The following is a 55,618-nucleotide window of genomic DNA, read 5'->3' as shown; positions in this document are numbered from 1 at the left end:
TACGGAGCTGCACGAGTCCCAGGACGAGGCCGACGCCGGCGGGGACGACCTGATTGAGGCGGCTCGCGCCGCCGACCAAGCCCACCGCGCCGAGCACGGGAAGCCGATCACTAGGGACAAGCTCCGGCGACAACTTCAAACGAGCACCGAGCGCGCAACATTTCTCCTTCGAGAGTTAAAGAGTCAGAGTTAGATCGGGCCGATCATCTGTTCCATGTTGTAAATATAACTGTTCCCAAAAATCGACACACTTGCTAATAATGTAGTTCAGGACATTTGACACAATTAACGAGAGGAGGTGATTTGTGGAAATCAGAAAACACGATCACGGGAACGGCGTCGACCACATACCCGTAACACTGGGCGACTACATAAGGCACGGCCGAGAAGATATGGGGATGTCAACGCGCAAACTATCGCAGCAACTTGGTATGCACCCGTCATACATATCGCGCGTTGAGGCTGGAGCGTTCCAGCACCCGTCTCCCGAGAAACTACAACGCATCGCAACCTGCCTGAATCTTGAATACGCAAGCCTGTGCGCACTGGCAGGATACGGCGAGCCTGGAGGGCTACCCAACTATCCCGCCTATCTCCGACTCAAGTTCGACATGAGCGACGAAGACGCAAGCCGCCTTGTCGAATACTTCGACCTACTGCGTACGAAGCACAACATTACAGAACGACCAACCAACAGCGAACATCCGTAGTCTAAACGGAATGCCCATTAAGGAGGGTCATGCAATTAAATGAACAGTCACTTATAGATACGGTCAGATCGGTTATGCCGACCTCGATGCTCGGCCTCCTCAAGCGAGGAATCACCGAGTCAGAAGCACGACGCATCGCCGAACAGCAAGCACTCAAACTGCTGGAGCTACTGGATATTAAAGAGCCCAGCGTTGACATCGAGATGATTGCCGAGCTCCCCGACATTGAAGTCAATGTGCTGCCAAAGCTACCCATATCGGGAATCTCAATATGGGAAAACAACAAGTGGCACATCGGCATCAACGCCAATGAAAGCCTGTGGCGCGCTCGTGCAACACTTGCGCACGAGCTGAAACACATCCTAGACGATCCGTTTCACGAAACAATCTATCCCGATTGGCCGCGCAACTCCTTTGAGCTATACGCGCCCGCAGAACGCATATGCGACTACTTCGCTGGCTGCGTCTTGGTTCCCGCCCCCTGGCTGAAAGAAGCATGGTCTAAGGGCATTCACGACATTGCACGTCTTGCTAGCTTGTTCGCAGTCTCCGAAAGCCTCATTGAGGTCCGCATCAAGCAAACACGAGTGGCCCAAACACAGGGAACAATTACGCGCCTTCGCGGCTACCCGGTATCTGCTTATAAACGTAGCGCCGGGCTTGTCATGGCAGCACAACGGAAGATTGTTGGCGAATCAAAAACTCAAAAGAGAGATGAAGAAACGATCAGCGAAAAAGTAGAAAGGAACGAGAAACATGAACTACAGCCTTGCGTTGCTACCGGTTAGGGCGCAGCAGCAAATTGAAAGAAGGGCTTACATGCGAGCCAAGCCTGAGGAACAAGCCCCGGAGCTACTCACCGTGCCTGAAGCTTGCGCCGAGCTGCGCATAAAAAGATCGAAGCTGTACATGTATCTCCACTCCCGACAGCTAACCAGTGTGAAGCTGGGCAGTCGTCGCCTAATCCCCCGCAGCGCCATACGTGCGTTGGTTGAGGATCGGACCATCGAGGCATTGCCTAAGCAATCACACAATCAAATTTGACTAAACAACTAGACAGGAATAAGCATGGAAACGAACCAACATCCGGTATGCACCCAAGACGACTTGCAGCTATTCGCCAACTGCGTAGCAAATTTTACTGTTGACGAAGACGGCGAATCGCAAGCTCACATAGATGATTTTGAGGGCGTATTCGTAACGACCCCCATCGAGTATATTTGCGTAAGCTGCGGCAAACAGTGGCCCATTAATGAGAAGTCAGCTAGCAGCATCCTCGAAGCTTGGAAGGATGCCACGGGACACTTAATCAAACGAGAACTCACCTAGTGGTACGGCGAAATGCGAATGGCGAAGGGAGCATCTACAAGCGCAAGGATGGCAGGTGGGAGGGTGCAGCCTATTTAGGAACAATTAGCGGCAACGTCAAGCGGCTTCGCGTCTACGGGAAGACCCGTAAGGAGGCCCACGAAAAACTAACCACAGCCTTGGCGCAGGCACAGCAAGGAATTTCGCTGCCAGACCGCACTTGGAAACTTTCCGAATATCTGGACTACTGGCTCGATCGCGCCGTAAACGCCAAGCTGCGACCGAACACCCACAGGCGTTATGAAGGAGTTGTTCGACTCCATCTAAAGCCTGCGCTCGGTAAGAAGTCACTGCAACAGTTGTCGGTGCGAATGGTGGAGGACTTCTACAAGAATCTACTTACCGAGGGCGCTTCAAGAAACACCGTTTATCAGGCTCGCAAAGTTCTCGGCGCTGTCCTTACGCACGCTATGAGGGAGGAACTTCTACTGCGCAACGTAGCTCGACTGGCCGAGATGCCAAGGTACAAGCCAAATGAGGGCCAATACTGGACTGCTCAAGAAGTTGTCAGCTTCCTCCGCGTGGCCCAATCAGATCCATTGTACGAAGTTTTCGTTCTGGTTGTCCTCTACGGCTTACGCCGAGGCGAGGTGTTGGGCATCCGATGGCGAGACGTGGACTTCGAGAAGGGCGTATTACGCATCAGGCAACAGATACAGAGGATCGGCGCAAGTTTGCAAGAGGTGGAGCTGAAGACAAATTCAAGCGAACGAGATCAGCCGCTGTTAACAACGGCCCGCGAGGCGCTTATGCGGCAGAGAGACAAGCAAGCAGCCGCTCGCTCAGCAGCTGGCAATGAATGGGTTGGGCCGGGAACTAACGACGAACTCGTCTTCACGACTCGGACCGGAAGTCCGATTGAGCCACGCAATCTATATCGTTCGTTCCACCGCATCCTTGAAAAAGACGGAATCCGCAGGATCAAGCTTCACGAACTACGCCACACCAACGGCACCACTCAAAAGGACCTCGACGTCCCTGAGCGAGATATCCAAGCCGTGCTCGGACACAGCAACGTATCGACCACCCGCATCTACCAACATGTAAGCCTAAGCAATAAGCGAGATGCGCTGGAGAAAGTAGAGAATCACCTGTTCACAAGACAGTCCACCGTCTACCAACGTCGTAGCCGTCAAACCCTGCCGTCAACAAAGAAAAAACTCCACCTAAACGGTGAAGTTCTCTCTGGTGGCGCCTCCCAGACTCGAACTGGGGACACGCGGCTCTTCAGGCCGACCCAGGACACCGTACGAGACCGCGTCACCTCTATAAATCAAGCCATGCGTGTCCACGGCCGAACATGGAAGCTCGGCTGTATAGCCGTCAACATTGCCGTCAAACCGTCTGATCTGGAGCTTGCCGCATGACGCGCCAACACAAACGCCGCGAACGCGGCCCTCCAGCCTGCCGGATGCGCTCCCTCCCTATTCGACAACCAGAAAGGAGCCGGTCTTGAACCCGCTCACCATCCAGTCACCGACCATCGAGAGGCGGCGCTATGCGCATACTCACCGACGTCCTGCAAGGGCTCGACCTCGGGCAGCCCTTGCCAGACGGTATGAAATTCGCCGTCAGCTATCTACGCGTGTCCACCAGAGCCCAGGCCGAGACCGACTACGACGAAGACGGGCTGTCCATTGCGGCCCAACGCGAAGCCAATCAGCGGAAAGCTGACCAGCTCGGCGCAGTCATCGTGGCCGAGTTCATGGACAAGGCCGAATCCGCCAAGGCTGCTGACCGCCCCGAACTGCAAGCCATGCTCAAGTTCATCCGCGAACTGGGCAGCATCTCCTACGTCATCGTCGACAAGGTAGACCGGCTCGCCCGTAACCGAGAAGACGACGTGCTCATCAACATTGCCGTCCGGCAAGCTGGAGCACAACTCGTCTCCTCCAAGGAGAACATTGATGAGACGCCTTCGGGCAAGCTTCTGCACGGGATCATGGCGACCATCGCCGAGTTCTATTCCGCCAACCTCGCAATGGAGGCCATGAAAGGAATGCGCCAAAAAGCCAAGGTCGGCGGTACACCGGGACTCGCCCCGCTCGGCTACCGCAACGTCCGCGAACACATCGACGGACGCGAGATCCGCACGGTCGCCGTCGATCTGGAGCGTGCGCCGCTCATCCAGTGGATGTTCAGCGCCTACGCAACCGGCGACTGGACGATGTCCCAGCTCTGTGACGAGCTGGAGCGTCGAGGGCTCCGTATCCCCGCATCCCGGAAGCGGCCGGCCCGACCGGTCAGCATCCAGCACATCGACAAGATGCTGATGAACCGCTACTACCTCGGCTTCGTCAAGTTCGAGGGCATCTGGCACCAAGGGCGCCACACGCCGATCATCGAACAAGACACCTTCGAGCGCGTGCTAGCCATCCGCAAGTCACGCTCGGCTTCCCGCGAGAAGCCACAGCGCCACCCGCACTACCTCAAGGGCTCGATCTTCTGCGGCCACTGCCAAGGACGGCTCGGCGTCACCAACGCGAAGAACCGTTGGGGCACCGTCTATCCGTACTTCTACTGCATCGGCCGCGCGAAGACTCGAACCTGCCCGCAACCCGCGGTGCTCATTGCAGACGTGGAGGCGTCAGTCGCGGACTACTGGAGCCGCGTCCAGCTCTCCACTCTGCGCATCGCGGATATCCGGGAGCAGGTCATGGCTGAGCTGAAGCGACGCCAGGAAGGCGACCGCTCCGAACTCGACCGACAGGAGGCACGCAAGAAGAACCTGCACGACCAACAGCTCAAGTTGATGGAGGCCCGGTACGCCGACGCCATCCCTCTCGACGTACTGAAGTCCGAACAGGAACGCATCGCCCGCGAGCTGGCCGGAGCACAACAGGCCATCGACCGCTGCTCAATGCAGATCGAAGCCGTCGTGCAGGTGGTCGAAGAAGCATTGCTGCTGTGCGTCAACGCGCACCGGCTCTACCTCAGCGCACCACCGGCCGTCCGTCGCCAGCTCAACCAAGCCGTCTTCACGCGCTTCTGGATCATTGATGACCAGGTGCACGGCGCGGACCTGACTGAAACCTTCGCCCACCTGCTCACCCCCGACCTTGCCGACCGGTTGGCCGAAAAGCAGGGCGGCGAAGACGACACGAACGGTGGCGACCAGCGCGGCCGTACGGCCCGCAAACGTGCCCCTGGGGCACGGAAACCCACCCTGGAATTGGTGCGGCACAAGGACGTTGTACAACGTCCGCGCGGCCCACTTCCCGCCGAAACGACGAACCCCGGACCCAACCGGGACCGGGGTTCGAACGTTCTTACTCTGGTGGAGCTGAGGGGAATCGAACCCCTGACCTTCTCGATGCGAACGAGACGCGCTACCAACTGCGCTACAGCCCCTTGGTTGTGCTCGTAGAGCTTAGCAGTGCCCTACGAGCACCCCACGCAGGGGGGTCACTCACCGACCGCACGTCGATAAGGGCCGGTCCCGGGTTCGTCGAGCTCCTCGAACGCCGGGTCTTCGTCGTCCAGGTCGACGACGACCGCGCTGCGGCGGACGCGGGACGTCGGGGACGGGCGGCGTTCGACCACCTCGCGGCGGACCGGCTCGACGACCTCGACGTTCTCGGCTTCCGCGTGGTCCTCTTCGTCCGACGGAGCCGGATCGGAAGAAGCCGTCCCCGGAGACGAAGGACGCCGGGGTGCGCGAGAGCTGTTGAAGCGGGCGAGCCGGCGCTGCCGGATCTCCTCCTCGATGCGCACCTGGCGGCGCAGGTACACCAGGTACCCGATGAGCGCGACGTCGATCGCGCCGTGTCCCCACCAGGCCAGCGGGAAGACGAAGCCGGCGACGGCTCCGCTGATCACCGCGATCGCGAGCAGGATGACGACGACGCGCTGCCGGAAGCTGTACTTGGCGCGGGCCGCCATCTCGGCGGCTTCGGGGTCGAAGCCGCCGCGGCCGGGCCGGTAGCCGGGCCGGTCGCGTTCGGCCCGGGAATCCCGGGAATCCCGCGAGCCGCGGGCCGGCTGCGGAAGCGGCTCCGGGTCGGGCTCCGGTTCCTCGAGGTCGTCTTCGAGTTCGAGCTCGGCCTCCAGCTCGGCGAGGTCGTCCTCCACCGAGGGCCGGATCCTCCCGGGATCTTCGGACATGGCGAATTCCTCCCGGTCTTCGTTGCGTCCACTGCGCACGACCCTGGCCGCGAGGGCCGAGTCAGCCGTTCTCGCGACCTGCTGCCGCCGTCGCGCGACCATGGGCACGAGTACGACGAGCCATGCCGCGGCGAGCGCGACGATGATCACGGAACTGGGCATCTCCCGTCACCTCCCCCGATCCTTCCACCACGAATCACGTTAGTCACAGGAGTAACAGATCAGGCGGAGACTCGCCGGGTTCGGTCACGGAAAAGCCTCACCGGATTAGGTGAAACTCACAGCATGTGGTAACGCAGCTACTGACCCGGGTGGGTAATCACGTTCAGGCGTAGTCGGCGCGGCCCGCCGCGACCAGCCGCGACACCAGCCCGGTCCCGGTTTCCTCACGCGTGATGGCGTAGCAGCAGTGGTCCCGCCAGCCTCCCGCAACGTCGAGGTACCGCTCGAACAGCCCCTCCTGCCGGTAACCCGCTTTGCGGAGAACCCGCAGGCTGGCGGCGTTTTCCGGCCGCACGGTGGCCTCCAGCCGGTGCAGCCCGGCGGCGCCGAAGGCGTGGTCTGTGACGAGCGCGACGGCGGCGGTCGCCACTCCGCCGCGGACCACCTCGGACGACACCCAGTAGCCGATCCAGGCCGACCGCAGCGACGCCCGGATGACGTTACCCACAGTGATCTGGCCGACGAGCCGTCCGTCCAACGTGATCGTGAACGGGAGGCACTGACCACGCCGAGCGAGCGAACGCAGCGCCGCCCACTGCGACGGCCACGACCAGAAGGCGTTGCGTTCGGGCCACGGGCCGACGCCGGTGGGTTCCCACATTTCGAGGTGCGCGCGGTCCCGGAGCCGGATCCGGCTCCACTCGCCGGCGTCGCGCAGCCGGACCGGCCGGATCGCGACCTCGCCCGCGGGCACCCGCAGCGGGCCGAGCCGCGCCGGCCAGCCCGGGTGCCGGCTCTCCACCGGATAGGACACGCCCGACACGGAGTTCATCAGGCCCGTTGCGCCAGGAAGGTGACTTGGACCTGTTCTCCCGCCTGGACGTCGGTCGCCTCTTCCGGCACGTTGATCAGGCAGTTCGCTTCGGCCAGCGACGCGAGCAGGTGCGCCCCGGACTGGCCGAGCGGCTGGACCAGGTACTCGCCGTTGGCCTCGTCGCGCAGCAGCTGGCCGCGGAGGAAGCCGCGCCTGCCCTCGGTCGAGGTGACCGGCGACAGCAGCCGCGCGCCGACGATCCGCCGGTGCGGGTTGCGGGTCCCACGCGCCGCCCGGATCAGCGGCCGCACCAGCACCTCGAACACCACCAGCGCGCTCATCGGGTTGCCCGGGATGAGGAACGTCGGCACCGAGTCGGGGCCGAGCCTGCCGAACCCCTGTACCGAGCCGGGGTGCATCGCCACCCGCGTCATGTCGATCCGGCCGAGGTCGGACAGCGCGGCGTGGACCTCGTCGCCGGTGGCGCCCCCGGCGCCGCCCGCGACCACGACGAGCTCCGACATCAGCAGCCTGCCCTCGACGACCTCCCGCAGCCGCTTCGGCTCGCTCGGCACGATGCCGACCCGGCTGACCTCGGCACCCGCGTCCCGGGCGGCCGCGGACAGTGCGTACGAGTTGACGTCGTAGACCTGCCCGACCGACGGCGTCCGGTCGATGTCGACCAGTTCGTCGCCGACCGACACGATCGACACCCGCGGCCGCGGGTAGACGAGGACCTTCGCCCGGCCGACCGCGGCCAGCAGGCCCACCTGGGCCGAGCCGATCGTGTCGCCGCGGCGGACCGCGACGTCGCCGATCTGGACGTCCTCGCCGGCGCGCCGCACGTACCCCGCCGACGGCACCGAGCGGTGCACCGTGACCTTGGCCTGGTGCCCGTCGGTGTACGCGAGCGGCACGACGGCGTCGGCCAGCGTCGGCAGCGGCGCGCCGGTGTCCACCCGCACGGCCTGGCCGGGCTGGAGCCGCCGCGGCTGGCGCGAACCCGCCGCGATCTCCCCGACGACCGGCAGCTGCACCGGCTCCTGCCCGGCGTTGCGGACGTCCACGCTGCGCACCGCGTACCCGTCGATCGCGGCCTGGTCGAACCCGGGCAGCGCGTGCTCGGCGACCACCTCCTCGGCGCAGAGCAGGCCCTGGGCCTCGGAGATCGCCACCCGCACCGGCTGCGGCCGGACGGCCGCCTCCAGTGTCATCGCGATCTGCGCGTCGACCGAGCGGAACCCGGGTTCGTCCCCGGCCACCTCGGGCCGCGCCGCGTCGAGGGATTCCGTCATGGGCGTTCTGTTCCGATCCGTTCCGTCAGCCACGCCCGTAAAGATGGACCGTACTCGGGCGTTTCAAGCGCGAAATCGACCGCGGCGCGCAGGAAACCACCCGGATTCCCCAGGTCGTGGCGGCCACCGCGGTGGACGACGACGTGCACCGGGTGTCCCTCGCTGATCAGCAGCGCGACCGCGTCGGTCAGCTGGAGCTCGCCGCCGCTGCCGGGGGTGATCCGCTTGAGCGCGTCGAAGATCGCCCGGTCGAGCAGGTACCGCCCGGCCGCGGCGTAGGTCGACGGCGCGTCCTCCGGCTTCGGCTTCTCGACCATCCCGTGCACCCGCTTGACGTCGTCGTCATCGGTGTCGGTGACGTCGAAGACGCCGTACGGCGAGATTTCGGCCTTCGGGATGTCGAACGCGCAGAGCACGCTGCCGCCGTGCTCGGCGCGGACCGCGCCCATCCGCTCGAGCACGCCGGTGGGCAGCACCAGGTCGTCCGGGAGCAGCACGGCGACGGCCTCGTCGTCCGGGCGCAGGTTCGGCTCGGCCTGCGCGACGGCGTGGCCGAGGCCGAGGGCCTGCTCCTGGATGGCGGTTTCGACGGCGAGGAGAGCGGAGCCCCGCCGCACCTTCTCGAGCAGTTCGGTCTTGCCCTTGGCCTCGAGGTTCCGCTCGAGCTCGGGCTGCTCTTCGAAGTACCGGACGACGGCGTCCTTGCCCGGCGAAGTCACGATGACCAGGCGTTCCGCGCCGGCGGCCGCGGCCTCGGCGGCGACCAGCTCGATGCCCGGGGTGTCCACCACCGGGAGGAGCTCCTTGGGCACGGCTTTCGTCGCCGGGAGGAACCGTGTCCCGAGGCCGGCGGCAGGCACGATGGCGGTTCTGAACGTCTGGGTGGTTGCGGCGCCCGTCATGGGCGCAGAGCCTAACGTGAGGTCATGCACGCGCTGGGCAATGAGCACCCGAGCAAGGCGGAGTGGCGTGACCGGGTGACGCGCGCCCGGGCGGGGCAGGCAGCCGAATCACACGCCCGGGAGGCGTCGGCGCTGGTCAATGCGGTGTCGAAGGTCACAGCGAGCACCGTGTGCGCGTACCTGCCGTTCGGCACCGAACCGGGGACGACCGCGTTCGTCGACGCGCTGGCGGCCGGCGGGGCGCGGGTCCTGCTGCCCGTCATCCGGCCGGCGCCGGGGCCGCTCGACTGGGCCGAGTACACGGGCGAGGCCGATCTGGTGCCCAGCCGGTTCCGCGGCATCCGCGAGCCGGGCGGGGAACGCCTGGGCAGCGAGGCCGTGGGCGCGGCCGAGCTGGTGCTGGTGCCCGCGCTGGCCGTGGACCACCGTGGCGTCCGGCTCGGGCGCGGGGCCGGTCACTACGACCGCTCGCTGGTCTTCGCCGCGGCCGGCGCCGCGCTGCTGGCCGTCGTCCGGGACGAAGAGCTGGTCGAACGGCTGCCCGGGGAGCCGCACGACGTGCGCATGACCGGGGCCTTGACGCCGGGTCGAGGCGTGGTCGAACTGCCGGTGTGAGCAACCCGGAATTGCTTTCGGGGAATGTTTTCCCGCACAATCAGGTTGGCACTCTGGTCGGATGAGTGCCAGCAAAGGAGCCGTCAGTGCCTACGTACCAGTACGCCTGCAAAGAATGCGACCACCGGTTCGAAGCCGTGCAGTCGTTCTCGGACCCCAGCCTGACCGTCTGCCCGCAGTGCTCCGGGGCGCTGCGCAAGGTCTTCAGCTCGGTCGGCGTCGTGTTCAAGGGGAGCGGGTTCTACCGCACGGATTCGCGCGACTCGAGCAAGTCGAGCACCGCGCCCGCCCCGGCGAAGACCGAGACCAAGACGGAGTCGAAGTCGGAGTCGAAGTCGGACACGAGCTCGGCATCCTCCTCTTCGACCACGACGAAGACGGCTGCCGCGGCGTCCTGACCCGCGACTTATCCACAACACCCCGGTTGTCCACAGATGCCGGACGAGGCCCTTCCGGCGGCCCGTCCGGCTTCCCTAACGTCGATCTCGTGCGGCACACCGCCGCACCCGATCCGGCCGAGGGGGCCCCGTGGACGTCCTGCCGAAGCTCCGCGCACTTCACCTGACCCGGCTGCAGAGCCGGCGGACGCGGCTCATCCGCCGCTGGCTCGCCGCCGGCCTGCTCGTGCTGGGCGGGCTGTCGCTCGTCCACCCCGGTTCCGCGCGAGGCGCACCGACCGTCCTCGCGGCACACGACCTCCCTTCCGGCGCGACGCTGCACGCTGCCGACGTCAGGCTGGCCGACCTCCCCGACGAAGCACGTCCGATGGGCGTGCTGAGCTCCTTCGACGCCGTCGACGGACGCCTGCTGGCGGGCGCCGTCCGGGCCGGTGAACCGCTGACCGACGTCCGGCTGGCCACGGTCCCGACCTCGGCCGAGCCCGGCACGGCGACCGTGCCGGTCCGGCTGGCCGACGTGGCCGTCGCCGAATTGCTGCGGCCCGGGCAACGCGTCGACGTCGTCGCGGCGCCGGATCCGGCAGCGCCCGCGTCCGTGCTCGCCGGCGGGGCGACGGTCGTGACCGTCGGGCACCCGGAGCCGTCGACGCGCAAGGGGCCACTGGTGCTGCTCCGGCTGCCGGAAGCGTCCGCGACGAGGGTGGCGGCGATTTCACTGGAGCGTCCGGTAACGGTTACTCTCCGCTAGCCCCGCCCGCCGAGATGGGCGCGGGCGTCCCCATCCCGGTTCGTGAGGAGAGCAGAGTGCTCAAAGGTTTCAAGGACTTCCTGATGCGCGGCAACGTCGTCGACCTCGCGGTGGCGGTGGTCATCGGCTCGGCGTTCACGACGATCGTCACGGCGTTCACCACCGGCCTGATCAAGCCGCTGATCAACACCATCGGCGGCACGGACGCCGCGCAGGGCCTGGGCTTCAAGATCTTCCCCAGCAACCCCTCGACGTTCCTGGACTTCGGCGGCGTGATCAACGCGGCGATCAACTTCGTGCTGGTCGCGGCGGTGGTCTACTTCGTGATCGTGATGCCGGTCAAGAAGCTGCAGGAGCGCCGCAAGCGCGGCCAGGAGCCGGGCCCGTCGGAGCCGACGGACGTGGAGCTGCTGATCGAGATCCGCGACCTGCTGCGTGCCCAGCAGTCCCAGCGCGGCAACGACCGCGACTGACCCCGGTCAGCGGTCGTGGTGCGGTGGCCGGTTCTCCCGGTACCAGTCGTCCGGGAGACCGGTGCGCCGCTCGGGATCACGCTCGTCGGAGGTCGTCTCGGGCAGGACGTCCCCGAAGATCTCGTCGACCCGGCGGCGCTGCTCGCTGCCGGTTTTGGGATCGCGTTTCTCGCCGGACATGCCCTCAGTCTCCCACGACGCGGTGTTTGACAACTCCAGAGAGCTAACCGAGCGCATCGAGGCGGCGCAGGTGCTCAGCGGTCAGCTCGAGCCCCGCGGCGGCGACGTTCTCCTCCAGGTGCGTGATCCGGCCGGTACCCGGAATCGGCAGGACCACCGGTGATCGGGCCAGCAGCCACGCGAGGGCGACCTGGGCGGAGGTGGCACCCACCTCGCCCGCGACAGCGGCGATCTCCGCGCCGCCTGCCGCGGCCGGTGCCACCGGCCGCCAAGGCAGGAAGGCGATTCCCGCCGCGGCACAGGCCCGCAGGACCGGCTCGTGCTCACGGTCGAGGACGCTGTACCGGTTCTGGACGCTGACGACCTCGACGAGTTCACGCGCCCGAGCGAGTTCGCCGACAGTCACTTCGGACAGCCCGAGCAGGCCGATCTTCCCGGCGGACTGCAGCTCGCCGAGCGTGCCGAGCTGCTCGGCCAACGGCGTTTCCGGGTCGATGCGGTGCAGTTGCAGCAGCTCGATCCGCTCCACGCGGAGCCGGCGCAGGGCCTGGTCGACCTGGTCGCGCAGGATTTCGGGCCGGGCGTCGAGCCGCCACTCGCCGCCGAGCCCGGTTCGCGCGACGCCGACCTTGGTGGTGATCAGCAGCTCGTCGGGATAGGGGTGCAGCGCCTCGGCGAGCAGTTCCTCGTTGGCTCCGCCGCCGTAGAGGTGCGCGGTGTCGATGAGCGTGACACCCAGCTCGACGGCCCGCCGGGCGACGGCGATCGCGCCGGCCCGGGCGGTCCCGGCTTCGGTCGGCAGGTGCATCGCCCCGAAACCGAGCCGGCGGACGCTCAGCCTGCCACCGATGCGGAAATCGGGGGTCACATCTCTTCGAGGCCCGTGCGTCACGTCGATGCCCCCAAGCAGCTCAAGTGCCCACAACCCAACTGGTCGACATCGAGGCCGACCCGGCCCGCGACCTCGCCCAGCTCCGGCCCGGCCATTTCGTTCCTGCCACCCGAGCACACCTCAGGCCGATCCTGAGAGCTCGTCGATCACGTGCGGCACCAGCGAGCTCAGCGTCGCCATCCCGTCGCGAACCGCGGTCCGCACCTCGTCCCGCCATCCGCGGATCCGGTCATCGCCGACCGAGAATCCCGCGTCCGGCCCGTGCGTCAGGTCGATACCCCCCGAGCAGCTCAAGCGGTCCACATCGAGCTCGACCGGCCGCGAGGTCGTCACTGAGCCACCCCACGGCCCACCGAGCACCTCAGGCTGGGAGCAGCGCTATCCGTCACCCCCGGCCCTCGCCGGGCATCACACCTCTTCGAGACCCGAGAGCTCGTCGATCACGTGCGGAACGAGCGAGGTCAGCGTCGCCATCCCGTCACGGACCGCGGACCGCGACCCGGCGAGGTTGACCACGAGCGTGCTGCCGGACACCCCGGCGAGCCCGCGCGAGATCCCGGCGTCGACCGCGCCGGCGGCCAGCCCCGACGCGCGGATGGCCTCGCTGATGCCCGGGATGGGCCGGTCGAGCACACCGGCGGTGGCGTCGGGAGTCCGGTCACGCGGCAGCACGCCGGTGCCGCCGACGGTGATCACCAGGTCGGCGCCGCCGATCACGGCCGTGTTGAGCGCGTTGCGGATACCCGCGGTCTCGGCCTCGACGACCACGACACCGTCGACGATGAAGCCCGCTTCTTCGAGCAGCTCCGTGACCAGCGGCCCAGTGGTGTCCTCGTGCTCGCCGTGCGCCACGCGATCGTCCACGATGACCACGAGGGCCCGGCCCAGCCGTTGTGCACTCCGTTCCATGTCGCCCACCGTAGCCGGTTTCGCCGCCCGCCCGCCGCAAGGTGCCGCGTACGGCGGCGACCTGTTCGTCGTCGTCGACCTGATCGGCGCCATCAGCAATCCCGGCGGGCGAGCGCAAGCAACCACACGGTCTCGCGCCAGCCCCAAGTCAACCCGGCCGACAACCGGCCAACTCCGCCTACGAACTCTGCGGCACCGCCAGCAAGCTTCTTGACCCCGGCCAGTTGGGCGGTGCCGTCAGCGAGCCGCGCCTGCCGGCTTCGACGGGCTCGCCGGTGGCAGCGGAGTCGGCACGGGCGAAGAATCGGAGTTCTGACGATTCCGTGACGTGACACCGCAGGTTCCAGCGGACCCGGGCGAAGGCCCCTAGCGTGGCCGGTGTGCGCGTACTGGTCACCGGCGGAGCCGGGTTCATCGGGTCCCACATCGCCGACCTCCTGGCCGACGGCGGTGACGAGGTCGTGGTGCTGGACAACCTCCTCCCCACGGCCCACGGCTCCCGCACGCCGCCGCCGTACACCGGCAGGCACCGGTTCCTGCGCGGCGACGTCACGGACGCCGAGATCGTCGCGGAGCTGCTGGACGGCGTCGACGCGGTCTGCCACCAGGCGGCGGTGGTGGGCCACGGGATCGATCCGTCGGACGCCCCGTCGTACGCCCTGCACAACGACTACGGCACGGCGGTGCTGCTGGCGGGAATGCACGCGGCCGGCGTGCGGAAGCTGGTCCTCGCCTCGTCGATGGTCGTCTACGGCGAAGGCCGCTACGCGTGCGCGGACCACGGCGTGGTGGCACCATCTCCGCGCCGCCGGTCCGATGTGGACGCCGGCCGCTTCGACCCACGTTGCCCGGCGTGCGAGGCGCAGCTGAGCTGGCAGCTGGTTCCCGAAGACGCGCCACTGAACCCCCGCAGCACGTACGCGGCGACGAAGCTGGCCCAGGAGCACCTGGCCGGCGCCTGGGCACGCCAGACGGGCGGCACCGTGTGGGCGATGCGCTACCACAACGTCTACGGCCCACGGATGCCCCAGAACACGCCGTACGCGGGAGTGGCGTCCCTCTTCCGCTCGGCGCTGGCACGCGGCGAGGCCCCCAAAGTCCTGGAAGACGGCTGCCAGCAGCGCGACTTCGTCCACGTCCACGACGTGGCCAGGGCGAACGTCCTGGCCCTCCGGACAGCCGGCCCGGGCGACCTCACCCCGGTGAACATCTGCTCCGGCACCCCGCACACAGTGGGCGACCTGGCGGAGGAACTGGCACGGGCCTGCGGCGGCCCGGCACCGAAGGTGGTCGGCGGCGCCCGCCCGGCCGACGTCCGCCACGTGGTGGCCGACCCCGCCCGCGCCCGCGAGCAGCTCGGCTTCACCGCGGAGATCGGCTTCGCGGAGGGCATCGCCGACTTCGCCACGGCGGAGCTCCGGGAACCGGTCTCCCCCTGACGGGGCCCGTGGACCGACCTCGCCCGCCGTGACCATCGGAGACCCCGCCGGAGCGGAACCAACCACCCGGCGCTGCCTAAGACAGCGCGAGCGGCAGGCGCACCTCGAACCGGCACCCCGGCCCGTGGTTGTGCACCCCGATCCGCCCCCGGTGCGCCTCGACCAGCCCCTTGGCGATGGCCAGGCCGAGCCCGCCGCCGCTGGTCGTCCCGCCGCGCTCGGGCGTTCGCGCCTGCGTCCCGCGGAAAGCGACGTCGAACACCCGGTTGAGCTCGTCGTCCGGAATGCCGCCGCAGGAGTCGTCGACGGCGAGGAGGGCCTCGTCGCCGTCGACGCCGATCTGCACCGCGACCGTCCCGTCCGGCGGGGTGTGCCGGATCGCGTTGGACACCAGGTTCCGCACGATCCGGGCCAGTTCCGGATCGCTGCCGGTCACCACCGGCCAGGTCGACGCGCTGGCCAGCACCCGCACCCGCTTCCGCTCGGCCACGGGGGCCTGGGCGGCGACCGCGTCGCTCACCACGTCCCGCAGCGGCACCGCGGACATCGTGAGCTCCAGGGCCCCGGCGGTGATCCGCGAGAGCTCGAACAGGTCGCCGACCATCGCGGACAGCCGCCGGGTCTCGCCGCTGATCCGCTGGGCGTAGTCGGCGACCTCGTGGCGCTGGGACACCACGCCGTCGGCCAGCGCTTCGGCCATCGCCTGGATCCCGGCCAGCGGGCTGCGCAGGTCGTGGCTGATCCAGGCGACGAGTTCACGCCGCGACGCCTCGGCCGCGCGTTCCCGCTCGCGTGCCTCGCGTTCCCACACGCTCCGCCGCGCGATGGCCCGGCCGAGGATGATCGCCGCGGGCACGGTGACCAGCGCGACGAGCAGGCAGACCAGCAGCATCGTGGTCAGGGCCGGGGTGAACATGAACCCGCTGATGCCCAGGACGCCGACCAGCGTGGAGAGCACCGGGATCAGCACCAGCACCGAGAGCGTGGTGGTCAGCGAACCGCGGCGAAGGACGTACAACGCCACGCCGCCCAGCGCCGCGACCGGCAGCGAGAACAGCAGCGCGAACGGCAGGATGTGCCAGAGGTGCGTCAGCATCTCCGGCAAGGACTCGCCCGAGCCGATCACGGCTGCTCCCGGTCGTAGCGGTAGCCGACGCCCCACACGGTCGCCACCCGGGTCGGCTTGGCCGGGTCGCGCTCGATCTTCTCCCGCAACCGTCGCACGTGGACGGTCACTGTGGACTGGTCGCCGAAGTCCCAGCTCCACACCTTCTCGAGCAGGTCCGCGCGCGAGTAGGCGACACCGGGGTGGGCGAGGAAGAACGCCAGCAGATCAAACTCCCGGGTGGTGAGGGGCAGTTCGCGGCCGCCGCGGGTCGCGGTGCGCGCTTTCATCTGCAGGCGCAGGTCGCCGTCCACGAGCTCCGCGGCGGCCGGCTCCGGGCGGGGCATCCGCGCGCGGCGCAGCACCGAGACGACGCGGAGGGCGAGTTCCTTGGGACTGAAGGGTTTCGTCACGTAGTCGTCGGCGCCGAGCTGGAGCCCGGCGATGCGGTTCTCCTCCTCGCCGAGGGCGGTCAGCATGACGATCGGCACCTGGCTGACCTGACGCAGCCGCCGGCACACCTCCAGGCCGTTGATCCCCGGCATCATGACGTCGAGCACGACCAGATCGGGCTCGTGGGTGGCGAACTTCGCCAGACCGTCGGCGCCGTCGCCGGCCAGGTCGACGGTGAACCCGGCCACCTCGAGGTAGCGGCGGACGACGTCGCGGACCGTCTCGTCGTCGTCGACCACGAGCACCCGTCCGGCTTGATCGCTCATCACGTCTCCCTCACCAGCCCGTCAGCAGCAGGTGGTTGACCACCAGCGCCGTCGCCGCCTGCGCGGCGAGCCACCACCGGCGGCCGGGCCGCGGCAGCAGCGCCGTCAGCGGCAGCAACCACACCCCGAACGGTAGCCAGATCCGTTCGGTCTCGGCTTTCGACAGGCCCGAGACGTCGGCGAAGAGGATCGCGCCCAGTGCCGCAAGGCCGAGCAGGAGCACCGGATCGGTGAGCAGCGCCCGGCGCGGGGACCCGAACCCTCGCCGGACGGCGGCCACGACCGCGGGACCCAGGGCGACGACGACCGCGGCGAGATCGGCCCACACCCAGTACGAGTAGGGCCGGACCAGCGCGACGCCCTGGTAGTAGCGCTCGGCGACCAGGTGGTAGCCGTCGAGCCACCAGAAACCCGCCCAGGCGAAGACGCCGACGACGGCCAGTGCCGTGACGATCGCCAACGCCGCCGCCCGCCACTGCCGGCCGAGGACGGCGGCGGCCACCGCGAGCACGCCGAGCAGCACCAGGCCGTACGACAGGAAGATCGCGAAGCCGAGCAGTACCCCGGCGGCCAGTCCTGCGGGAACGGCGTACCGGCGGCCATGGGCGAAACCCGTCGCGGACAGCGCGAGCATAGCGAGCCCGGTCGCCGTGACCCCGGCGAACAGGCCGTCCGCCGAGACGCCGATCCACACCGCGCCGGGGGTGAGGACGGCGAACGGCAGCACCGCACGGGCCGCGTCGGGCCGGCCGAGCAGGGCGACCGTGGCCGGCACGGCCACCGCCACCAAGCCGCCGACCAGCACCACGGCCGTGGCCGCCCACGCGCCGCCGTGCAGGCCGAGGCGGTCCAGCCAGACGAAGACGAGCGTCGCGCCCGGCGGGTGGCCGGACACGTGTGTCGTCCAGGACTGCGGCTGGAAGTCGAGGATGCGGGAGGAGAACTCGCGCAGCATCCGCGGGATGTCGGTGATCCCCGGGACCTCGTGGAGGTACTCCTGCGGAATGGTGAGGTGCCCGGCGAACCCGCGGGACCAGCCGTCGACCATCGCCAGCGAGAAGATCCAGGCGAGCGAGGCCAGGTAGCCGGCGGCGAGCGCCCGGCGCCACGGCAGGCGGGCGGCCAGCGCCGGGCCGTGGAGCACCACCGCGACCGCGACGAGCACGGCGAACACCGAACCCGGGCCGACGTGCGGCAGCCAGTCGGCGAACAACGGCGGCGCGGACACGAAGATGACCACGCCGGAGCCCGGCCGGTTGTAGTACATGCCGACCGCGGTGGCCGCGGCGACGAGCACCACCGCCGCGGCGACGGCCAGGAGGTCGGCGCGGCGGCCGGAGGGCGGGGCTTCGGGTTCGCAGGCAGGCGGCTCGGCGAGCCGGGCTGCCGGTTTCGGCTCGCTCATCGTCGCCCACCGTAGGTCCGCGGCGGGCGATCCGCGCCCTCGGCACGGGAGCCGTAACGACGCGGTAAGAACTCACCGGACGTCATGATTCGGTAAGCGGCGCAAGGGTTCTACGACACTCGAGCCGGACTTACGGTCGGCGCCGTGACTGACTTGGAAGTGGATGTCGTCCTCCCCTGCCTCGACGAAGCGGCCGCGCTGCCCGGCGTGCTGGCCGGGCTGCCGCCGGGCTACCGCGCGATCGTGGTCGACAACGGTTCGTCCGACGGCTCGCCGGACGTGGCGGCCTCGCTCGGCGCGAAGGTCGTCCACGAACCGCGCCGCGGCTACGGCGCGGCCGTGCACACGGGCCTCGAAGCCGCCACCGCCGACATCGTCTGCTTCGCCGACGCGGACGGGTCCCTGGACCTCGCCGACCTGCCACGGCTGGTGACCGCGGTCGAGAACGGTGCCGACCTGGCCGTCGGACGCCGGGTGTCGACAGGGCCCGGGGTGTGGCCGTGGCACGCGCGAGCCGGCAACGTCGTGCTGGCGCTGCTGTTGCGCAGCCGTGGGCTGCCGGTGCGCGACATCGCGCCCCTGCGCGCGGCGGACCGGCGAGCCCTGCTCGGCCTCGGCGTCACCGATCGGGCGTTCGGCTACCCGCTGGAACTGCTGATCAGGGCCCAGCGGCGCGGGTGGCGGGTCCGCGAGTTCGACGTCCGCTACGGCGAACGTGCCAAGGGGACGAAGTCGAAGGTGTCCGGCTCGGTCCGGGGCACGCTGCGCGCGGTCCGCGACTTCGGGCGGGTGCTGGCGCGATGACGGCCCGGTTCATCCTGCTGGTCGTGGCCAAGGCGCCGGTGCCGGGACTCGCCAAGACCCGGCTCTGCCCGCCGGCAACACCGGCCCAGGCCGCCCAGATCGCCGCGGCCGCGCTGCTCGACACGCTCGACGCCGTCTGCGCCGTGCCCGGCGCCGCGCCCGTCGTCGCGATGACCGGCGACCTCGGCTCGGCCACCCGGCCCGTCGAAATCGGCATGGCGCTGCGCCGCGTCACGACGATCCCGCAGCGGGGCTGGGACTTCGGGGCCCGGCTGGCGAACGCCCACGCGGACGCCGCCGCGGTGCACGCCGGCCTGCCGATCCTCCAGATCGGCATGGACACCCCGCAGATCACGCCGGAAGCCCTCGCCGCGGCCGCCGCACCGATCCTGGACAGCGGGCACGACTCAGTGCTCGGCCCGGCCGCGGACGGCGGCTGGTGGGCGCTGGGGCTCGCCGACCCGCGGCACGCGCAGGTCCTCGTGGATGTGCCGATGTCCCGCGACGACACCGGTGAGCGCACGCTGCGGGCCCTCACTGCGAGTGGGCTCCGGCCACGAACGGCCGCATGTCTGTCCGATGTGGACACCATGGCGGACGCTCGTGCGGTGGCGGCGGCGTGCCCGGACGGCCGGTTCGCCCGCGCCGTCGCCGCGGTCGGCGGACGGGCGGTCGCGTGATGACGGCCCCGGCGACCACCGGCAACGAGTTCGACCACGGCCTGCTCGGCCACCGGTGCTGGCTCGAACTGGCGAACGGCGAACGGATCGAGCTGGCGGTGGAACGGTGGGCGGAACCGTCCGAGGGCGACGACGTCCTGCTCGACGCGTGCGCCGGCCCGACTGTCGACCTCGGGTGCGGGCCCGGGAGGCTCACCGCGGCGCTGGCCGGGCGCGGGGTCGTCGCGCTGGGCGTGGACAGCTCGCGCACCGCCGTCGGGCTGACCCGGCGTCGCGGCGCGAGTGCGTTGCAGCGCAACATCTTCCACCGTCTGCCCGGCGAAGGGCGGTGGCGGCACGCCCTGCTCGCGGACGGCAACATCGGCATCGGCGGCGATCCGGCCGCGCTGCTGCGGCGCACGGCGCGGCTGATCGCCCCCGACGGCGACGTCCTCGTCGAGCTGGAGCCGCCCGGCCGCGGCCTGCGGCACGAGCGCGTCCGGCTCCGGCCCGGCCACGCCGACGGCGCCTGGTTCACCTGGGCCTGGGTCGGGGTCGATGCGATCGCCGAGGTCGCCGCGCGTGCCGGGTTGCGCGTCGACTGGACCACCCGGCACGGCCACCGCTGGTTCGCCCGATTGGAGCGATCGTGAAACTCCCCGCGGAAGGACAGTTCAAGGCGGCGGCGCACCACGAGCGCGTGACGTCGAAGGTCGGCCTGGCCCTCGCGATCACGTTCACGACGTGCTTCGCAACCGGGTTGCTCAGCCATCTGATCCAGCACCCGCCGGCGTGGTTCTCCTGGCCCAGCCGCCCGGTCGGGTTCTACCGCGTCACGCAGGGGCTGCACGTGATCTCGGGGGTGGCGTCTATCCCGCTACTGCTGGCGAAACTGTGGAGCGTCTACCCGAAACTGTTCGGCCGGCCGCTCGTCCGCTCGCTCCCGCACGCCCTGGAGCGGCTGTCGATCCTGGTGCTGTCCGGTGCGGCGTTCTTCGAGCTGTCGACCGGGCTGCTGAACGTCGCGCAGAACTACCCCTGGGGCTTCTACTTCCCGCAGGTGCACTACGCGGTCGCGTGGCTGGCGATCGGCTCGATCCTGGTGCACGTCGCGGTGAAGCTGCCGGTCATCCGCCGCGCCCTGAGCCGAGCCTCGGTCGAGGAGTCACCCGCGGAAGGGCTGTCGCGGCGGGGTTTCCTGGTGACCACCGGGCTGGCGACAGGTGTCGCGGTGGTAGCCACCGCGGGCGTGACGGTCCCGTTCCTGCGCGGTGTCTCCGCCCTTTCCTGGAAGACCGGCAACGGCACCCAGCGGCTCCCGGTGAACCGCACGGCGGCGGCCGCGGGTGTCACGTGGTCGCCGGCCTGGCGGCTCTCGGTGGTGACCGCGCGCGGCACGACGAAGTTCTCGCTCGACGAGCTGCGCGCCCTGCCGCAGACGGCGGCGGAGCTCCCGATCGCGTGCGTGGAGGGCTGGAGCCAGTCGGCCACCTGGCGCGGAATCTCCCTGCCCACGCTGCTGAAAGCCGTCGGCGAAGCACCGGGCACGGCGGTCCGGGTGTCCTCTTCGGAACGCGCTGGGCTCTACGGCGCCAGTGTGCTCCCCGGCGAACACACGGCCGACGAGCTGACGCTGCTGGCCCTGGAGCTGAACGGCGAGGTCCTCGCCTTCGACCACGGCTTCCCCTGCCGGATCATCGCCCCGAACCGTCCCGGCGTGCTGCAGACGAAGTGGGTCACGGAGCTGGAGGCGCTGTGAGGACCGCCCGCACACTCCTCGCGCTGCCAGGACTCGCGGCACTGGCGTGGGGTGTGGTGCTGTTCGCCGAGTACGCGCTGCCGTTGCGTCCCGACGTCTTCGGGACGGTGGGCTGGATCATCGGCGGGCCGATCGTCAACGACGCGGTCATCGCCCCGCTGACGGCCCTGCTCGGCTTCGCCGTGGCCCGGCTCCTCCCACCCCGCTGGCGAACCCCCGTCATCGCGGGCACGGTCACCACCGCCACGCTGGCCACCCTGGCGGTCCCGCTGCTCTGGCGCCCGTACGGAACCCCGCCGATGCCCGGCCTCCACGACACCAACCCGGTCCCCGCACTGGCCCTCACCTTGGCCACGGTCTGGCTGGCCGTGGCCCTGACCGCCCTCCGCCCCCGTGTCGACCCCCCAATCACGAGTGACGCCCCTCCAATCACACGTGATGTCCCTCCAATCACGCGAGATACCCGTCCCGGCACGCCAGCCGACCCTCCAGGCACGCCAACCGACCCCCGAGGCACGCCAGCCGACCCGCCAGGCATCCCGGCCGACCGTCCCGGCCCCTGACCCGGGCACAAATGCGGCCACGCGCGACCGGCATCGAGTGCCTGGTCGCGCGTGGCCTTGTGGGTCCGGCCCCGAAGACGGGGGTCGAGCCGAAGTTGGTCTCGGCCGCACCAGGCGGCCGAGCGTCTGAAATCAGTTGGGCTGGACGGGCTGGCCGCCGAACGTCACCTCGACCGTGCGGCTGTCGGCGAGCGTGAACGTCGCCTTCTCGTCCGGAGCCCGGGTGCGGACCGCCGCGACCAGCGTGTCGGCCGAGTCGATCGGGCGATCGTCGATCTTGGTGACGACGTCGCCCGACTTCAGGCCGGCCTTCTCCGCCGGGCTGCCTGGCTTGATGGTACCGAGCTCGGCGCCGCCCTGCGGGGCGTCCTTGACCTCCGCGCCGATGTAGGTCTGCACCGCCTGGCCGGTCTTGATGATCGTGTCCGCGGTGCGGCGGGCCTGGTCGATCGGGATGGCGAAGCCGATGCCGACGTTGCCGCCTTCGGAGCCGCCGCCCTGGCCACCGCTTGCCGACTGGGGGCTGTAGATCGCGGAGTTGATGCCGATGACCTGGCCTGCCATGTTCGCCAGCGGGCCACCCGAGTTGCCCGGGTTGATCGCCGCGTCGGTCTGGACCGCGTCCATCACGGTGGTCTGGTCGCCGCTGCTGCCGCCCGCACGCACCGGCCGGTGCAGCGAGCTGACGATGCCCGAGGTGACCGTGCCGGCCAGCTCGAACGGCGAACCGATGGCGACCACCGACTGGCCCACGCGCAGGTCGTCGGACCGGCCGAGCTCCACCGGGGTCAGGTTGCCGACGCCGTTGACCTTGACGACCGCGATGTCGGTCGTCGGGTCGCGGCCGACGACCTTGGCGGCGGCCTTCTTGCCGTCCTGGAACACCGCCTGGATCTGCCCGCCGTTCGCGCCGACCTCGACGACGTGGTTGTTCGTCAGGATGTAGCCGTCGGTGCTGATCACGAACCCGGAGCCTTCGCCGGCGCCCTGCTGGCCGCTGACCTGCAGCTCGACCACGCTCGGCGACAGCTTCTGCGCGACGGCCTCGACCGAACCGGCGGGCGCGTTGCCCGTCTGCTGGGCCGGCTTCGGCGCGTCGAGCGCGTTGCCGGCCGGGCCGGACGACCCGCCGGTGAAGTACCCGACCGTCCCGCCCGCGACGCCGCCGACCAGCAGCGCGACCAGCGCGACGCCGGCGAGGAGCTTCCCGCCGGACCGCTTGGGCTCCGGCGCGGCCACGGGGTAGCCGGACGTGCCCGGCTGCCCGTACGGGTTCGCCGGCGGGTAGACGCTCTGCTGGGTCTGGCCGGACGGCAGCTGCGCACCCGGGGCGGACCAGGGGTTCGCGGTCTGCCCGCCGTACGCCGGATCGGCCCCGGTCACCGCGTGGTACGACGGCTCGGAGTACTGCGGCGCACCGCCGGACTCGGGCTGGGCCTGTTCACCGTACGGGTTTCCCGCCCAACCGCCCTGGGCCGGCTGCTGGCCGGTCTCGGGGTGCCGCGGCGCCGCGGGGTTGTGCGCGTTGGGGTCGTTCTCGGTCATGTCCTCACCTTGCGCGATGGTCCTGAGAGGTTCCTGAGCCGAACCTGTGCATCGGAGATGAGTATGGCCGCCTCAGCCCGCCGCGCGGAGCCGTTCCGCGATCTGCTCCGGCGTCGCGTCGTTGATCCACACCGCCATGCCCGATTCGGACCCCGCCAGGTACTTCAGCTTGTCCTTCGCGCGCAGCACGGAGAACACTTCCAGGTGGAGCCAGCCGAGCTCGCGGTCGCGGTGGACCGGCGCCTGGTGCCACGCCGCGATGTACGGCAGCGGCCGGTCGTACAGCGCGTCGCAGCGGCGCAGCACGTCGAGGTAGACGTCGGCGAAGTCGTCGCGCTCGGCGTCGGTCAGCGCGGGGATGTCCGGGACCTGCCGGTGCGGCACGATCTGGACCTGGACCGGCCAGCGTGCCGCCGGCGGCACGTACGCCGTCCAGTGCTCGCCGGAGGTCACCACGCGCGCGCCGGACTTGACTTCCGCCGCGAGCACGTCGCCGAGCACCGGGCGGCCGTGTTCGGCCTGGTACGCGCGAGCGACGTCGAGCATCCGCTCGGTCTTCGGGGTGACGAACGGGTAGCCGTAGATCTGCCCGTGCGGGTGCGACAGCGTGACGCCGATTTCCTCGCCGCGGTTCTCGAACGGGAAGACCTGCTCGACCCCCGGCACCGCGGACAGCGCGGCCGTGCGGTCCGCCCACGCGTCCACCACGGCCCGCACCTGCTTCGGGCTCAGGCTGGCGAAGGCGCCGTCGTGGTCGCTGGTGAAGCAGACGACTTCGCAGCGGCCGCGCCCAGGCCGCACCGGCACCAGGCCGAGACCATCCACAGAGGACGGCTCGCCGACGACGTCCTCGGCGAAGGACGGGAACCGGTTCTCGAAGACGACGACGTCGTAGTCGCCTTCGGGGATCTCGCTCGGCTTGCCGGGCTTGCTCGGGCACAGCGGGCAGAGGTCCGCCGGCGGCTTGTAGGTCCGCGTCTGCCGGTGCGCGGCCATCGCGACCCATTCACCGGTCAGCGGGTCCAGCCGGATCTCCGATGCGGCCGAAACCGGCGGCAGGTCACGGGTGTCCTCGGCAACGCGGTCGGGCGCGCCGGGCTGGTCGAAGTAGATGATCTCCCGGCCGTCGGCCAGGTGTCGTACGGTTCGTTTCACGCTTCTTCGGCCTCGACCGTCTCCGCCGTTTCGGCGATCATGAGTTCTCCTGCTCGTTCGGCGAGTATTTCCTTGACCTCGCCGGGAATTCCGTCATCGGTGACGACGACGTCGGCCTCGTCGAGGTCGGCGATCGTCGAGATCCCGACGGTGCCCCACTTCGTGTGGTCGGCGAGCACGACGAGCTTGCGCCCGGCCTCGACCAGCGCGCGGTCGGTCTCGCTCTCGGTGAGGTTCGGCGTCGTGAACCCCGGCCCCTCGGCCATCCCGTGCACGCCGAGGAAGACGGCGTCCAGGTGCAGCGACCGCAGGCTGTGCACGGCGACCGGCCCGACCAGCGCGTCCGACGGTGTCCGCACCCCGCCGGTGAGCACGACGGTGCGGTCCGGCTGCGTCGACGCGCGAAGCACGTCGGCGACCTGGATCGAGTTGGTGACGATGGTGAGCCCGGGGATGGCGTCGAGCGCCCGCGCCAGCGTCCACGTGGTGGTGCCGGCAGAGAGGCCGATCGCGGTGCCGGGCCGGACCAGCGTCGCGGCGAGCTCGGCGATGGCTTCCTTCTGCGCCCGCTGACGCACGGACTTGGCTTCGAAGCCGGGCTCGTCGGTGCTCTTGCCGACGACCGAAGTGGCACCGCCGTACACCTTTTCGACGAGCCCGCGCCCGGCGAGGACGTCGAGGTCGCGGCGCACGGTCATGTCGGACACGCCCAGCCTGGTCACGAGGTCACTCACGCGGACCGCGCCGGTCCGGCGTGCCTCTTCCAGGATCACCGCCTGTCGCTGACGCGCCAGCACCTTTCACTCCGTCCGTCGCAGCTCAACCACACAAAATCCTACACGATTCAACATGGAATCTGCCGCGCGGAGGAGGGTGAACTTCGAAACACCCAGGTCACGACGCGGGCAGCAGGCGGGGCACCACGCCCCAGACGAACAGGACCACCACCGGTGCCGCCAGCGCAACCTGCCACGCTCGCGGCAGCGCGTCCGCGGTGACGAGGGCGGCGTACGCGTAGGAAGCGGCGGCCACGACGAAGAACACCACCGTGTTCGGCAGGTCGGCCACCGTGGACACCAGCGCGAAGAAGACCAGCGGCCCGCCCAGGGCGACGGGCCAGGCCGGCCGGATGCGTCCCACCGCCATGATCGCCCACGCGAGCAGCGCGACGCCGAACACCAGGGCCGGCACCGCGATGATGCCGACGATCAGGCAGGCGGGGCCGTCGCACAGACGCCACGGCACCACCTGCGGGACCAGTGCCGCCAGCACCACGCCGGCCGCGGCGACCAGGCACCGGCGGATCAGTTCGCCACCCGACACGTACCGATCCTGGCCGACACCGGCGCGGATGTCCCGGAAACGACCGGATCAGCCGGGCGCCCCCGGCAGCCGGATCGTCATCAACGCGCCGCCCTCGGGCGCCTGGGAGGCGTACACCGCCCCGCCGTGCCGCTCGGCCGCGTGCTTCACGATCGCCAGCCCGAGACCCGAGCCGGGCAGCGTCCGCGCCTCCGACGAGCGGTAGAAGCGGTCGAACACCTTGGGCAGGTCCTCTTGGGCGATGCCCGGGCCGGCGTCCGCGACCTCGACCACGGCGGTGCCGTCGCCGAGCGGGTACAGCCGCACCCACACGGTCGCATCGGGTGGCGAGAACTTCACCGCGTTGTCGAGCAGGTTCAGCACCGCACGCTCGAGCGCGCTGTTGTCGCCGGTGAGCACCCACGGCTGCAGCGAGACGTCGAAGTTGATTTCGCCCGCTCGCCGCCGCGCCCGGTCCAGCGCCCGCTCGACGACTTCCAGCAGTTCGACGCGCTCGAAGCGCTCGCGCGGCTCGTCCTGGCGGGCGAGCTCGACCAGGTCGCCGATGAGCTGCGTCAGCTCGTCGAGCTGGCCGCTGATGTCCGCGACGATGTCGATCCGGTCTTCGTCCGGCAGCGGCGGCGCGCCCGGTTTGCTCGCGGCGAGCAGCAGCTCGAGGTTGGTGCGCAGCGAGGTCAACGGCGTCCGGAGTTCGTGCCCGGCGTCCGCGACCAGCTGGCGCTGGCGTTCCTGCGAGTCCGCGACCGTGCCGAGCATGGTGTTGAACGTCTGGGTGAGACGCGCGAGTTCGTCGTCGCCGCTGACCGGGATGGGCCGCAGGTCGCCGGTCTTGGCGACGCGTTCGGCGGCCGACGTCAGCCGGTCGACCGGGCGCAGGCCGGCTCGCGCGACCGCGGTGCCCGCCGCGGCGGCGACCAGGATGCCGGCGCCGCCGATCAGGAAGAGCACCAGCGCGAGCTCGTTCAGCGTGCGCTTGGTCGGGCCCATCGACTGGGCCAGCACGATGGCCTCGCCGTTTCCGGCCCGCAGGGCGACCACGCGGCTGTCCGTGCGGAAGTCCGTCCGCAGCGACTCGGCCGATTCGCCGTTCGCGACGGCCAGCTCGTCCGGCCCGAACGGCGGGGGCGAGCTCGACAGCGGGTAGGTCATCACGGCGTGCTGGACGTCGGGCGCCGCGTCGAGCTGCCCGATCTGCAGGTCGGCGCTGGCCAGGAAGGCGCCGGGGACCTGCCGCAGCTCGGTCTGCACCTGCGGCGACTTGGCCGCCGCCTGCGCGCGCGCCAGCAGGCTGTTGTCGAGCTGCTGGTAGAGGTTGCTGCGCACGACCATGTACGCGCCGATCGAAACCAGCGCGACGGCGCCGGCGACGCAGGCGGCGGCGAGCAGCGTCACCCGGCCGCGCAGCGAGAACCGGCGAGCTCCCCAGCGCGTACCGCGGGGGTCGCCCGGTTCGGTCACGGCGGCGTTTCCCTCAGGACGTACCCCACTCCCCGCACCGTGTGGATCAGCCTCGGCTCCCCCTCGGCTTCGGTCTTGCGGCGCAGATAGCCGACGTAGACCTCCAGCGCGTTGCCCGACGTCGGGAAGTCGTAACCCCATACTTCCTCCAGGATCCGGCCCCGCGTGAGGACGTGCTTCGGGTAGGAAAGGAACAGTTCCAGCAGGGCGAATTCAGTCCTGGTCAGGCTGATCTCGCGGTCGCCGCGGCGGACTTCCCGCGTGCCGGGGTCGAGGGTCAGGTCCGCGAAGGACAGGGCCTCCGAGGCCTGGCCGCTCGGCCCTTCCGGGACGGCGCGGCGCAGCAGTGCCCGCAGCCGGGCGAGCAGCTCCTCGAGCGCGAAGGGCTTCGGCAGGTAGTCGTCGGCGCCGGCGTCCAGCCCGGACACCCGGTCGGAGACGGTGTCTCGCGCGGTGAGCACGAGGATCGGCAGGTCGTCGCCGGTGCTGCGCAGGCGGCGGGCGACCTCCAGGCCGTCGAGCCGGGGCATCATGACGTCCAGGACCATCGCGTCCGGCCGGTCGGCGATGATGGCTTCGAGCGCTTGCGCACCGTCGCTGGCCAGCTGGACCTGGTAGCCGTTGAACTCCAGGGACCGCCGGAGCGACTCACGGACGGCGCGGTCGTCGTCCACCACAAGGATGCGCATGGCGTCAGTTTTACGCAGCGTGCTGAGACCCGCCTAAGAACACACGGAGAACTCACAAAGGATTTGTCACTCCGGAGCGCGCGCGACCGGCGCGTTCCAGCGCCGCCACAGCGCGACCATCCGCACGCTGACCACGACAGCGGCCGCGACGACGGTCACCGGCCCTTCCGGAAGTTGCACAGCGTGACCAACGGCCACGAGCACCGAGCCGGCCAGCGCGGCCACGGCGTAGATCTCCTTCCGCAGGACGAGCGGGATTTCCCGGAGCAGCAGATCGCGCACGGCCCCGCCGCCGATGCCGGTCGTCATCCCGATCAGACACGCGGCGTAGACGGTGGCGCCGGCGTTGAGCGCGATGGTCGTCCCGGCGGTGGCGAAGACGCCGAGCCCGAGCGCGTCCGCGAGGAGAACGCCCCGCCGCAGCCGCGCGACCTGCGGGTGGAAGACGAAGACGGCCAGTGCGGTCCCGGCGCAGACGGCGAGGTAGGGCCAGTTCCGCAGCGTCGTGGGCGGGTGGATGCCGAGCAGGACATCCCGGATGACACCACCGCCGACAGCGGTGGTGAGCCCCACCACGACAACACCGAAGACATCGAGCCGCGCCCGCACCGCGGCGAGCGCCCCGGACGCGGCGAAGGCGACGAGCCCGACGAACTCCAGCGCCGTGAGCAGCATGTTCTACTGGTCGAGCAGCCCACCGCGGTAGGCCAGCAGCGCGGCCTGCACCCGGTTCGCCGCACCGATCTTGGACAGCACGGCGGAGACGTACCCCTTGACGGTGGCCTCGGAGAGGTGCAGCCGCCCGCCGATCTCGGCATTGGACAGCCCCTGACCGATCAGCGCAACGACCTCCCGTTCCCGGTCGGACAGCGAGGCGAGCAGCTTCCGGGCGGGCTGAGCAGCACGTTGTTCGTCCCGGTGCGACTGAACCATCCGCGCGGCGACACCCGGGTCCAGGACCGCACCACCCCTTGCCAGGTCCCTCACCGCCCTGAGCAGCGCCGCGGGATCGATGTCCTTGAGGAGGAACCCGTTGGCCCCGAGCCGCAGCGCGAGGCTGACGTATTCGTCGATGTCAAAGGTGGTCAGCATGGCCACGGTGGGCGGATCGGGGAGGGCGAGGATGGCCCGGAGCGCCCGGATACCGTCATCGGGAGCCCGCATCTTGATGTCGAGCAGGGCAACGTCGGGGTGGTAGCGCCGCGCAACCTCCACGGCGGATCTGCCATCGCTCGCCTCGCCCACGATCTCGATGTCCTGGGCCCCGGACATCATCGCGCGCAACCCCGAGCGCACCAGTTCCTCGTCGTCGGCGAACATGAGCTTGATCAACGAAGCCCTCCGCAACAGCCGGTGGGAGCGGCTCCCCGCGTCCCGTTAACGAAGGTTACCTACTGTTGTTCAGCAGTTCGAAACCAGACACGACCAGGTGACACGCTGGTCCGTCCAGGTCAGCCACGGTGGACGGTCCGCCTGGGTGTACTGGGGGTGTCGGCTGCGGGTAAGAACCACTCACCTGGGTGACGACGAGAGTCGGGCTACGCCATCCGTGCCCCTGCTGCTGCGACGAGCCTCGGCAGGTTAAGCTGACCCGGCAGCAGCAGGCCCTCGTAGCTCAGGGGATAGAGCACCGCTCTCCTAAAGCGGGTGTCGCAGGTTCGAATCCTGCCGGGGGCACAATTGTTCGTGCTCATATACTCCGTCACGAATGCCCTACGCCGAACGATCGTAGTGGCCAAACCTCATCGTGAGTCCTCGGCACAGCAGGTTCGACCTTGGTCGGGTGAAAACGCCCGGACGCCTCACGCACGGTCGCCCATGCCCGCAGTTCCCGGCGTGTCTCGTCTTCAGCGCGCTCGCGGGGCAGGCGACGCCCGCCGGCGTGCCGCGGCGTCGAGCAGATCCGCCACGGTCCGGCGGGCCGGCCGGGAGAGGGCCGGAGCGGTGTCGTCGCGGTAGCGGTGCAGCAGTTCCATCCGCACCCTCGTGCCCTCCCCCAGCGCGACCCGGACGAGGAACCGGTCTTTCTCGGCGGCCGACAGGCGGGTCATCCAACTGGCGAGGTCATCGGGATCGCCGACAGCCTCCTCGAGCGGCGGAGAAGCCTCGGCCGCGATGGCGAGGAGGTCGTCGTCGAGGCGGAGAAAGTCGGCGAACGCTCGCTGCGCGGCCGTGAGCGTGTCCAAGCCGGGCGGGACCGGTGGTTCGACCTCGGCGTCGGCTTCGCGGCCGAAAATGTCCTCGTCGCGTTCCCAGGCGCCGTAAGCCGCCAGCCAGGCGAGGTAGAGCGGCCGGAGGTCGCCGGCGGCGAGCTCGGCGCGGACTCCGATGATCGCCGACAACAGGCTCTCGGCGTCGTAGTCGAACTCGCCGGCATCGTCTTCGCTCGTGAAGTCGAGCACGAGGAAATCGTCTGCTACCCAGGCGCTCGCTCCGTCGCCGACGCAGTAGTCCTCGACGACATCCGGATCGAGCAGGTCACACGGCAGGCGGAACATCACGCGCTGGCTGCCCCAGTTGGCGACGTACAGGTGCGCGTCGTAGTAACGCTCCATCAGACGGCGCGGGTCACCCTTGAACTCGCCCCAGTCGTATTCGTTCACGAAGCTGGTGGCGCTGATCCTCGCCCGGGTGGACAAGGACCGGACTTCGGCTCGCTCGCCATCGTCCAGCGGCCGGTCGATCGCCAGGAACTCGTAGTACTGGTATTCGCTCACGCCTCATCCAGTTCGTCAGCGCCGGTGGACGGCCTCGCCCGGAAACTCGAATCGTCTCCCAGGTGGAAGAACAGGTGTCCCTCGATCGTGTCGTCGTCGACGAGGACGGCCCAGCCGCGTCCGCTGACTTGATCGCCTTCGTCGACGCCTTCCCAGGTGAACTCGACGCCGGGCGAGCCGTCACGTTCGGTCGCGCGGCAGTCCAGCCCGCCGGTGACGGCGATGAACCTGATCTGTCCGGTTCCGTCGGCGGCGAACTCGATGAATCCAGGCTCGTCCAGGTCGATGTCTTCGCGGTCCCAGCCGCTCATCGCCACCAGCCGCCACCGGCCGACCAGCCGCTTCGAAGACTTCGGCAAATGTCGAATCACGAGATGGCAGAGTAGTCACCCTTCACTCGGGCCCGCCGGTCGCACGTGAACTACTGTTGGCATTGAAGTTGCGGGGGTTGACGACCGGCGTCGCCGTCCCCGGCTCAACGGCGGCGCTTCTTTCCCTTTCCCTTGACGCTCCGGGAGCGGGCGAGACCGCCCAGCGGATGTACCTTGCGGCTCGGCGCGAACTGCTCGAACACCTCCGCCAGCTCCGCGAGCCCCACCTGGTCCGGATGCCCCGAATGCAGGACCGCTTGCTGCAGATCCGCAAGCTCGGCGCCAGCCGGTGCACTCAGCATTTCCAGCGCTGCTTCCGGCCCGGCCGTCTCCAACAGGAGAAGGAACTGCTCGGTCATGCCAAGCAGGCGCTCCCGGTCGTCGACTTCGCCGAGGTCCAGTTCGCCGCGGTCGATCAGCACGCGGGTTGCGATCGGGCCGAGGGCCGGGTCGGTGCGCAGGTCGCGGATCAGGAGATCGCCGTCCGGCAGGGAACTGACGAGAACCTCGAGCATGTCCGACGCCAGCGTGCGGAACGGGCTTTCGCGGATGGCGTCCAGCAGAAGGGGAAGGCCGGCCTCCCGGCCACCATGCGCCGCCAGCCAGCCGGAGATCTCCGCCGCGGCCGTCTCCGAGTTGTAGTGGTTCACGAGCGTGGTCAGCATGGGGGCTGGGGCGGCGTCGGCGAGATCACCCACCAGAGGCGCGACCCGGCCCTCCCGCAGCAGCCGCACCCGGACCGCCCGGGCACCCAGGGGCGTGAGGGTGACCAGGTCGACCGACGGGGCGTCGAGCGCGCTCCGCAGCCGGCCCTGCACGTCCGGCGGAAGCTCGGAGTTCTCCGGCACCAGATCGGTGGTGTACATCGGGTCGGGCGGCCCCACGGTCAGCTCGACCGCGCCGAATTCGGCCAGCTTGGCGAGCAACCGGCGGAACTCGCTCGCGAGCCCTTCGCGCCAGATCGGCTCCGTCGACGGTCCGAGATCGAAGCCGGCGTATCCGGCACAGGCCAGCCACGCGCTCTCGGCGAGCCGGACGACGGGAATCGGCTCCGGCATCCCGTAGATCGTGTTGAGCACGTCCGGCAGCACGATGTCGAGGTTCTGGTCGAGCAACAGCACGTAGCTGGGCGCCCAGCCGGTCTCCTTGACCAGCAGGCCCGGCCCGGGGAGCGCGTCGAACGCGGCAGTCCACAAGGCAAGAGCGTTCTTCAGCAGCGGCGCCGCCTTCGCCACGCGCACCAGCTTGCCCTTGACCACCCGAACGATCCGGGTGCGCTTGGCGAGTTCGAACACGATGGCGAGGTGGGGCAGATCGGCGCTGCTGCGGACGCTCTCGACCTTGTCACCGAGGTCCCGGTCGAGCGTGTCACCGGTGTCGAGCAACGACACCAGTTCGCGGGCGTCGGCGAGTTTCAGGTTGCCAGTGCTGGTCAATGCCCGGCCGTCACCCACCCAGTCGACGAGCTTCCGCAGCTGGGCCACGATGGGCGAGGCTTCGGCGGCGTCCGCGAGTTCCGAGTCGGCCGGCAGCGACACCGGCGGCTGGGAGAAAGCCCGCTCGGTCTGCTCGACGACGTGCCGGGCGGCGATTTCGGCGACGAGTTCGGCGTCGTAACTGTGCTTCCCCTCGCGCACCTCCGCGAGGAACGCGTTCAACGCGTCGTGGTCCGAGAGGTCGACCCCGTTCCGGGCAGCGGTCATCACCCAGAACTTGGCGATGCCGAAATTGCGTTCGTCGGCCATCGCGGCCGGAAACTCGGGCGTCGCCTTCGCGACCGCGGCCTCGAGGTCCGCCAGTGGCTCGCCCATGGGGTCGGCCAGCCCGTTCTGGTGGAGGTACCGGAGGAACATCCGCAGTGTTTCGGGCACGAGGACAGCCTCGTCGGCGGTGGCCGACAGGGTGCGCGGCACGTAAGACAGCAGGAACTCCCGGACCTGCGCGGTGGTCCACCAGGTCAGCCGCCCGTCGACGGACGTGTGCCGGAACTGGAGTGCCGACACCACGGCATACGGGTCGACCTCGCGGCCCTGCGCATCAGCCCAGCCGGTGAAGCGCCGAACCAGCAGGTCCTGCCCTGCTTCGTAGCCTTCGTGGTCGTCACGGTCGTAGTAGGTACGCACCCGGTCCCTCCTGCTCGCCTACTGGCAAGGTAGTGAAGGGAGCCGGATCGTCCGCATTCGGGTTTACGGCCGCTCCACCCACCGGGCCCCGTACGCCAACCCAGGCGTCAGGTGACGGAACTGCAGGTGCACCTCCCTCGCCGCATCAACCTGCAGCCTCCGTCCGCGATACCCCGGGTCCGTGATGTCCCTCTCGAACGCGCCCTCCAGCGCAAGCACCTCCGCAGGGCCCTCCTTCCCGAACCTCACGCGAAGGTCGAACACCTCACACCGATGCCGCGGGACGTACACCACGTGCACCGCCGGCTCGGCCGTGAACACCGCCGCGAACTCCCACGACTCGCCGCGAGACAGGGACAGCGGCGGCGGCAGCTTCACCGCGCCCTCCGCGAGCGTTCCGCCGTAAAGCACCAGGCCCTCGCCGGCAGGAAAAGCCAGGTCGAAAGACCGCAGGCCGTCCTGGTCCGCCACCACCCGGTGCTGCTCGAACACGCACGGCTCCTCGAGCACCACCGCTACCGTCAACGCCGCCGTGTGCCACTTGCCGGGCGTGGCTGAAGCCGGAGCTGCCGACGCCAGCTCCGCCAGCGAATCGATTGCCTCGTCCACGCGGCGGCGGACCGTGCGCGGGTCGCGGTCGACGCGCGCAGCCGCCCACCGCACCCGGTCCTGGTACAGCGGCTGGCGGGCCTCCGGCGTGATCGCGAAGGCCGCCAGCGCCGCCAGGCGGAGGTCCTCGGGCAACTGCGAAGACAGCTCGGCCAGGCGATCCGACACCTTGGCCCGGATCGTCACCATTCCGTCCGGCTCCGCGACCCCGCACGCCGCACGAAGCGCCGGGCCCACCCGGTCCGGGAGCCTGCTCGCCTGCAGGCCGCGGCCCTTGCGCAGCGTCTTCAGCTCCCTCACCAGCTCAGCGTGGTCCACCGGCTTCTCCTTCAGTGGGTCTCCATGGCAACCCCCTTTTGGTGAGGGTGCGGTCGGCCGGTGGACGGGAAGTGGACAGAACGTGCATCACCGAGGCGATCAACGCCGTTCCCATGCGGACGCCGTCGCGGCCCAGGTACGTGCGGAACGTTCCGATGCGGTCCAGTGCGTCCTGGTCCGCGTCGCCCAGGCCGAACGTCACCACGCGGGGACAGCGCGGCCACGAAGGGTCCGTCAGGGAAGCGAACGCCGACGGCCAGGTCACCGGGTCCGTCGGCTGGCCGTCGGACAGGAAGAACACCAGCGGGCGGTGCACGACCACGCGGTGGCGCTTCAACGCGGACACGTCCCGGTCGATCGCCAAGCGCAGGAACGTGAACAGCGGGCCGAAGTTCGTGCCCGCGCACGGGCCCGGTTCCGGCAGCTCGGCCAGTTCGTCCATCGGCAGCAACGACTGGACCACCTGCGGCTTCTCGCCGAAGCCGACCACGCTGCAGAACACGCGGCCGGCGAGCGACGCGTCCGCGTGGACGGCGCCGCGGAACTCGCGCAGCCCGGTGTTCAGCTCGTCGATGTGGTCGGTCATCGACAGCGAGACGTCGCAGGCCACGTAACACGGCAACACGTCGGACCCCATACCGGTTTCTCCTTCACCCCAGATCGACCGGCGGGAGTGTGCCAACGCCGTGTGCACCGAACGTGGAAGAAATGCGGATTTCCGAAACCCGGACGGCCGATTGCGCGACATCAAAAGAGGACAGCAAGCTGACGCCGGGGAGGCCGCGTGGAGTTTCGGATGCTCGGCCCGCTCGAGGCGTGGCACGACGGCGTGCCGGTGCCGCTGGGCGACCAGCAGCAGCGATTCGTCCTCGTCGTGCTGCTCCTGCACGCCAACAGGCCCGTGACGCCCGCCCGCCTCGCCGAGATCGTCTGGGCCGACCGCGAAGCCAAGCCCACCCTGGTGCGCAGCTACATCAAGCGGCTGCGAGACGTGGTCGGGGACGCGACCATCGAAACCACCCCGACCGGCTACCTGCTCCGGATCCGCGAGGACCAGCTGGACACCGCGCGGTTCAACCGGCTCCGTGCCGAAGCCGCGGACGCCCGCGCCGACGACCCCCGCCGGGCGATCGCGCTCCTGCGCGAGGCCGCCGGGCTCTGGCGCGGCAAGTTCCTCGAAGACATCGACGTCGACCGCGTCGGCGGGCCCGAGGTGATCTCGCCGGACGAAAGCTACCCGGACGTCGTCGGCGACCTGGCCGAACTCGAGCTCGAAGCCGGCGACCACCGCTCGGCGCGCGACCGGCTGCGGCCGCTCGTCCAGGCCGATCCGGCCAGCCAGAAGCACGCCGAACTCCTGATGCGCGCGCTGCTCGCCGGCGGTGACCGGGTCGCCACCCTGCGCGTCTACCACGCCACCCGCGACGCACTGGCCGCGCTGCGCATGGCACCCGGCCCGGTGCTGCGCAAGCTCGCCGCGCGCGCCGAACGGGGCGATCCGCCCAGTTCGCTGCCGTCCCGGCCCGGCGGGTTCACCGGCCGGGCCGCGGAAATCGCCGCGATCGAGGCAGCCGCCGCGGCCGGGCGGCAAGCCGTCTGGGTCAGCGGCGCGCCGGGGGTCGGCAAGTCCGGCCTGGCCGTCGAGGCGGCCCACCGGCTGCGCGACCGGTTCCCCGACGGCCAGCTCCTGGTGCGCCTCAACGGGTTCACCCCCGGTGTCTCCCCCACGAGCGTCGGTGACGCCCTCGGCGAGCTGCTCGTCGAACTCGGCGTGCCCGCTGAGCAGATCCCGGCCACCGTGGGCCGGAAAGTCACGCTCTACCAGGCAACGCTCTGGGGCACGCGCACGCTCGTCGTGCTCGACAACGCCGCGTCGCCGGAGCAGATCCGGCCGCTGCTGCCCGAGGCGGACGGCTGCCTGGCCGTCGTCACCAGCCGGCGGATGGGTGACGCCGACACCGGCGAAAACATCCGGCTCTCGCCGTTGCCGCCCGAGGAGGCGGCCGAGCTGTTCCACGCGCTCGCCGGGCCGTCGCGGCTGCGCGGCCGGGCGGCCGACGTCGCCGCGGTGGTCCGGCAGTGCGGCTTCCTGCCGATGCCCCTCCGCGTGGCGGCCGCACTCTTCCGGCGGCACGACCGGTGGCCGCTGGAGCACCTGCTGCGCCTGCTCGAAGAAAACGGGCCGTGGGGCGAGGCCGACGGCATCGCCGCCGTCCGGGTGTCCTACCGGCAGCTCGGGGAGCCGCAGCGCGCCCTGTTCCGGCTGCTCGGCAGCTTGCCCGGGCCGGACGTCGACGTCGCCGGCGGCGCCGCACTGGCCGGTTGCGACGTCGCCGAGGCGCGGTCGCTGCTCGACGACCTGCACGAGGTCAGCCTGCTGGAGGAGGCCGCGCCCGAGCGGTACCTGATGCTCGACCCGCTCAAGGAATTCGCCGCCGTCGAGCCGGCGCCCGCACCCGCGCTGGTGCGGCTGCTCGACTACTACCTGGTCACGCTGGCCGCCGCGGTCCGCGCCGCGTACCCCTTCGACCGGGCACAGCTGCCGTCGACGGCGGACCGGTCCTGCGCGGTGACGCCGGGCTTCGCCGGCGCCGACGCCGGGCTGCGGTGGATCGTCGCCGAACGCGACAACCTCGTGGCCGCCATCCGCTACGCCGCCGCGCACGCGCTGCCCGAGCACACCTGGCGGCTGGCCGTGCTGCTGTGGCGCTACTTCAACACGACGAACCAGTTCGAAGACTGGATCGGCACGCTCGAGCTCGCCTGGCGGACCGTCGCCGCCGACCCGGGCAACGACTACGGCCAGGCGCACGTCCTGCTGCGGCTGGCCACCGCGCACGACCGGCGCGGGCAGCTCGCCGAGGCGCTGGAACTCGCCGCTCGGGCACTGCCCAAGTGGCGCCGCCTCGGCGACCCGCGCGGCGAAGCGGCGACGCTGTGCGCGCTCGCCATCCCGACCATGGAACTGGGCCGCCACGAGCAGGCGATGGCCCACCTCGAAGCCGCGCTGGCCAAGTACGAGGAGACCGAAGACCGGCGGGGCGAAGCCCACGCGCTCGGCATGCTCGGCTACCTCAACGAACAGCACGGCAACCTCCGGATCGCGTTGCGCCAGCACGAATCCGCCGCGCGGATGCTGCGGGAGATCGGGCACGTCCAAGGCCTGGCCCACACGCTCAACAACCTCGGCTCCGTGCAGGAACAGCTCGGCCTGCTCGCCGAAGCGCTGACCAGCTACACGGACGCGCACGGGCACGCCGCCGAAATCGGCGATCGCTGCGTCGAGGCCTACGCGCTCAACAACCTCGGCAACGTGCACCGGCAGCGCGGCCGGTACGCCGAAGCCGTGCGCTACCACGACAAGGCCAGGGAGGTGGCGGCGAACGTGCCCGACGCCGACCTGCGCACCCAGCTCTACCTCGACCGCGGCGCGACGGCGCTGGCCCGCGGCGCCCGCCAGGAAGCGCTCACCGCCGGAAAATCCGCCCTGGACCTCGCCGACGGCAGCGGCAACCGCGCCTACCGGGCCCGTGCCCACCGCGGCGTCGCCGAGACCCTGCACGCGATGGGCGACCACGAAGGCGCCGTCACGCACTGGGCCGCGGCCGAGGCCGAGTTCGCCGCGCTCGACCTGCCGGAAGCCGGCGAGGTGCGCGAAGAACGTTCGGCGCTGGGCTGCGCCTGTGGCCCGCGGTGAGCCGTGAGCAGCGGCTCAGCCGCCGCTCACGGCCGGACCCTCAACCGTGCCAGGGGTTGCCCTCGGTGGTGGGCGTCGGCGTCGGCGTGACGACGGGGGCGGCCGGCGCCCCGCCGTCGTCGTCCGCGTGGGCGCTGGTGGAGCCGATCACCGGCAGCGCCGCGAGCGCGCAGATCGTGAGCACCGGGCCACCGATTTTGGCCAGCTTCTTGAACATGGCGAATCCCTCCTCGGGAATGGTGATTTCCGGGCGCTTCGGACAATTTCTGCGCCCTACACCGAGGATTCGCCGGCCAGGAATCGCCGACAAGGGGTTTCCTGTTTCATAAACGAATGGGAAACAGCACGACCAGCGCCCGGCCAGGAGCAGGCCCGCCGCTGCGAGGAGCGCGATCAACGTCGTCGTGCCGGCCAGCAGGGCCCCAGGATCGCCGCGCCGAGCGCGGCGCCCGTCTGACGGGCGGTGTTCAACGCTCCGCCGGTCAGCGACGGCCCCGGGGTGCCGCTGGGGTCGCCGCGCTGCTCGCCACCGCCTACGCGTTGTCCAACACGGACAGCAGCTCGTCCGGCAGCTCCAAGGTGAAGGCCGGCGCGATCGACTCGTAGTGCTTCCACGTGCGCGGGCCGATCAGCGGGATGACCCCCTTGCGCAGCAGCCAAGCCAGCGCCACCTGGTTGCCCGACGCCCCCAGCGAAGCCGCCACCTTCGCGACCGCGGCCAGGCGGGCTTCCGAGTCCGGACCCGCGTAGGACCGCCAGATCGGCGTGGATTCCCGATAGGCGGCGTCGTCGTAAATTCCGCGTAGCAGCGAAGAATACGCCGCCAGGGAGACGTCGGGGTGCTGGGAAAGCCAGTCCAGCAGCTCGCTCCCGGCAACGGAGGGGACGTCGGCGCCGGTCGGGCGCAGGTACGAGTGCTGGACCTGGACCGCCACCGGCGATGCCCAGCCGTTGGCGAGCGCCAGGGACCGGATGCGCTCCAGGCGCCAGGTCCGGACGTTGCTCCAGCCGATGTACCGCACCTTGCCCGCCCGGACCAAAGCGTCCAATGCGGACAGTGTTTCTTCGAGCGGCGTGGCCCGGTCGTCGACGTGGACGTAGTAGAGGTCGATGTGGTCGGTGCCGAGGCGCCGCAGGCTCGCCTCCGCCTCGCGCTCGATCACCGCCGCGCCGGCACCCTCGAACGTGCGCTCCACCGCGGCCCAGTCCACCGTCCCGTCCGGATGGCGAGCGGCGCGCGCCGCGGGGAGGTCCGTGATGCCCGCCGACACCTTCGTCGCCAGGAAGACGCGGTCGCGGCGGCCACGCAGCAGGCGGCCGAGCACCGACTCGCTTTCGCCGCCCGTGGCTCCCGGCTCCCACCAGGCGTAGCAGTTCGCCGTGTCCAGGAAGTCGCCGCCGGCGTCGAGGTACGCGTCCAGGATGCGGGCCGACGTCGGCTCGTCCGTCGAGGTGCCCATCGTCATGCAGCCCAGCGACACCTGGCTCACGTACTGGCCGGTCCGGCCCAGTTCCACCTTCTTCATACCGACCACGCTAGGCCGGAATCGGTTCGGTACTACAGTCCAATTTCGTGGCTGAATCACAGACCGATTGGGGCGTGCTGCTGGAGCTGACCGGGCCGGGCCCGAAGCACGAACAGCTGGCCAGGGCCCTGCGCCAGGCCATCCGCGACGGCGTCCTGACCGGCACTGTCCCGCCGAGCCGCCGGCTCGCCGCCGACCTCGGCTGCTCGCGGTGGGTCGTCACGCAGGCCTACGCCCAGCTCGTCGCCGAGGGGTACCTGGCCGGGTGCACCGGGTCGGCCACCCGGGTCCGGCAAGTGGGTGGCGCGGTGGCGGCGAGGGAACCGGCGCACCCGGCGCCGCCCCGGTACGACCTCGCTCCGGGCCTGCCCGACCTGCGGAACTTCCCCCGCCGGCCGTGGGCGGAAGCGGTGCGCGAAGTCCTCGCGACCACGCCGCACACCGACTTCGGGCGGCCCGAACCGGGCGGCCACCCCCGGCTGCGGCGCGTCCTGGGTGCGTACCTCCGGCGCGTCCGCGGCGCCGCGCCCGGCACCGTGCTGGTCAGCGGCGGCGTCACCGACGGCGTCACGAGCGTGTGCCGCGCCCTGGTCGAGCGCGGCAGCACGCGGCTGGCCGTCGAGGATCCCGGGTGGACGCGGTTGCACCGGGCGGCCGAAGGCGCCGGGATGACCGTTGACCCGGTACCGGTCGACGACGAAGGCATCGACGTCGGGCGGATCCCGGCGGGCGTCCGCGCCGTGCTCGTCACGCCCGCGCACCAGTTCCCCACCGGCGCCGTCCTCTCCCCGCGGCGGCGGGCCGAACTCCTCGGCTGGGCGCGGGACGTCGACGGGCTGATCCTCGAAGACGACTACGACGCCGAGTTCCGGTACGACCGGCGGCCCGTGGGCACCGTCCAGGGCACCGACCCGGGGCGGGTCGCGCTCTTCGGCTCGGTCAGCAAGACGCTCAGCCCCGCGCTCGGGCTCGGCTGGGCCGTCCTTCCTCCACAGTGGACAGTGCAGGCGCACCAGCCACCGGTGGTCGACCAGCTCGCGCTCGCCGACTTCGTCGAAAGCGGCGGCTACGACCGGCACCTGCGCCGCGCCCGCCTGCGGTACCGCTCCCGGCGCGACCGGCTCGTCGCCGCGCTCGGGCCCGCGCGGCTCTCCGGGGCCGCCGCCGGACTGCACCTCGTCCTGCACCTCGACCGCGACGCCGCCGCGGTGGTCCGGCAGGCCCGGCGAACCGGCGTCAAGGTGGCCGACCTCGACGACTACCGGTCGGCGGCGGGCGAGCCCGCGCTCGTGCTCGGCTACGGCAACCTCGCCGACACCGGCGTCGAGACCGCCGCGCGGCTGCTCCGCCAAGCCATGACAGCCGAGCCATGACAAGGGCTTGACCTGGTTGCCGCCTTCTCAAATGCCCGCCGATGTGAAAAGCTGCTGGACAGTCCGCTCTTGACAACGTTGTCACCTGGGAGGTGCGCGCCCCATGGGGTCGCCAAGCAGACAACTGATCGCCGCGGCGGCCATCGGGCTCGTGGTCGCCGCCACGACCCAGGCCACCGCGCACGCCGCCGCTCCGATCGATCCGGTGAGCCTGGTCAACCCGTTCGTCGGCACGCAGAACTTCGGAAACACGTTCCCCGGCGCCAGTGCGCCGTTCGGGATGGTGCAGGTCAGCCCGGACACCGGCGGGCAGGGTGGCTACGACTACCTGCAGAACGCGATCTACGGCTTCAGCCAGACGCACCTGTCCGGCGTCGGCTGCGGCGTGATGGGTGAGCTGCCGATCATGCCGACGACCGGTGCCGTGGACAACGTTGACAAGAACGCCTACAGGTCCGAGTACGGCCACGACGACGAGCACGCCGAGCCGGGCTACTACCGCGTCGGGCTCAAGAAGTACGACATCGACGCGGAGCTGACCGCGACCGCGCGCACCGGCTGGCAGCGCTACACCTTCCCGTCGACCGGGCAGGCGAACGTCCTGTTCAACACCGGCCAGGCCAACCAGTCCGTCAAGGACTCCGAGATCCACGTCGTCGGCGACCGGACCCTCGAGGGCCGCGTCCGCGCCGGCGGGTTCTGCGCCGGCCACGACGAGCACACCGTCTACTTCACGGCCACCTTCGACCGGCCGTTCAGCTCGTTCGGCACCTGGCGCGGCTCGACGCGCACGCCCGCCGGCCGCGACGCCGCGGGCAGCGGGAGCAACGGCGCCTGGGCGAGCTTCGACGCGACCACCGACCACGACGTCGTGCTCAAGGTCGGCCTGTCCTACACCGGCCTCGACGGCGCGCGGAAGAACCTCGCGGCGGAGACGTCGGGCTACGACTTCGACGCCACCCGCGCCGCGCTGCACCGGCAGTGGGCCGACCGCCTCGGCGCGATCAAGATCGCCGGCGGCACGACCGAGCGGCAGACGGCGTTCTACACCGCGCTCTACCACGCGCAGCTGCACCCGAACCTGGCCGGCGACACCGACGGCACGTACACCGGCTTCGACGGCGAGGTGCACACGGCGAGCGGTTACACGCCGTACCAGAACTTCTCGCTGTGGGACACCTACCGGCCGCAGAACCAGCTGCTCGAAATGCTGGAACCGCAGGTCGCGCGGGACGTCGCCCTGTCGATCGTCGCCATCGGCCGTGACGGCGGGTGGCTGCCGCGCTGGGCGCTGGCCGAGAGCGAAACGAACATCATGACCGGCGACCCGGTGACGCCGTTCCTCGTCGAGGCGTGGTCGAAGGGCCTGCTCGCCGGACACGAAGAAGAGACGTACGCGCTGCTGAAGAAGAACGCGACGAGCACCCCACCGGCCGATTCGCCGTACAACGGCCGCTCCGGCGTCAACCACTACAACGAGCGCGGCTACCTCCCGAGCGGGCTGACGCTCGGCAAGGACTGCGCGGACAAGGGCGGCGACAACGACTGCACGCACCCGGCGTCGGCGACGATGGAGTACGCCGCGGCGGACGCGTCCCTCGCGCTGATGGCCCGCGGGCTCGGCCACGGCGCCGACGCGCGGATGTTCGCCGACCGCGGCCAGTGGTACCGCAACCTCTGGGACTCCTCGATCCAGCAGTTCCGCCCGCGCACCACCGAGGGCACCTTCGTCACGCCGTACAACCCGGTCGACGCCGGCCACCAGTTCCACGAAGGCGGCGCCTACCAGTACCAATGGCTCGTGCCGCAGGACCCGGCCGGCCTCGTCTCGCTGATGGGCGGCCGGACGGCGACCGAGAAGCGGCTCGACTCGTTCTTCGCGTACGGCAACCTCTTGAAGGACCCCGCGGGCACCGCGCGCAAGGACTGGATCGCCAGCCCGTACGACTACTACGGCAAGGCGACGTACAACCCGAACAACGAGCCCGACCTGCTCGCGCCGTACATGTACAACTGGGTCGGCGCGCCGGCGAAGACCGCGACCGTCGTCCGCGCGGCGATGACGCTGTTCACCACCGGCCCCGACGGCATGACCGGCAACGACGACCTCGGCACCATGTCCGCCTGGTACGTCTTCTCGTCGCTCGGCCTGTACCCGACGATGAGCGGCGCGAACTTCCTCGCGCTGTCGAGCCCGCAGTTCGAGTCGGCGACCGTCCGCATCGGACAGTACGGCTCCGCGCAGGGCGGCACGCTCACGGTGTCGGCACCGGGCGCGAGCGACGCGAACCGGTACGTCCAGAGCGTGTCGCTCAACGGCCGGGACGTCCGCCAGACGTCGCTGGACTGGGCTTCGCTGGCGCACGGCGGGAAGCTGTCGCACAAGCTCGGCTCGCGGCCGTCTTCGTGGGGGACTTCGCCGTCCGCGGCGCCGCCGTCGGTGAACAACGCGCCGGGCGACCCGCGGCGGCACGTCGACGCGTCGCTGCGGCAGACGTCCGTGGTGATCCCGTCCGGCCCGGCGCAGCAGGTGCACCTCGACCTCGACGTGGTGGGCCAGAACCCGGGCGTGCAGCCGGTGACGGTCTCGGTCAAGTCGCCGTGGCAGGCCCGGGTGCAGCCGCTGCAGCTGATCCGGTCCGGACGGCTGCCGGTGCAGCAGACGGTGCCGATCACGGTGAACGTGCCGGCGGGCGCGGCCCTCGGGACGTACCCGGTGCAGGTGGCGGTGTCCGGACTGGGCGCGAACAGCGTTTCCCGCTCGGCGACGATCGAGGTCCGGACGCCGTCAGCCTGTGTGTCTTCCGGCTCGGTGCCTTCCGGCTCGCAGTGCGCGGTCGACCTGGCGGGCGACCGCAACCACGACGGCACGGCAACGGTGGCGGCGTCGGCGGAGGGCAACTTCGACGGCGGCGGCTGGAGCTACGACGCCGCACTGCTTCCGCCGGCGGGCCCGGTGACCTGGGACGGTGTCACGTACGCGGCACCGGACGCTTCGGGGACTTCACCCGGCTTCGTGGAGGCCCGCGGGCAGTCGCTGCTGCTGCCGGCCGGTCAGCACACGGCGCTCCGCATCGTCGGGGCGTCGCACAACGGCCCGGTGTCGACGACGGTGACGGCCCACTACACCGACGGGACGAGTGCCGCCTTGGCTGTGACGTTCGGCGACTGGGCGGGGTCGGGGAGCCCGGTGGTCCTGGAGATGCCGCACCGGATCAAGGCCGGGAGCGGGGTCGACGGGCCGCCGGTTCGGTTGTTCGGGATATCGGCGGGGCTGGACGGCGGGAAGACCGTGCAGTCGGTGAGCCTGCCGAACGATCCGCGGGTGGAGATCTACGCGCTCACCCTGGTGTGACGGTCCGGTTCGCCGGGAAGCCGGCGAACCGTTCCGCCAGGTCAGGGAAGCCGAAGACGGTGATCCGCGCGATCCCGCCTTCGCCAACCGTCAGCACCGCGACCCCGAACGGCTCGCCGCGGTGCCAGACCGCCGCCGCCGGCTGGCCGTTGGCCCGGGCCGGGGTCATGCGCCAGTCGCCGGGCTCGCCCATTACGTGTCGCAAGAATGCGACGCAAGTGCGCTTTCCGGCGAACCAGGTCCGGGACGGTGGTGACTCGATCACCGCGTCCTCGCGCAGGATCTGCTCCAACGCCGCCAGGTCGGAATCCATGAACGCCGCCATGTACCGCGCCAGCAGCTCGCGTTGCTCCGGCTCGGTGAGTTCGCCGGCCTCGGGTGCGTCGCGGAGGGTGGCGCGGGCTCGTTGGAGCGTGCTCTTCACCGCCGCGACGCTCGTGCCGAGCATCTGCGCCACCTCCGGTGCCGGGAACGCCAGGACCTCACGCAGGATCAAGACCGCTCGCTGCCGAGGCGGGAGCAGCTGCAGGCCGGCGATCAGGGCCAGCCGGACGCCGTCGCGGGCGATCGCGATCGCTGCCGGGTCCGCCGACTCCGGGGTGATCAGCTCGTCCGGAACCGGGCGCGGCCAGTCCTCCCCCAGGACCGGCGGCGCGTCCGGGTCCGCCGACGGTGGCCCCAGGCCCGAGGGGAGCGGGAGCCGGCCCCGGTGCTCCAGCGCGGTGAGGCAGGCGTTCGTCGCGATCCGGTAGAGCCACGTCCGCAGGGACGCGCGGCCCTCGAACCGGTCGTACGCCCGGAACGCGCGCAGGTAGGTCTCCTGGACGACGTCCTCGGCCTCGTCGGGGGTGCCGAGCATGCGGTAGCAGTGGGCCAGCAGCTCACGCCGGTACGGTTCGAAATCCACGGTCACGCTCCTTCCGACCGGCGCGGGCGGCGAAAGGAATCGGTCACGGCCGGACCTCCGCGGGAGGGGCCGCGAAAGTCCAGGATGGTGTCCCGGAGCGGCAGGCCGGGTGGTCGCCCGACCAGCTCCTTCAGCATCCCGGCAAGGCCGTCAGGCGACGATCCTCGGTTCGGACGCCAGCCGCGACAGGACGTGGGTGAGCCTGCGGGCCGCCACGTCCCACTCCTCCAGTGCGCTTCCGCGGCCGAGGGCCGCCGTGCGCAGGGAGCGCCGGAGTTCCGGGTCCGCGTACCAGCGGTGGAGCGCGTCCGCCAGGGCGAACGGGTCGTCCGGCTCGACGAGCAGGCCCGGCATCTCGCCGTCCGCGTCGACGCCCAGTGCGTCGTACACCCCGCCCACCTCGGTGGCCAGCACCGGGATGCCCCTGGCCAGCGCCTGGGCCACGAACATGCCGGACGTCGCCGCGCGGGCCGGGATGACCAGGAGGTCCGCCGCGTTGTAGGCCGCGCCGAGGTCGACCGCGTCGCCCGCCAGGGTGATGCGGCCGCCGAGGCCGAGGCGCTCGATCGACCAGTTCAGCTCGTCGACGTACGCCGGGTCCGTCTCCAGCGAGCCGGCGAACACGCACGACAGCGCCAGGTGGTCGACCTCGCCGAGGGCCTGGATCAGCACGTCGTGGCCGTTGCGGCGGGTCACGTCCCCCACGCAGAGCAGCCGGGACACGCCGTCCGCGCCCGCCGCGAGCGGGGCCGCGTCGGTGCCGGGCTTGGCGACGTAGACGCGGGCGGGGTCCAGGTCGTGGCGGTCGATCAGCAGCCGGGCGAGCCACGGGCTGGTCGCGACGACCATCCCGGCCATCCGCAGCGTCTCGCGCTCGCTCGCGTCCAGCTCCGCCGCGTGCGCCGGCGCGAGGCCGGGCTCGTCGGCGAGGGCCTGGTGCACCAGCACGGCCAGGCGCAGCCGCCGCGCGTGCGGGACGACGATCTCGGGCACGCCGGCGGCGATCATGCCGTCGAGCAGCACGACCGTCCGGTCCGGCAGCGCGGCGAGCGACCGCGCCAGTCTCCGTCTCGACGTCGCGTCCGGCTCCGGCCAGTCGCCGGCGATCGGCAGTTCCAGCACCGGCTGCCCGACGGCGGGCAGGTTCTGGCACATCCGCTTGTCGTAGGTGTCGCTGCCCGGCGACGCGGCCGGGAGGATGAACACCATCGGGTCGGCGGGCCTCATCGCGCGCGCCGGAGCAGGTCGGGTTCGGGAACAGACACGGCTACCTCCAGCGTGGGTCGACGGCGGTGACGGCTCATACGTCACACGCACCCCAGGCCGCGAAGGTTCAGCTCTGCGCGTCAATCATCCAGATTCCGTTCACCTGGACCATGGTGAAGGTGTCGTTCTCGCCCTTGCCCCCGTCGTAGGTGACGAACGCTGTGACCCGGTTGGGTCCGACCTCCTTGACGCTGCTCGCCTGCACCGACCGGTATTGGCCCCAAAAGCTCTTGTACTTCTCGTATGTCTGGTTGCGTGACGCCTTGAACCTGTCCGTGAGCAGGTTCCACGCCGCCTGCGGATTGCTCGGGAGCAGCGAGTAGTAGTCGCTCAGCGCCTGGGCCGCGGTCTTCGACGAGGCCACCGTCGAGATCGTCGGCGAACTCGGCGCGGTTGAGGTCGCCGAGGTCGGCGCGGACGACGGCGAAGACGACGCCGGCGGGGGTGTCACGGAAGCCGAGGCGGACGGCGTCGGCGACGGCGGTGCGGCGACGTTGTCCTGCGGCGGCTTCTCCCGCACGACCAGCAGGATCGCCACGACGACGGCCACGCACAGCAGCGCCGCGCCCGCCCCGACGGCGATCAGGCCCTTGCGCGCGCCCGGCGACACCGCGGTGACCTCGCCCGCGGGCACGGCGACCGCGGCCGGCCCGGTCGGCACGGCCGCGGGCTCGGCCTCGGGGACCGTCGCCGCGAGGACCGACTCGCCCGGCTCCGGGTCCGGCAGCAGCGCCCGCAGCTCCTGCTCGACCTCGTCCATCGACGGGCGCTCGGCCGGCTCACTGGCGAGCATCCGCAGCAGCAGCGGCGTCAGCGGGCCCGCCTTCTCGGGCGGCACGATCTCGCCGCTGGAGGCCTTGTAGAGCAAGGCGATCGGGTTGTCGGCGGTGCCGTACGGCGACTGTCCCTCGACGGCGGCGTACAGCGTGGCGCCGAGCGAGAAGACGTCGGCGGCGAAGTCCGCGTCCTCACCGCGGGCCACTTCGGGCGCGAGGTACGCGGGCGTGCCGGCGATCTCCCCGGTCGCCGTCAGCTTGACGTCACCGATCGCCCGCGAGATGCCGAAGTCGGTGATCTTCGCCGTGCCGTCCTCGGAGACCAGGATGTTGGCCGGCTTCACGTCGCGGTGCACGACGCCGGCGCGGTGCGCGCCGGCCAGGGCCGAACTGATCTGCACGCCGACGCGGATGGCGTCGTCCACCGTGGCCGGCTCCTCGCCGAGCACGAGGGCCAAGCTCTTCGACGGCAGGTACTCCATCACCAGCCACGGCCGGTCCTCCTCTTCGAGGACGGCGAACACGGTGATCGCGTGGGAATGCTGCAGCCGCGCGGCGATCCGCGCTTCCCGCATCGCGCGGTTCTTCGCCTCCTGGGTGCGTTGCTCGTCGTGGTCGTGCGGCAGCAGGAGTTCCTTGATCGCCACGGTGCGGTCGAGCTTTTCGTCCTGGGCCCGCCAGACCGTGCCCATCGCGCCGCCGCCGATCGGCTCGAGCAGCCGGTACCGATCGCGGATCCGGCGACTTTCCACGAGCATCCACCATTCTCCGATGTGGCCGACGAGATCCGGTCAGCATGCCAGGCTGGGCGGCCGACCGGTACCAACGTAACCGAAAACCTTGCGCGGACAGCGCAAACGAGCGCTGTGGCGCCGCCCACGGTGTACCCAGGAATCCTAACGAACAACCCCGTACGCACGATCAAGTGCGTCCACGATCTCCTTGCGCAGCCCGGCGCCGACCGCGATCGTCGCCGCGGAACCGACCGTGTGCTCGCTGCCGTCGCGGTCGACGACGACGCCGCCTGCCTCACGCACGAGCAGCACGCCGGCCATGGTGTCCCACGGGTTGTTGGACAAGATCAGTGCGGCGTCGAGCTTTCCGTCCGCCACCCAGGCGAGGTCGATGGCCGCCGTGCCGAGCATCCGGATCTTCTGCGCCCGCGCGCCGAGGTCCGAAAGGAGCGACAGCCGCGCGCGGTTCTTCTCCTCGGCGAGCTCGCCGATCGCGAAGTCCCCGACGGCGATCATCGCGTCGGACATTTCCGTCGCGGCCGAAGCGCCGACGCGCGTTCCGTTCGCGAAGGTGCCTTCGCCGCGCGCGGCGGTGTACGTGACGCCGAGGTACGGCAGCGTGATCGCGGCGACCGTGCTGTGCTCGCCGTCCACCAGCGCCAGGGAAATCCCGCAGAGTGGAATTCCGCGGGCGAAGTTCGCCGTCCCGTCGATGGGGTCGAGCGCCCACCAGCGGCCGCCGCCGTCCCCGCTGCGGCCACGCTCCTCGCCGAGGATCCCGATCTCCGGCGTCTCGGCGGTGAGGAACTCCCGCAGCGCGTCCTCGACCGCGGTGTCGACGTCGGTCACCAGGTCGCGATCGCCTTTCGCGGAAACGGAAAAACTCGGACGCGACCGGACGATCTCCGTCGCCTTCGCCACGGCCTCGCGCGCGACGTCCAGTAGTGCGGCATGCTCGGTCATGCCACCAACCCTAGAGAAGGGACGCGCCCATGACCGATCTGTTCCCGCTCGCCACCACCGCCGACGAGCAGGAGCGGCGGGCATCGGTGGCGGTGCTGCCGGTCGGCAGCTTCGAGCAGCACGGCGCGCACCTCCCCCTGGCGACCGACACGGTGATCGCGGCCACTCTCGCCCGCGCGGTGGCCGATGCCTACCCCGTCCTCCACCTGCCGCCGATCACGATCTCGTGCTCCCACGAGCACGCGGGGTGGGCGGGCACGGTGAGCATTTCGGCCCGCACGCTGCACGCCGTGGTCACCGACATCGCCGCGTCGCTGACCGCGTCCGGGGTGGACCGGCTCGTGGTGGTCAACGGGCACGGCGGCAACTACGTACTGTCCAATGTGGTCCAGGAGGCGGCGGGCGCGATGGCGCTGTTCCCGGGCGTCGCGGACTGGCAGGCGGCGCACACCGCGGCCGGCCTGCGGACGTCGCTGGACGACGACATGCACGCGGGCGAGCTGGAGACGTCGATCCTGCTGCACGCCCACCCGCACCTGGTCCGCCCCGGACACGAAACGGCCGACCACGTCACCGACCGGGAGCACCTGCTGACACTGGGCCTGCGGGCGTACACGGAGTCGGGGGTGGTCGGCCGTCCTTCGCTGGCCAGTGCGGCCAAGGGGCACGTCGTGCTGGACACGCTGGTCCAGCGCTTCGCCGGGGTGCTCGAGGTGTTAGGCGCCTGAGAACGCCTGGCCCAGGTGCGGCAGCAGGTGGGCCATCCGCTCGGCTTTCGTCCGGAGGTACTGCAGGTTCTCCGGATTCGGCGGAACCAGCAACGGAACCTGCTCACTGATCCGGATTCCGTAGCGGGTGAGCTGTTCGACCTTCTGCGGGTTGTTCGACAGCAGCCGCACCGAGCGGAGGCCGAGGTCGGTCAGGATGCCCGCCGCCGCGTGGTAGTCGCGGGCGTCGACCGGCAGGCCCTGTGCGACGTTCGCGTCGACCGTGTCGAGGCCCTCGTCCTGCTGCAACCGCATCGCCTCGAGCTTCGCGAGCAGGCCGATCCCGCGGCCCTCGTGGCCCTGGACGTAGACGAGCACGCCCGAGCCCTCCTCGACGATCCGGTCCAGCGCCACCGCCAGCTGGTCGCCGCACTCGCAGTGCGTCGAGCCGAAGACGTCACCGGTCAGGCATTCGCTGTGCACCCGGGTCAGCGCGCCGAGCGGGGCGACGTCGCCGTAGACCAGCGCGACCTGTTCGGTGCCGGTGCGGTCGAGGTACCCGACCGCGCGGAACGTCCCGTGCCGGGTCGGCAGCCGGGTCTCGACCACCCTCTCGACCACGGCCCGGCGCGGCAGATCCCCGACGACCTCACTTGCGGTCATGAATGCAACCCCACTTCCGATTCGATCCCGGTGCCGGCCGCAACGCGCGGAGCGGGCACGGCACCGGTGTGCGGAGCGCGGGTCACGCGGAACCCGGCGACGCTCCGGACGAGCAGGACACCGGCGCCGGGCAGGCTCGCGACCAGCGTGAGCACGCCGTAGACCACGGCGACGGTGACACCTTGGGCGGCTCCCAGACCGGCCGCGCCGAAGAGCAGGGCGCAGACGCCCTCGCGCGGGCCGAAGCCGCCGACGTTGAGCGGGAGGCCCATCGCGAGCAGCGCGAGGACCATCAGGGGCACGAGCTGCCAGACCGGCGCGCCGACCCCGGCGACGCGGGCGGCGACGACGAACAGCGCCAGGTGCCCGGCCAGGGTCGCGACGGACAGGAAGCCCACGCTGGGCCACGTCTCGCGGGTCAGCAGGCCGAGCCGGACGTCGGCGAGGGTGACGGCGAAGCCGCGTCGCCACTTCGACGGGCTGTGGATCCAGCGCCCGCCGAGCAGGCGGCCCACGACCAGCGCGGCGACGGCGGCCAGCACGAGGACCACCCCGGCCACCACGACGACCTCGCGGAACGCCGCGGGCACGACCTCCGGCACCACGAGCACGACGGTGACGGCGGACGCGATCAGCACGATCTGGCCCGCGGTGCGTTCCAGGACGACGGCCCGCACGCCGCGCGGCACGTCACCGCTGTCGCGGCCGTGCTGCACCGCGCGGTGGACGTCACCGAGGACGCCGGCCGGCAGCACGCCGTTGAGGAACAGCGCGCGGTAGTAGTCGGCGACGGCGGTGCGCAGCGAAAGCCGCAGGCCGAGCCGGGTGGCGACGATCTGCCAGCGACCCGCGCTGAACAGCGTCGTCGCGAGGCCGACGGCGAGGGCGGCCAGCACGCCGGGCGCGCTGATCCGGCCGAGCCCGTCGAGGAAGGCCGCGCTGCCGAGCTGCCAGACGAGGACGGCGAGGATCGCGACCGCGCCGAGGATCCGCAGCCAGGCCAGTGCGCGCTTCACGCCGCCGCCTCCAGGCTCGGCGGCAGGACCAGCAGGTCACCGTGGTGGATCACCGCGTGCAGCTCGCCCGCCGCGGCCATTTCCAGCCGCCGCCGCAGGTAGACGTCGGCGACCGGGCGCAGCTGGGGCAGCTGCTCGACGGCGGCACCGACCCAGCCCTCGAGCCACTGCCGCTGCAGTTCCGCCTGGTCCGGGCCGAGCCGCCAGGCGCTGCCGGCGCGGACGACCCGGGCGCCGAGCCGCTCGAACGCCGTCGCGGCGACGTCCACCGCGTTCGGGCCGAGCAGCCGCCGATCGTCTTCGGTGACCCGGCGCTGGTGGGCATTGAACGCCGTGGCCATCGCGGGGTCGAGCGGGTCGGCCGGTGAAAGCTCCACCTTGCCGGTGACCGACAGCATCAGCAGCGCCGCGCAGCCCGCTTCGACGACCGCCGTGGCCAGCGCCGTGATCTCGGCCCTGGTCAGCAGGTCGAGCAGCGCGGATGCGGTGACCAGCGACGTCCCGGCGAGGTCGGCGGCCCGCAGCGCGGTGATGTCGCGCCGCTCGGTGACGACGTCGACCGGGCTGCCGTCGAGCGCGGTGGCCGGGAGGCTCGCCTGCGCGTGGCTGAGCAGATCGGTGTCGTGGTCGTGCAGGATCCAGTGCTGGCTGCCGGGCAGCCGGGCGGCCAGCCAGCGGCCGAGCGAGCCGGTGCCGCAGCCGAGGTCGCGGATGACGACGTCCTCGCCGTCCGGGAGAAAGCTGCGGAGCGGGTCGAGGAGCTCGGTGGCGCGGGCCGCGGCGTCCGCGGGTTCGCGCAGGTAGAGCCAGTCGGGTGCGAACGCGGTCATGCCACCGCCTCCTGCCGGAGGAGGATGTCGGCGATCCGGCGGGCGGTGTCGTCCCAGCCGGCCAGGGTCTCGCGGCGCAGCCTCGCCGACGCACGCAGCCGGGTCCGCAGCGCCGGCTCGGTGAGCCAGCGGCGCAGAGCGGTGCCGAGTGCTTGGACGTCGTCGCCGGGGACGAGCATCCCGGGCACCGAGCCGTCCGGCGCGACACCGACCGTGTCGGGCAGCGCGTCGACGTCGGTGGTCAGCACCGGCACGCCGCGGGCGAGGGCCTCGGTGACGACCATGCCGAAGGTCTCGGCGCGCGAAGGCAGCACGAGCAGGTCGGCGGTGTGGTAGGTCGCCTCGAGCGCCGCGCCGGTGCGGGGACCGGTGAGGGTGAAGCGGGCGCCGAGCCGGTGCTCGCGCAGCCGCTCGACGTACTTGGTCTCACGGCGGATCCCGCCCACGCACTCGCAGGTCCAGCGCAGGTCGGCGACGGTCTCGAGGGCCTGCGCGAGCACGCCCTGGCCCTTGCGCGGGGTCACGTTGGCCACGCAGACCAGCCGGGACACGCCGTCGGTGCCGACGGCGAGCGGCGCCCGGTCGACGCCCGGCGTCACCGAGTGCACGCGGTGCGGGGCCAGGCCGTGGTGCCCGATCAGCCGGCGCGCGGCCCATTCGCTGGTCGCGACGACCGAGCCGACGGCCCGCAGGGTCTCGCGCTCCAGGGCGTCGAGTTCGGCGGCGAGCGCGGGCGGCAGGCCGGTCTCGTCGGCCAGCGGCAGGTGCACCAGCACCGACACCGACAGCCGGCGCGCCTGCGGGACGACGACCTCGGGCACCCCGCAGGCGACCAGGCCGTCGAGCAGCACGGCCGAGCCGGTCGGCAGCGCGGAGAGCAGGTGGCCGAGAACCGCGCGGGCCTCGGTGTCCGGCCGCGGCCAGCTGCCGGCGACGGCGATCTCGTGCACGTCGAAGCCGGCGGCGCCGAGCCGGTCGCACATCCGGCGGTCGTAGGTGTTGCCGCCACTGGGGACGGACGAGTCGTCGACGTCCCCCGGGAGGATCACGTACAGAGTGTTCACAGTGCACGCTCGTAACTCGCCCAGGCGATGTGCGACTCGTGCAGTGAGACGGCGATCCCTTCGAGACCGCGCGCGCCTTCGCCGAGGCGTCCGGCGTGGACGGCGTCGGCCAGGCGGTCGGCGATGACCTTCGCGAGGAACTCGGTCGAGGTGTTGATCCCCTTGAACTCCGGCTCGTCGTCGAGGTTGCGGTAGTTCAGGTCGCTCAGCACCGCCCCGAGCTCTTCCGTGGCCTTGCCGATGTCGACGACGATGTTGTCCTCGTCGAGGTCGGTGCGGCGGAACGTCGCATCCACCACGAAAGTCGCGCCGTGCAGGCGTTGCGCGGGACCGAAGACTTCCCCGCGGAAGCTGTGGGCGACCATCACGTGGTCACGGACGGTGATGCTGAACACCAAGACCTCCGATGCGTTCGGGTGGACGTGGTCACTGCGGCTGATACATGACACGGAGGCACCGGGCGGAAAGTTCATTCGCGACCAGCCGGGGTAACACGGAAGGAAGATCTTCAAACATGCACTCGCCGCTGACCAGCGCATCGAACGCGGGATCGGCCAGCAGATCGAGTGCGACGCCGAGGCGCTGGGCATAGCTGCGGTCCGGGCGCGCGACCGTCCCGACCTGGCTGCTGCGGATCACCAGGCGCCGGGAGTGGAAGTTTTCGCCGAGCGGGACGGCGACCCGGCGATCGCCGTACCACGACAGCTCGACGACTTCCCCTTCCGGCGCGAGCAGCTCCAGCGCGCGGGCCAGCCCGGCTTCCGTGGCGCTCGCGTGCACGACGAAGTCGCAGTCGCCGAGGGCCGCCTCCGGCGTCGAGAAGCCGACACCGAGCGCGGCGGCGATGTCCGCTTTGGCCGGGTCGACGTCGATCAGCTGCACCCGCGTGGCCGGGAAGCCGGCGAGGAGCTTGGCGACGCTCGCGCCGACCATCCCGGCGCCGATGACGGCGATCCGGTCGCCGAGCCGCGGGCGCGCGTCCCACACGGCGTTCACGGCGGTCTCGACCGTGCCGGCGAGGATCGCGCGCCCGGCCGGGACGGACTCCGGCACCGGCGTCACCGCGGCCGCCGGGACGACGTACGCGGTCTGGTGCGGGTAGAGGCAGAAGACGGTCTTCCCCTCGAGGTGCGCCGGGCCTTGTTCGACGACGCCGACATTGAGGTACCCGTACTTGACGGGGCCGGGGAACTCGCCCTCCTGGAAGGGAGCGCGCATGACGTCGTACTGGCTCGCCGGGACACCCCCGCGGAAGACGAGGGTTTCGGTGCCGCGGCTCACCCCGGAGTACAGCGTGCGGACGAGCACGTCGTCCGGTCCGGGCGGGGGCAGCCGCTCCTCGCGCAGCTGTCCCGAGCCGGGACTTTGAACCCAGAAAGCCTGTTCCACGTGTTTCTCCTCAGCAGGCGACCGGAGGCTGGTGTCGCCACCCTATGAGCAATTCGCGGAGTCGACGATGATCAAACAGGACCTTCTCCTGCGTGCGGTGGTTCCGGCGCCGGTGCTCGCCGCGGGGGTCTTCACGGGCGGTTTCACGCCGCTCGCCTGGGCGACCGGAGTCGTTTACGCCCTCGCGCTGGTGCTGCTCACGGAGTGGGGGCTGCGCCGCAGCGGCCGCGGCGCCTTCGGGCCGGCGGACTGGATCACGTTCGCCCGCGCGCTCCTCGTCGGCTGCGCCGCGGCGCTGATCGCCGAGGGTGATTTTTCCCTCGGGTGGCTGGTCGCGCTGGTCGGCGTGGCACTGCTGCTGGACGGCCTCGACGGCCAGGTGGCCCGCCGCACCGGAACGGCGTCGGAGTTCGGCGCCCGGTTCGACATGGAAGTCGACGCGTTCCTCATCCTGCTGCTGTGCATCCAGGTGTCCCGCACGCTCGGGCTGTGGGTGCTGGCGATCGGCCTGATGCGGTACGCGTTCGTCGCCGCCTCGTGGGCCATGTCGTGGCTGACCGCGCCGCTGTACCCGAGCATGGCGCGCAAGACGGTCGCGGCCGTGCAGGGCGTCGTGCTGGTGGTCGCCGTCTCGGAGCTGCTGCCGGTCCAGCTCGCCTTCGCGGCGGTCGCGCTCGCCCTGACATCGCTGGCGTGGTCGTTCGGCCGCGACGTCGTGTGGCTGGCCCGCCACCGCGTCGAGCAGACACCCGGCCGGACCATCGCGCTCACCCGCACCCCCCTGCGCCGCCCCCTCGGCTACGGCCACAACCAGGCCGCCTGACCGTCCGGCCCCAGCGCCCCAAGGTGGCCTTCGGTGCGTCCAACGCACCCAAGGTGGCCTTCGGTGCGTTGAATAGGGCTTTGTTAGGGGTTGTTGATCTTGTGATGTGATCGTGGTGTGGATCTCGGTGCGGTGCTGGCGCTGAATGGGGAGCTGGAGCGGTTTGTCGCGGAGGTGTTCGTGCCGGGGCAGCCGGCG

The 55,618-nt window shown here is 70.6% G+C and carries 57 protein-coding genes, 2 tRNA genes and 2 pseudogenes (1 of these 61 cut by a window edge); 22 read left to right on the top strand and 39 right to left on the bottom strand.

Translation table 11 applies throughout. The features are described from left to right. The 6 genes and pseudogenes from ACLJQE_RS22090 to ACLJQE_RS22065 form a co-directional block, all read left to right on the top strand. Positions 1-193: the final stretch of a DUF2637 domain-containing protein gene (locus tag ACLJQE_RS22090; RefSeq protein ID WP_410641211.1), read on the top strand. The gene continues 383 nt to the left of window position 1, outside the view; 193 of the gene's 576 nt are visible here — the last part of the coding sequence; its start codon lies beyond the left edge, outside the window; it ends in the stop codon at positions 191-193. Between the two features lie 112 nt (positions 194-305). After that, positions 306-710 (top strand): helix-turn-helix domain-containing protein, encoded by a 405-nt coding sequence (locus ACLJQE_RS22085; protein ID WP_410641210.1) that lies wholly within the window; start codon positions 306-308, stop codon positions 708-710. A gap of 29 nt (positions 711-739) precedes the next feature. After that, entirely contained in the window at positions 740-1,498 is a 759-nt protein-coding gene (locus ACLJQE_RS22080) for an ImmA/IrrE family metallo-endopeptidase (protein ID WP_410641209.1), read from the top strand. After that, complete coding sequence (locus ACLJQE_RS22075) at positions 1,467-1,754, top strand: helix-turn-helix domain-containing protein (RefSeq protein ID WP_410641208.1); 288 nt, start codon at positions 1,467-1,469, stop codon at positions 1,752-1,754. The genes ACLJQE_RS22080 and ACLJQE_RS22075 overlap by 32 nt, the downstream gene beginning before the upstream one ends. A 284-nt stretch (positions 1,755-2,038) precedes the next feature. Next, positions 2,039-3,445 (top strand): tyrosine-type recombinase/integrase, encoded by a 1,407-nt coding sequence (locus ACLJQE_RS22070; RefSeq protein ID WP_410641207.1) that lies wholly within the window; start codon positions 2,039-2,041, stop codon positions 3,443-3,445. Between the two features lie 131 nt (positions 3,446-3,576). Beyond that, a pseudogene (locus ACLJQE_RS22065) lies at positions 3,577-4,623 on the top strand (recombinase family protein); the annotation flags it as partial. 42 nt (positions 4,624-4,665) lie between these two features. On the opposite strand, the gene ACLJQE_RS22060 reads toward ACLJQE_RS22065, so the two are convergent. From ACLJQE_RS22060 to ACLJQE_RS22030, 7 genes are all read right to left on the bottom strand, one after another. Further along, on the bottom strand, positions 4,666-4,917 hold the full coding sequence (locus ACLJQE_RS22060) for a hypothetical protein (protein WP_410641206.1): 252 nt from the start codon (positions 4,915-4,917) through the stop codon (positions 4,666-4,668). Between the two features lie 18 nt (positions 4,918-4,935). Next, a complete protein-coding gene (locus ACLJQE_RS22055) occupies positions 4,936-5,262 on the bottom strand; it encodes a hypothetical protein (protein WP_410641205.1) in 327 nt (108 codons plus the stop codon). Positions 5,263-5,353: 91 nt separating this feature from the next. Further along, a tRNA-Ala gene (locus ACLJQE_RS22050) sits at positions 5,354-5,429 on the bottom strand. Positions 5,430-5,483: 54 nt separating this feature from the next. Beyond that, positions 5,484-6,344 carry a gephyrin-like molybdotransferase receptor GlpR gene (gene glpR / locus ACLJQE_RS22045; RefSeq protein ID WP_410641204.1) on the bottom strand — a complete coding sequence of 287 codons (861 nt, stop codon included), beginning with the start codon at positions 6,342-6,344 and terminating at the stop codon, positions 5,484-5,486. 163 nt (positions 6,345-6,507) lie between these two features. Beyond that, a complete protein-coding gene (locus tag ACLJQE_RS22040) occupies positions 6,508-7,176 on the bottom strand; it encodes a GNAT family N-acetyltransferase (RefSeq protein ID WP_410641203.1) in 669 nt (222 codons plus the stop codon). Beyond that, positions 7,176-8,453, bottom strand: coding sequence for a gephyrin-like molybdotransferase Glp (gene glp / locus ACLJQE_RS22035; RefSeq protein WP_410641202.1), 1,278 nt, complete (start codon positions 8,451-8,453; stop codon positions 7,176-7,178). The genes ACLJQE_RS22040 and glp overlap by 1 nt, the downstream gene beginning before the upstream one ends. Continuing rightward, positions 8,450-9,355: a UTP--glucose-1-phosphate uridylyltransferase gene (locus tag ACLJQE_RS22030; RefSeq protein WP_410641201.1), complete on the bottom strand. Its 906-nt coding sequence runs from the start codon at positions 9,353-9,355 to the stop codon at positions 8,450-8,452. The genes glp and ACLJQE_RS22030 overlap by 4 nt, the downstream gene beginning before the upstream one ends. Positions 9,356-9,379: 24 nt before the next feature. On the opposite strand from ACLJQE_RS22030, the gene ACLJQE_RS22025 reads away from it, so the two are divergent. From ACLJQE_RS22025 to mscL, 4 genes are all read left to right on the top strand, one after another. Then, positions 9,380-9,970: a 5-formyltetrahydrofolate cyclo-ligase gene (locus ACLJQE_RS22025; RefSeq protein WP_410641200.1), complete on the top strand. Its 591-nt coding sequence runs from the start codon at positions 9,380-9,382 to the stop codon at positions 9,968-9,970. An 86-nt stretch (positions 9,971-10,056) separates the two neighbouring features. Next, entirely contained in the window at positions 10,057-10,368 is a 312-nt protein-coding gene (locus tag ACLJQE_RS22020) for an FmdB family zinc ribbon protein (protein WP_410641199.1), read from the top strand. 130 nt (positions 10,369-10,498) lie between these two features. Next, positions 10,499-11,116, top strand: a complete 618-nt coding sequence (locus tag ACLJQE_RS22015) for an SAF domain-containing protein (protein WP_410641198.1) — start codon at positions 10,499-10,501, stop codon at positions 11,114-11,116. Positions 11,117-11,172: 56 nt separating this feature from the next. After that, positions 11,173-11,589 (top strand): large-conductance mechanosensitive channel protein MscL, encoded by a 417-nt coding sequence (gene mscL / locus ACLJQE_RS22010; RefSeq protein WP_410641197.1) that lies wholly within the window; start codon positions 11,173-11,175, stop codon positions 11,587-11,589. 6 nt (positions 11,590-11,595) lie between these two features. On the opposite strand, the gene ACLJQE_RS22005 is transcribed toward mscL, so the two are convergent. The 4 genes and pseudogenes from ACLJQE_RS22005 to ACLJQE_RS21990 form a co-directional block, all read right to left on the bottom strand. After that, positions 11,596-11,769: a hypothetical protein gene (locus ACLJQE_RS22005; protein ID WP_410641196.1), complete on the bottom strand. Its 174-nt coding sequence runs from the start codon at positions 11,767-11,769 to the stop codon at positions 11,596-11,598. A gap of 43 nt (positions 11,770-11,812) precedes the next feature. Next, the gene (locus tag ACLJQE_RS22000) at positions 11,813-12,637 is read right to left on the bottom strand and encodes an aldo/keto reductase (protein WP_410641195.1); all 825 of its coding nucleotides are present in this window, start codon (positions 12,635-12,637) and stop codon (positions 11,813-11,815) included. 144 nt (positions 12,638-12,781) lie between these two features. Continuing rightward, a pseudogene (locus tag ACLJQE_RS21995) lies at positions 12,782-12,856 on the bottom strand (molybdenum cofactor biosynthesis protein); the annotation flags it as partial. A 213-nt stretch (positions 12,857-13,069) separates the two neighbouring features. Continuing rightward, a complete protein-coding gene (locus ACLJQE_RS21990; RefSeq protein ID WP_013230045.1) occupies positions 13,070-13,570 on the bottom strand; it encodes a molybdenum cofactor biosynthesis protein B in 501 nt (166 codons plus the stop codon). A gap of 380 nt (positions 13,571-13,950) precedes the next feature. Between ACLJQE_RS21990 and ACLJQE_RS21985 the strand changes: the two genes are divergently transcribed. Continuing rightward, on the top strand, positions 13,951-15,009 hold the full coding sequence (locus ACLJQE_RS21985; RefSeq protein ID WP_410641194.1) for an NAD-dependent epimerase/dehydratase family protein: 1,059 nt from the start codon (positions 13,951-13,953) through the stop codon (positions 15,007-15,009). Between the two features lie 76 nt (positions 15,010-15,085). Here ACLJQE_RS21985 and ACLJQE_RS21980 read toward each other — a convergent pair whose 3' ends face one another. Genes ACLJQE_RS21980 through ACLJQE_RS21970 form a run of 3 tightly spaced genes read right to left on the bottom strand, consistent with a single transcriptional unit; the run spans position 15,086 to position 18,238 of the window. After that, positions 15,086-16,135 carry a sensor histidine kinase gene (locus tag ACLJQE_RS21980; protein ID WP_410641193.1) on the bottom strand — a complete coding sequence of 350 codons (1,050 nt, stop codon included), beginning with the start codon at positions 16,133-16,135 and terminating at the stop codon, positions 15,086-15,088. Beyond that, positions 16,132-16,833, bottom strand: a complete 702-nt coding sequence (locus ACLJQE_RS21975) for a response regulator transcription factor (RefSeq protein WP_410641192.1) — start codon at positions 16,831-16,833, stop codon at positions 16,132-16,134. The genes ACLJQE_RS21980 and ACLJQE_RS21975 overlap by 4 nt, the downstream gene beginning before the upstream one ends. Positions 16,834-16,843: 10 nt before the next feature. Beyond that, the gene (locus ACLJQE_RS21970) at positions 16,844-18,238 is read right to left on the bottom strand and encodes a hypothetical protein (RefSeq protein ID WP_410641191.1); all 1,395 of its coding nucleotides are present in this window, start codon (positions 18,236-18,238) and stop codon (positions 16,844-16,846) included. Positions 18,239-18,397: 159 nt separating this feature from the next. Here ACLJQE_RS21970 and ACLJQE_RS21965 point away from each other — a divergent pair, with 159 nt between their 5' ends. From ACLJQE_RS21965 to ACLJQE_RS21945, 5 genes are read left to right on the top strand one after another with little or no spacing between them, the layout of a single operon-like run. Beyond that, a complete protein-coding gene (locus tag ACLJQE_RS21965) occupies positions 18,398-19,042 on the top strand; it encodes a glycosyltransferase family 2 protein (protein ID WP_410641514.1) in 645 nt (214 codons plus the stop codon). Then, on the top strand, positions 19,039-19,722 hold the full coding sequence (locus ACLJQE_RS21960) for a DUF2064 domain-containing protein (RefSeq protein WP_410641190.1): 684 nt from the start codon (positions 19,039-19,041) through the stop codon (positions 19,720-19,722). Before ACLJQE_RS21965 ends, ACLJQE_RS21960 begins: the two co-directional genes overlap by 4 nt. After that, the gene (locus ACLJQE_RS21955; protein WP_410641189.1) at positions 19,722-20,354 is read left to right on the top strand and encodes a methyltransferase domain-containing protein; all 633 of its coding nucleotides are present in this window, start codon (positions 19,722-19,724) and stop codon (positions 20,352-20,354) included. The genes ACLJQE_RS21960 and ACLJQE_RS21955 overlap by 1 nt, the downstream gene beginning before the upstream one ends. After that, positions 20,351-21,460 (top strand): molybdopterin-dependent oxidoreductase, encoded by a 1,110-nt coding sequence (locus tag ACLJQE_RS21950; RefSeq protein ID WP_410641188.1) that lies wholly within the window; start codon positions 20,351-20,353, stop codon positions 21,458-21,460. Before ACLJQE_RS21955 ends, ACLJQE_RS21950 begins: the two co-directional genes overlap by 4 nt. After that, entirely contained in the window at positions 21,457-22,023 is a 567-nt protein-coding gene (locus ACLJQE_RS21945; RefSeq protein WP_410641187.1) for a hypothetical protein, read from the top strand. Before ACLJQE_RS21950 ends, ACLJQE_RS21945 begins: the two co-directional genes overlap by 4 nt. A gap of 132 nt (positions 22,024-22,155) precedes the next feature. Here ACLJQE_RS21945 and ACLJQE_RS21940 read toward each other — a convergent pair whose 3' ends face one another. The 8 genes from ACLJQE_RS21940 to ACLJQE_RS21905 all read right to left on the bottom strand — a co-directional run bounded on the left by ACLJQE_RS21940 (position 22,156) and on the right by ACLJQE_RS21905 (position 29,525). After that, positions 22,156-23,568 carry a trypsin-like peptidase domain-containing protein gene (locus tag ACLJQE_RS21940; RefSeq protein WP_410641186.1) on the bottom strand — a complete coding sequence of 471 codons (1,413 nt, stop codon included), beginning with the start codon at positions 23,566-23,568 and terminating at the stop codon, positions 22,156-22,158. A 72-nt stretch (positions 23,569-23,640) separates the two neighbouring features. Beyond that, complete coding sequence (gene galT / locus ACLJQE_RS21935; RefSeq protein WP_410641185.1) at positions 23,641-24,723, bottom strand: galactose-1-phosphate uridylyltransferase; 1,083 nt, start codon at positions 24,721-24,723, stop codon at positions 23,641-23,643. Then, positions 24,720-25,520 carry a DeoR/GlpR family DNA-binding transcription regulator gene (locus ACLJQE_RS21930; RefSeq protein ID WP_410641184.1) on the bottom strand — a complete coding sequence of 267 codons (801 nt, stop codon included), beginning with the start codon at positions 25,518-25,520 and terminating at the stop codon, positions 24,720-24,722. The genes galT and ACLJQE_RS21930 overlap by 4 nt, the downstream gene beginning before the upstream one ends. 97 nt (positions 25,521-25,617) lie before the next feature. Then, complete coding sequence (locus ACLJQE_RS21925; RefSeq protein WP_410641183.1) at positions 25,618-26,046, bottom strand: hypothetical protein; 429 nt, start codon at positions 26,044-26,046, stop codon at positions 25,618-25,620. 48 nt (positions 26,047-26,094) lie between these two features. Then, the gene (locus tag ACLJQE_RS21920; protein ID WP_410641182.1) at positions 26,095-27,504 is read right to left on the bottom strand and encodes a sensor histidine kinase; all 1,410 of its coding nucleotides are present in this window, start codon (positions 27,502-27,504) and stop codon (positions 26,095-26,097) included. Then, positions 27,501-28,193 (bottom strand): response regulator transcription factor, encoded by a 693-nt coding sequence (locus ACLJQE_RS21915; RefSeq protein ID WP_410641181.1) that lies wholly within the window; start codon positions 28,191-28,193, stop codon positions 27,501-27,503. The genes ACLJQE_RS21920 and ACLJQE_RS21915 overlap by 4 nt, the downstream gene beginning before the upstream one ends. 66 nt (positions 28,194-28,259) lie before the next feature. Then, positions 28,260-28,868: a trimeric intracellular cation channel family protein gene (locus ACLJQE_RS21910; RefSeq protein ID WP_410641180.1), complete on the bottom strand. Its 609-nt coding sequence runs from the start codon at positions 28,866-28,868 to the stop codon at positions 28,260-28,262. 3 nt (positions 28,869-28,871) lie between these two features. Next, positions 28,872-29,525, bottom strand: a complete 654-nt coding sequence (locus ACLJQE_RS21905) for a response regulator (protein WP_410641179.1) — start codon at positions 29,523-29,525, stop codon at positions 28,872-28,874. Positions 29,526-29,797: 272 nt separating this feature from the next. On the opposite strand from ACLJQE_RS21905, the gene ACLJQE_RS21900 reads away from it, so the two are divergent. Further along, a tRNA-Arg gene (locus tag ACLJQE_RS21900) sits at positions 29,798-29,870 on the top strand. Between the two features lie 170 nt (positions 29,871-30,040). On the opposite strand, the gene ACLJQE_RS21895 is transcribed toward ACLJQE_RS21900, so the two are convergent. The 5 genes from ACLJQE_RS21895 to ACLJQE_RS21875 form a co-directional block, all read right to left on the bottom strand. Beyond that, positions 30,041-30,910, bottom strand: coding sequence for a hypothetical protein (locus tag ACLJQE_RS21895; RefSeq protein WP_410641178.1), 870 nt, complete (start codon positions 30,908-30,910; stop codon positions 30,041-30,043). After that, positions 30,907-31,281 (bottom strand): hypothetical protein, encoded by a 375-nt coding sequence (locus tag ACLJQE_RS21890; protein ID WP_410641177.1) that lies wholly within the window; start codon positions 31,279-31,281, stop codon positions 30,907-30,909. The genes ACLJQE_RS21895 and ACLJQE_RS21890 overlap by 4 nt, the downstream gene beginning before the upstream one ends. Before the next feature lie 104 nt (positions 31,282-31,385). Continuing rightward, positions 31,386-33,404, bottom strand: coding sequence for a hypothetical protein (locus ACLJQE_RS21885; protein ID WP_410641176.1), 2,019 nt, complete (start codon positions 33,402-33,404; stop codon positions 31,386-31,388). Between the two features lie 63 nt (positions 33,405-33,467). Continuing rightward, entirely contained in the window at positions 33,468-34,331 is an 864-nt protein-coding gene (locus ACLJQE_RS21880; protein ID WP_410641175.1) for a hypothetical protein, read from the bottom strand. Continuing rightward, on the bottom strand, positions 34,318-34,968 hold the full coding sequence (locus ACLJQE_RS21875; RefSeq protein ID WP_410641174.1) for a vWA domain-containing protein: 651 nt from the start codon (positions 34,966-34,968) through the stop codon (positions 34,318-34,320). Before ACLJQE_RS21875 ends, ACLJQE_RS21880 begins: the two co-directional genes overlap by 14 nt. Positions 34,969-35,115: 147 nt before the next feature. Between ACLJQE_RS21875 and ACLJQE_RS21870 the strand changes: the two genes are divergently transcribed. After that, a complete protein-coding gene (locus tag ACLJQE_RS21870) occupies positions 35,116-38,028 on the top strand; it encodes a tetratricopeptide repeat protein (RefSeq protein WP_410641173.1) in 2,913 nt (970 codons plus the stop codon). 40 nt (positions 38,029-38,068) lie between these two features. Here the strand turns inward: ACLJQE_RS21870 and ACLJQE_RS21865 are convergent, their stop codons facing one another. Together ACLJQE_RS21865 and ACLJQE_RS21860 are read right to left on the bottom strand one after the other, a co-directional pair. Continuing rightward, entirely contained in the window at positions 38,069-38,245 is a 177-nt protein-coding gene (locus ACLJQE_RS21865; RefSeq protein ID WP_410641172.1) for a hypothetical protein, read from the bottom strand. 316 nt (positions 38,246-38,561) lie between these two features. Continuing rightward, positions 38,562-39,554 (bottom strand): aldo/keto reductase, encoded by a 993-nt coding sequence (locus tag ACLJQE_RS21860; protein ID WP_410641171.1) that lies wholly within the window; start codon positions 39,552-39,554, stop codon positions 38,562-38,564. A gap of 47 nt (positions 39,555-39,601) precedes the next feature. Between ACLJQE_RS21860 and ACLJQE_RS21855 the strand changes: the two genes are divergently transcribed. Both ACLJQE_RS21855 and ACLJQE_RS21850 read left to right on the top strand, forming a co-directional pair. Continuing rightward, positions 39,602-40,927 (top strand): PLP-dependent aminotransferase family protein, encoded by a 1,326-nt coding sequence (locus tag ACLJQE_RS21855; RefSeq protein ID WP_410641170.1) that lies wholly within the window; start codon positions 39,602-39,604, stop codon positions 40,925-40,927. A 103-nt stretch (positions 40,928-41,030) separates the two neighbouring features. Continuing rightward, entirely contained in the window at positions 41,031-44,282 is a 3,252-nt protein-coding gene (locus tag ACLJQE_RS21850) for a GH92 family glycosyl hydrolase (RefSeq protein WP_410641169.1), read from the top strand. Here ACLJQE_RS21850 and ACLJQE_RS21845 read toward each other — a convergent pair. The 4 genes from ACLJQE_RS21845 to ACLJQE_RS21830 all read right to left on the bottom strand — a co-directional run bounded on the left by ACLJQE_RS21845 (position 44,269) and on the right by ACLJQE_RS21830 (position 48,928). Further along, positions 44,269-45,189, bottom strand: a complete 921-nt coding sequence (locus ACLJQE_RS21845) for an RNA polymerase subunit sigma-70 (RefSeq protein ID WP_410641168.1) — start codon at positions 45,187-45,189, stop codon at positions 44,269-44,271. The genes ACLJQE_RS21850 and ACLJQE_RS21845 overlap by 14 nt on opposite strands. Positions 45,190-45,339: 150 nt before the next feature. Continuing rightward, the gene (locus tag ACLJQE_RS21840) at positions 45,340-46,398 is read right to left on the bottom strand and encodes a glycosyltransferase (protein WP_410641513.1); all 1,059 of its coding nucleotides are present in this window, start codon (positions 46,396-46,398) and stop codon (positions 45,340-45,342) included. A 124-nt stretch (positions 46,399-46,522) separates the two neighbouring features. Next, positions 46,523-47,989, bottom strand: coding sequence for a protein kinase domain-containing protein (locus ACLJQE_RS21835; RefSeq protein ID WP_410641167.1), 1,467 nt, complete (start codon positions 47,987-47,989; stop codon positions 46,523-46,525). Positions 47,990-48,127: 138 nt separating this feature from the next. Next, complete coding sequence (locus ACLJQE_RS21830) at positions 48,128-48,928, bottom strand: inositol monophosphatase family protein (RefSeq protein WP_410641166.1); 801 nt, start codon at positions 48,926-48,928, stop codon at positions 48,128-48,130. 29 nt (positions 48,929-48,957) lie between these two features. Between ACLJQE_RS21830 and ACLJQE_RS21825 the strand changes: the two genes are divergently transcribed. Next, complete coding sequence (locus ACLJQE_RS21825; protein ID WP_410641165.1) at positions 48,958-49,656, top strand: creatininase family protein; 699 nt, start codon at positions 48,958-48,960, stop codon at positions 49,654-49,656. Here the strand turns inward: ACLJQE_RS21825 and ribA are convergent. From ribA to ACLJQE_RS21795, 6 genes are read right to left on the bottom strand one after another with little or no spacing between them, the layout of a single operon-like run. Further along, positions 49,645-50,298 (bottom strand): GTP cyclohydrolase II, encoded by a 654-nt coding sequence (gene ribA, locus ACLJQE_RS21820; protein WP_410641164.1) that lies wholly within the window; start codon positions 50,296-50,298, stop codon positions 49,645-49,647. The two genes, ACLJQE_RS21825 and ribA, sit on opposite strands and share 12 nt — an antisense overlap. Beyond that, the gene (locus ACLJQE_RS21815; RefSeq protein ID WP_410641163.1) at positions 50,295-51,314 is read right to left on the bottom strand and encodes a lysylphosphatidylglycerol synthase transmembrane domain-containing protein; all 1,020 of its coding nucleotides are present in this window, start codon (positions 51,312-51,314) and stop codon (positions 50,295-50,297) included. The genes ribA and ACLJQE_RS21815 overlap by 4 nt, the downstream gene beginning before the upstream one ends. Next, a complete protein-coding gene (locus ACLJQE_RS21810; protein ID WP_410641162.1) occupies positions 51,311-52,144 on the bottom strand; it encodes an SAM-dependent methyltransferase in 834 nt (277 codons plus the stop codon). The genes ACLJQE_RS21815 and ACLJQE_RS21810 overlap by 4 nt, the downstream gene beginning before the upstream one ends. After that, positions 52,141-53,208, bottom strand: a complete 1,068-nt coding sequence (locus tag ACLJQE_RS21805; protein WP_410641161.1) for a glycosyltransferase family 4 protein — start codon at positions 53,206-53,208, stop codon at positions 52,141-52,143. Before ACLJQE_RS21805 ends, ACLJQE_RS21810 begins: the two co-directional genes overlap by 4 nt. Beyond that, complete coding sequence (locus tag ACLJQE_RS21800; protein WP_410641160.1) at positions 53,205-53,603, bottom strand: 6-pyruvoyl trahydropterin synthase family protein; 399 nt, start codon at positions 53,601-53,603, stop codon at positions 53,205-53,207. The genes ACLJQE_RS21805 and ACLJQE_RS21800 overlap by 4 nt, the downstream gene beginning before the upstream one ends. A gap of 31 nt (positions 53,604-53,634) precedes the next feature. Further along, entirely contained in the window at positions 53,635-54,597 is a 963-nt protein-coding gene (locus ACLJQE_RS21795) for a zinc-dependent alcohol dehydrogenase (RefSeq protein ID WP_410641159.1), read from the bottom strand. Positions 54,598-54,664: 67 nt separating this feature from the next. Here ACLJQE_RS21795 and ACLJQE_RS21790 point away from each other — a divergent pair, with 67 nt between their 5' ends. After that, a complete protein-coding gene (locus tag ACLJQE_RS21790; protein ID WP_410641158.1) occupies positions 54,665-55,420 on the top strand; it encodes a CDP-alcohol phosphatidyltransferase family protein in 756 nt (251 codons plus the stop codon). The last annotated feature ends 198 nt before the right edge of the window (positions 55,421-55,618 follow it).

It is taken from the genome of Amycolatopsis sp. lyj-346 (assembly GCF_046548975.1).
GTDB lineage: Bacteria > Actinomycetota > Actinomycetes > Mycobacteriales > Pseudonocardiaceae > Amycolatopsis.
This window is presented reverse-complemented; position numbering and strand designations above follow the sequence as displayed.

What these genes read in the sequence shown, in the direction of transcription:
- ACLJQE_RS22080 (WP_410641209.1), top strand. Translation starts at nt 740, where the DNA reads ATGCAATTAAATGAACAGTCACTTATAGATACGGTCAGATCGGTTATG.
- ACLJQE_RS22075 (WP_410641208.1), top strand. Translation starts at nt 1,467, where the DNA reads ATGAACTACAGCCTTGCGTTGCTACCGGTTAGGGCGCAGCAGCAAATT.
- glpR (WP_410641204.1), bottom strand. Translation starts at nt 6,344, where the DNA reads ATGCCCAGTTCCGTGATCATCGTCGCGCTCGCCGCGGCATGGCTCGTC.
- ACLJQE_RS22040 (WP_410641203.1), bottom strand. Translation starts at nt 7,176, where the DNA reads ATGAACTCCGTGTCGGGCGTGTCCTATCCGGTGGAGAGCCGGCACCCG.
- glp (WP_410641202.1), bottom strand. Translation starts at nt 8,453, where the DNA reads ATGACGGAATCCCTCGACGCGGCGCGGCCCGAGGTGGCCGGGGACGAA.
- ACLJQE_RS22030 (WP_410641201.1), bottom strand. Translation starts at nt 9,355, where the DNA reads ATGACGGGCGCCGCAACCACCCAGACGTTCAGAACCGCCATCGTGCCT.
- ACLJQE_RS22025 (WP_410641200.1), top strand. Translation starts at nt 9,380, where the DNA reads ATGCACGCGCTGGGCAATGAGCACCCGAGCAAGGCGGAGTGGCGTGAC.
- ACLJQE_RS22005 (WP_410641196.1), bottom strand. Translation starts at nt 11,769, where the DNA reads ATGTCCGGCGAGAAACGCGATCCCAAAACCGGCAGCGAGCAGCGCCGC.
- ACLJQE_RS21990 (WP_013230045.1), bottom strand. Translation starts at nt 13,570, where the DNA reads ATGGAACGGAGTGCACAACGGCTGGGCCGGGCCCTCGTGGTCATCGTG.
- ACLJQE_RS21975 (WP_410641192.1), bottom strand. Translation starts at nt 16,833, where the DNA reads ATGAGCGATCAAGCCGGACGGGTGCTCGTGGTCGACGACGACGAGACG.
- ACLJQE_RS21970 (WP_410641191.1), bottom strand. Translation starts at nt 18,238, where the DNA reads ATGAGCGAGCCGAAACCGGCAGCCCGGCTCGCCGAGCCGCCTGCCTGC.
- ACLJQE_RS21960 (WP_410641190.1), top strand. Translation starts at nt 19,039, where the DNA reads ATGACGGCCCGGTTCATCCTGCTGGTCGTGGCCAAGGCGCCGGTGCCG.
- ACLJQE_RS21955 (WP_410641189.1), top strand. Translation starts at nt 19,722, where the DNA reads ATGACGGCCCCGGCGACCACCGGCAACGAGTTCGACCACGGCCTGCTC.
- ACLJQE_RS21940 (WP_410641186.1), bottom strand. Translation starts at nt 23,568, where the DNA reads ATGACCGAGAACGACCCCAACGCGCACAACCCCGCGGCGCCGCGGCAC.
- ACLJQE_RS21915 (WP_410641181.1), bottom strand. Translation starts at nt 28,193, where the DNA reads ATGCGCATCCTTGTGGTGGACGACGACCGCGCCGTCCGTGAGTCGCTC.
- ACLJQE_RS21910 (WP_410641180.1), bottom strand. Translation starts at nt 28,868, where the DNA reads ATGCTGCTCACGGCGCTGGAGTTCGTCGGGCTCGTCGCCTTCGCCGCG.
- ACLJQE_RS21875 (WP_410641174.1), bottom strand. Translation starts at nt 34,968, where the DNA reads ATGGGGTCCGACGTGTTGCCGTGTTACGTGGCCTGCGACGTCTCGCTG.
- ACLJQE_RS21865 (WP_410641172.1), bottom strand. Translation starts at nt 38,245, where the DNA reads ATGTTCAAGAAGCTGGCCAAAATCGGTGGCCCGGTGCTCACGATCTGC.
- ACLJQE_RS21860 (WP_410641171.1), bottom strand. Translation starts at nt 39,554, where the DNA reads ATGAAGAAGGTGGAACTGGGCCGGACCGGCCAGTACGTGAGCCAGGTG.
- ACLJQE_RS21850 (WP_410641169.1), top strand. Translation starts at nt 41,031, where the DNA reads ATGGGGTCGCCAAGCAGACAACTGATCGCCGCGGCGGCCATCGGGCTC.
- ACLJQE_RS21840 (WP_410641513.1), bottom strand. Translation starts at nt 46,398, where the DNA reads ATGGTGTTCATCCTCCCGGCCGCGTCGCCGGGCAGCGACACCTACGAC.
- ACLJQE_RS21835 (WP_410641167.1), bottom strand. Translation starts at nt 47,989, where the DNA reads ATGCTCGTGGAAAGTCGCCGGATCCGCGATCGGTACCGGCTGCTCGAG.
- ACLJQE_RS21830 (WP_410641166.1), bottom strand. Translation starts at nt 48,928, where the DNA reads ATGACCGAGCATGCCGCACTACTGGACGTCGCGCGCGAGGCCGTGGCG.
- ACLJQE_RS21825 (WP_410641165.1), top strand. Translation starts at nt 48,958, where the DNA reads ATGACCGATCTGTTCCCGCTCGCCACCACCGCCGACGAGCAGGAGCGG.
- ribA (WP_410641164.1), bottom strand. Translation starts at nt 50,298, where the DNA reads ATGACCGCAAGTGAGGTCGTCGGGGATCTGCCGCGCCGGGCCGTGGTC.
- ACLJQE_RS21810 (WP_410641162.1), bottom strand. Translation starts at nt 52,144, where the DNA reads ATGACCGCGTTCGCACCCGACTGGCTCTACCTGCGCGAACCCGCGGAC.
- ACLJQE_RS21790 (WP_410641158.1), top strand. Translation starts at nt 54,665, where the DNA reads ATGATCAAACAGGACCTTCTCCTGCGTGCGGTGGTTCCGGCGCCGGTG.